Source organism: Myroides sp. LoEW2-1, from assembly GCF_009767705.1.
Lineage (GTDB): Bacteria > Bacteroidota > Bacteroidia > Flavobacteriales > Flavobacteriaceae > Flavobacterium > Flavobacterium album_A.
This window is the reverse complement of the sequence record NZ_WSPP01000002.1, coordinates 1-47,209: the sequence shown is the minus strand read 5'-3', so window position 1 is coordinate 47,209 and position 47,209 is coordinate 1. Positions and strand designations below refer to the sequence as shown.

Genomic DNA, 47,209 nt, shown 5'->3' with positions numbered 1-47,209 from the left:
ACAATTGTCAATCCCTTTTACTTTTTATAAACCTTATTTGTTTTCCTCTTTTAACTTATCTTCAATATAGTGACTTACTGTCTTTATCTCCTGTTCTTTCTTTTTAGGGTAAATAAGCAAAACTCCTTCTTTATCTACGATAATATAATCACTTAATCCGTCCACCACTACAAGCTTATCACTATCTGTTCGAACAATATTATTCGTAGCATTATTAAAAAATGCCTTAGCATTCACTACTGCATTCTCTGAGCAATCTTTCGGTAACTTATCGTATAAAGACCCCCAAGTACCTAAGTCATTCCAATCAAATGTTGCAGGTAAGACATAGACGTTATTTGCCTTTTCCATGATAGCATAATCAATAGAGATATTCTCTGCCAAAGGATAATGTTCGTTAATAAAGGACTTTTCACCATTTGTATTATACAAATCATTCCCCTTGTTAAATAACTCTATCATCTTGGGTTGAAACTCAGAAAAAGCCTCTATAATAGCTTGTACACTCCATACGAATATCCCTGCATTCCAAAGAAAATGACGACTTTGAATAAACTTTCGCGCAGTCACATAATCTGGCTTCTCTCTAAATTGTACAACTTTCTTAATCGGTCGTGAATCCAGCTTATTGAATTCGATATATCCATATCCAGTATTGGGAAACGTAGGTAATATACCCAAAGTCATCAATACCCTATCTCTCTCACAAACATCAAATGTACGCTGTAAATTACTGATAAACTGCACTTCATCTTCAATCCAGTGATCACTTGGCGCTACCACCATAACAGCATCAGGATTAATCTTCTTAATCTTCATTGCTGCATATAAAATACAAGGTGCCGTATTACGCATAGCGGGTTCAAGAATTATATTCTCTAACTCTACTGATGGCAATTGCTCTCGTACAATATCTCTATAGTTTTCGTGTGTTAGGATTAAGATGTTCTCTTTAGGGATCAAAAGAGAAAGCCTTTTAAAGGTCTTCTGGATCAATGTATCCCCCGTACCTAACATATCATGAAACTGTTTTGGAAAATCAGGAGTACTTACTGGCCAAAAGCGCGACCCAACTCCACCAGCCATTACAACAGCATAATAATTCGAACTCATATATTTACTTATCTTTTTACAACATAATGGGTCAACAATTCCACTTCTGCATTTGCTTTAAAAGTGTATAATAAACCCGTAGAAACTTCTTGACACTCAAATCTCTTTATTCGCAATGGTCCACGTTTAAATATCTTGCCATTTCTAATTCTAAAATGACTGCCCAAAGGTATCTCGTAAACGAAACACACATGATCTCCTTTCTCCTGTTTATCATACATACGCATAGCGATAGATAATCTATCATCTGTATCACTACTCGCTGTGGGATTTCTAAAGTGATTAGCCAATAAAGGCAATAACTTATTTGGAAAGACTTCAGGCCGTATAAAAGGTACCATTAACAATTGAAAAGTTGACTTCCATTCTACCCCATGTGGCTTAATACGCCCCCCATACTTTTGATAAGCTACCAAATGAGCTATCTCGTGTATTAGCGTCATCAAGAAACGATATGGATTAAGGTTTGCATTTACTGTTATCAAATGCTTGCCATCATACCTCCTTGTATAATCCCCATGTCTTGTAACGCGTTCATTCACGATTTTTAAGTGTATTTGATATGCTTTAATCAACTCAAAAACGGGCTCGACAGCGTGTTCAGGTAAATATGGTTTTAACTTCTCTATCAAATCAATCTAATTTATGGTGTTGTACTCGATGCTTGCAGTACTTTACCATTAAAATATTTATTTCCGTTCAAGGCGAAATCACAGATATACTCCGCCATTTCTTCAGGCATTAATGGTGCTTGATAGCCAGGGAAAGCTTCCTCTAACATCTCAGTCTGCACAGCTCCTAAAGCAATAACATTAAATGATATACCTCTATCTTTATATTCCTCTGCTAATAGCTCGCTCAATATACTCACAGCCCCTTTACTTGAACTATAAGCAGCAAGTCCACCAAACTTCATTGCTCCTTGCACACCTCCCATACTACTGATCGTTACCACATGACTATTTACAGACATAAACGGTATACAAACTTGTACAAGACCTACAACTCCAAATACATTGACATTATAAACTTCTAAGAAATCCTCTTTGGTCAATTCTTCAAATGGTTTATTGATAAGTTTACCTGCATTATTCACCAAGATATCGACTTTACCAGCCCATCTTTGTTCTATAAATTCACAAACTTGCTTTAGATCATCTTCTTTTGTAAGGTCAACTGAAAGACAATGTACATTCTCAAGGGTACTTAATTCAGTTGATATTTTTCTCGAAATCGCTAACACTTGGTAACCCATTGCAGCAAATATCTTCACAGATTCTAAACCGATACCTCTACTTGTACCAGTTACAATAATATTTTTCATTCTATACTATTTCATTCTTATTTCTCCCTGTGGAGCGTTAATCACTTTACTCACTACAGGAATTACTTTATTGGTAAACTCAGTCATAAACTCGTAGTTCATCAAATGAGCTTCGTCCTTTACATGGTGATAGTACTCATAGTTCTCAAAATCAAATGAACTGAAAGTTTGACTTGGTATCTTAAACGCTTCGTAGAAAGGATAATTGTCCGAACGTTTGAATAGTTGGTATTCCTCAGCTTTCTCTAATTTCCCTACCAAAGCTTCACCAGCATAGTGATTTAATCGCTCTGCTAAAGTAGATAAATCGTACCCAGTCAAATAAGCCATATAATCGCGATTCATAGATAAACCAAGCATTTCGAAATTCAACATCGAAACGACATTTACATTAGCCTCTTTCAATCGAGTAGCTAAGTGTTTTGAGCCCACTAATCCTATTTCTTCTGCTGTAAAAAAGGCAATGATCACACTTCTTTTACTTTCTTTAAGCTTAGCTAAGTTTCTCGATAACTCTAATAAAATTGCAGTCCCAGCGGCATTGTCATTTGCGCCATTGGCAATAGAATCACCTTCTACTAACTTAGATACAATTCCTATATGATCGTAATGCGCTCCCAAAACAACATATTCACTTGCCAGTTCTTTGTCAGTACCTTCGATTACACCAACAACATTCCAAGTATCTTTTATTGTAGATAAAGTATCGTTATAAGACGTAAAAAACGGTTTGATGTGATATTCATTCAATTTATCAGCTAAATACTTAGCAGCTACTTGATTCTCATACGTACTGGTATTTCTCCCTTTTATCTCATCACTTGCAAGGAAATATACTGTCTCCTCAATATTCTTCATGTTTGCACTAACATCCGCTTTAGCAGGTTGTTTTACTCCACCGCAGCTAAGCAATAACAAACACATAAATAATCCTAAAACTCTCATTTCTCAAAAATTTAATCAAAAATACAAAAATCCAACCTCATATAGCGTACATAAGCCATTATACTTATTAGTTTTTTTACAAATAAATAGAACATAAAAGTCCCGTCTTTACAAAAAAGACGGGACTTCAAATTATCTTAAAACAAACTGCTTATGCAAGCATAGTTACAGGATTCTCTATATAACTCTTAAGAGTTTGTAAGAATTGAGCTCCTGTAGCTCCATCAACAGTTCTGTGATCACAAGCTAATGTAACTGTCATCGTATTACCAACAACAATCTGTCCGTTTTTCACAACAGGTTTCTCAACAATAGCACCTACTGATAAAATTGCAGAGTTCGGTTGGTTAATGATTGAAGTGAAAGATTGAATACCAAACATACCTAAGTTAGATACAGTAAAAGTACTTCCTTCCATTTCAGCTGGTGTAAGTTTTTTAGATTTAGCTTTTCCAGCCAATTCTTTTACTTTACCACCAATATGAGTCAATGACATTTGATCAGTGAAAGGCAATACAGGTACTACCAATCCGTCTTCCACAGCTACAGCAACTCCCACAGCGATATGGTTGTTATATACTGTTACATCATCTCTCCATTGTGTATTTACTTGTGGGTGTTTGCGCAATGCCATTGCACAAGCTTTCACCACCATATCATTGAATGATACTTTAGTATCAGGTAGAGCATTGATTACTTTACGAGATTCTATTGCATTATCCATGTCGATTTCTATAGTTAAGTAGTAATGAGGAGCAGTAAACTTAGACTCTGCTAAACGACGCGCAATAGTCTTACGCATTTGAGAGTTTTTCACTTCCTCTACACTAACTTCTCCAGCAGGAACAAAAGGTTTTACTTCATTCACTGTAGCAGTAGCTGCAGCTGGTGCTGATGTAGAAACTGTTTTTGCAGCTGGTACGAAGTTTTCGATATCGCGTTTGATAATACGACCATTCTCTCCACTACCTTTTACATCTCCTAAGTTAATTCCCTTCTCTTCTGCGATCTTCTTCGCTAATGGAGAAACAAATATTCTACCACCTGTATTTGATGTTGTTGTTGCAGCTGCAGCAGCATTTGATGTTTGCTCTTGAGCTTTTGGAGCCTCAGCAGCTGTTTCTTTTACATCTCCTCCAATAGAACCACCATTTTTAACAGACTCTACAACAGCAGAAACATCAGTTCCCGCAGGTCCTAAAATAGCAAGTACACTATCTACTGGTGCTGATTGTCCTTCTTCAATACCTACATAAAGAAGTGTTCCAGATTCAAAAGCTTCAAATTCCATCGTTGCTTTATCTGTTTCAATCTCTGCTAAAATATCTCCTTCTTCTACTTTATCTCCTACTTTCTTAATCCAAGTTGCAACTGTACCATCTGTCATTGTATCACTTAGACGAGGCATAGTAACTATTTTCACCCCCGCAGGAAGTTCAGTAGTTTTTGAAACAGGTTTTGATGTTTCAGCACTGGGAGTAGCTTCTTCTTTCACTACAGCAGTTGTAGCTTTAGCACCTCCTCCATTGATTAAAGAAGATATATCTTCACCTTCATTTCCAATAATAGCCAATAAAGAGTCTACAGGTGCAGATTCTCCTTCTTGTAATCCAATATATAACAATGTACCTGAATGGAAAGATTCAAACTCCATTGTTGCTTTATCTGTTTCAATTTCAGCTAAGATATCTCCTTCTGAAATCTTGTCTCCAACTTTCTTTAACCATGCCGCAACAACACCTTCTGTCATCGTGTCGCTTAAGCGTGGCATTGTAATTACTTCTGCCATATTATTTTATTATAATCTATGAGGTAAAAAAGGATAATTTTCTTGTTCGTATACTACGTCATACATAACATTCTTATCTGGGAATGGAGACTCTTCTGCGAATTTCTCACACTCAGATACAAGATCTTTTACTCTTTGATCCATGATTTCTATTTCCTCTTGTGTAGCATAGTTATTTGCTTTGATAACATCTAACACTTGAGTAATAGGGTCGATTTTTTTGTACTCCTCAACTTCATCTTTCGTACGATAATGTTGAGCATCAGACATTGAGTGTCCTCTATAACGATACGTTTTTATTTCCAATAATGTAGGTCCATCTCCACGACGAGCTCTTTCAATAGCTTCGTACATCGCTTCTGCAACCTTCACAGGATTCATCCCATCAACAGGTCCACAAGGCATTTCATAACCTAAACCTAATTTCCATATATCTGTATGGTTTGCTGTACGCTCTACTGATGTACCCATAGCATATCCATTGTTCTCGATACAGAATACTACTGGCAATTTCCAGTTCATAGCCATATTGAATGTCTCATGTAATGAACCTTGGCGAGCAGCACCATCTCCAAAATAACACATAGTTACTGCGTTGCGGTCAAAATACTTATCTGCAAATGCTAACCCTGCTCCTAAAGGAATTTGTCCTCCTACGATTCCGTGTCCTCCATAAAAGCGGTGCTCTTTCGAAAAGATATGCATTGATCCTCCTAAACCTTGTGAAGTACCAGTTGCTTTTCCTAATAACTCAGCCATGATTCTTTTTGGGTCAACACCTAATCCTATAGGCTGAACGTGATTTCTGTATGCCGTAATCATTTTGTCTTTTGACAAATCCATTGCATGTAAAGCTCCAGCTAAAACAGCTTCTTGCCCATTATATAAATGTAAGAATCCTCTAACTTTTTGTTGAATATATAGTGCGGCAAGTTTGTCTTCAAACTTTCTCCAAAACAGCATGTCTTCATACCATTTTAGATAAACTTCTTTTGTAATTTCTTTCATATGACTTTACTTTTCATCTGCGGCGTGACCGCTTAAAATACAGACTGTTTCAATATCCCACAATAGTGTGGAGCAACAAAAGTAGCACATCTACTTTACATAGGAAAATTTATTTTCTCTATTTTAGAACTCAACAGATTATATATATAAATTTTATGATTTTGTTTAAACTTTTTTACTATTTTATACCTAATTATACTTTTATCGTAATTGCCTTTTCTCGTTTTAAGACCTTCTAAACATACATACCACTAAATACACAGCTAAGTTAGTCTTAGAGAACAAAATATAACTCCCTTCTTACTTTATCTGACTCGTTTTACACTACAAATAAGCGCTTCTATTAGTTCCTATTTTACGAATATATTGCTTATGATGCCACACCTCATACAAGTAAAGCTTCAAGTACTCCATAGTTTGACACCAATTCGCGTGGAGATTGCTTGCGTGTTGCACTCACTTTTCTTGCACCTTTCTTGCACCTTTCTTCGAGAAAACCTCTCTCTGGGCGAGGAAACCCCAAGAAAAGTGCCAGTAATCCCCAACAAAGTGCAAGCCACTCCTATACTAAAACATATAAATATGCCTTTGAAATCTCACCTGATTCTTCATTAATTTCCGGAATAATACCTAATAGACTACACAAATAAAAAGAAGCTATACTAACAGCTTTAAAACATTAGCCACTATTTCCTTTTGCCATTTTTCAGGGTGAACTCACCTTTAACATTGACTAAACAAAACAAGGCCCAGAAGAAAAAATCTCCTGGGCCAAAAAAACCACAACCAAACTTCATGTATTACTTGATTAGAATACATTTCACTATAAATATTACCAAACCTATCTATAATTTCTACAACAACTGACTTCGCTTGGGAAGCTGGAGATAATAAAAATAGGTGATTAATCAATTCAGGCTCTCCCTATTATTATTCTCTCCAATATTTTTACTCCTTTGTGTAATACTACACCTAAAGGATCATTACTTATAACCTATACTTTTCATTACTATAAGTGTATTTCACTGGTAAAAAAAGGCTTTATCCTTCTAAGATTTTAAATTAGTGCTTACTACAACTTCACTAAATCCAAGGAAAAGAAAATCTTTATAACGCTGTGTCTTAAACTCATATCGCGTTATCTAATTTTGCCACCACATTTTTACATTAATATCATCTCCACCCATCTCTGCTTTAACCTTCTCATATTCATCTTTATTCTGACTGCGAATAGACAAAGGATAAGGAAAGCGATTAGGCATATTACCGTCATTCAACATAGACTGCGTCTTAGGTAATTTTGGCAACCCTGTACGCTTATGCTCAAACCACTGTTGATAATCAACCATATACAATGCATAGTACTTTTGCAACATTACTCTCTCTAAAGTACCGTCAAAAGCTGCTTTTTCATTCTCAAAATAGTCTGCTGGCACTTCAATTCCATACTGAGTTATTGCTGACTTCACCCCTTCTTCATAATGCAGTTTAGCATCACTCAAATAACCTTTAACTCCCAATTCAGCCTTGATAAACATCAATTCCGCATATGTCAAAATTGGTGCTTTAGTAGGATTCTTTGCTATAATATTGTTCAACCCTGAAGCCTCATAATCAAATTGAGAGTCTGGTCCATCCCATGCACTTGGTATTCCCTTATATCCGATATAAACCTTTTTCTTATCTACAACTCTATAAGCCTCTGTAGCATACAAAGGCAAACGCGGATCTTTAAAGTCAACTAAATTGTCAAGGAAGAAAGATGCCATTTTTCTACTTAACGTAAAATCTTGAATACGACTCCAAGGCGATACATTAGGTGTAACTCCTGTTATATCCAAAATAACAGATTCTTGGTTATTCTCTATTACTGGATACTTTATAGGATCATTGATAATGTTTGCCATCTTTGTATAAGCATTCATCTCAGCTTTGTTCGATACTCTTAACAATAAACGCAAGTGTAAGCTATTCGTGAATTTTTGCCAACGCAACCAATAAGTACTCTGATCGACAAATAATATGTCAGGTCTAAAGTTCATAGGACGCTTTACATCGTACAATGAATTAGCATATTCTAACTCCTCAAGCAAACTTTTATACACTTCTTCTTGCTTGTCAAATTTTGGTTTCAATACTCCCTCATCTCCTTTAGAAGAATCAAAATAAGGAATAGGTCCAAAAAGATCTGTTAGGTTAGATGCCATCCATGCTCTCAGTGTAATGGCAATTGCTTGATAGTTTGGATCAGCAACCTTTACTGCTTCAGCCTCCATATCACGAGCATTCTTCATCCATCTGAAATAAGCATTCCAAGAAGAAGAACCTATGTCGTCAGAAAAATCATATCGTTGTATTCCATCTGTATTACTTGGAAAGGCAACAATATCTTGCATAAAGTGATTGTTGTGTGACCAACTTCTATACATCCCATGACTTGCCACTTCATATATAATAGGGCTTAATAAGGTAGAAGGGTAAATCGCTTGTAGACGATTGGGATCAGTATTTGTTTCTTCAAAATCAGAAGTACAACTTGCAATCGAACATACACCAACAATTGCTATAAATATCTTTTTAAAATTCATGTCTTTATATATTATATTTCAAGTTTCAAATTAAAACCATAGGTAGCAGGAGAAGGCATCTGTCCCATCTCTACTCCAGGCATCATCGACCCACCATTTAGAGCAGCCGTTTCTGGATCAAACAAAGGGAAATTTGACAACATAGCTAAGTTGCGTCCAAAGATTGATAAGCTTAACTTTTTTAATCTCAACTTATCTAAAACAGTTTTAGGAAAACTGTACTCTAAGCTTACCTCTCTTAACTTCACATAAGAGGCATCAAATGTATTAGACTCTAAATTAGCTCTACGGTAATACTCTTTATAATAATCAGCTGGTGCAACTTGAGTTGTATTGGGAGAAAATGAACCATCGCCATTTTGCACTACTCCATCTCCAACGATGTACCCTTGCTCACGACCGTATAAGGTATGTTTCAACTTACCTTGCTCACTCATCTTGTGATGCGATTGAGAATAAACTTTTCCACCATACTGTCCATCAATTGTAAAGCTAAAAGTTACATTCTTGTATTTTAATGTATTCGTCCATCCCATCGTCCAATCAGCATAAGCGCTACCGATATAGTGTAAATCATTCGATTGTTCTGGCAATCCCTTGTCATTGTAGATAATTTGACCTTGGTCATTTCGAACAAACTTAGCTCCATATAAGTCACCTGTACTTCCTCCAACCTTCGCAATGATTGAAGCTGTACCCGATTGAGCAATTACTTGTTCATCTCCTCCTTCAAACTCTTCTGCCAAACTCAATATCTTATTCTCATTCTTCGCCCAATTCAAAGAGGTTCTCCAAGAGAAATGTTTTGTTTTAACAGGAGTACCACTCACCATCAATTCGATACCTTTGTTCTGAATATCACCCATATTCAAAACTTTCTTACTATAACCTGTTGCGTAGTTTAAAGGCACCGTTAAAATCTGGTTCTCGGTATTAGTTTTATACAAGGTAACGTCAAAAGATAAGCGATTCTTGAACATCCTTTGCTCATAACCAATTTCATAACTTCTTGTGCGTTCTGGCTTTAAGTCATCATTGTGTAAGGTTGTAGGTGAAGTAGCAGAACTTGCAAATGCACTATTGCTATAATACAGCAACGTTTGATATGGCTTAGTACCATTACCTACTTCAGCAAAAGAAAATCGCAATTTAGAGTAATCTATCACAGAAGGTAGATTAAAAATATCACTTAAAATAAAGCTTGTATTAACAGAAGGATACATGAATGACCAATTTCCCTTTTGAAGTGTACTTGACCAATCATTTCTCAAAGTTGCATCTACAAAGACTTTATTCTTGTACCCAAATGAAGCTGTCCCATAAAGAGAGTTAACTTTATAATCCCTATCGCTAACATTCGTAGTTGGATTATTAATCCCATTTGCCAACATATATACTCCTGGGGTTACAAGCCCATCTACATAAGCTGACACACTGTGGTATTTAGAGTTCAACATATTCCCTCCAAAAGACGCACTATAACTGTATAAATCCGAATCATCATTGGTATATGACAATAAGAAATCTGTATTGATTTCTTGGAAATTAATTTGTTGTGTTTTATAGTATCCTTTACCAAACTTAGTAGTACTATACGGTCGCTTTTGTTCTCTATTATCATTTCGAGAATTAAGAGCCCCGCGAACCATTAACTTTAATTTAGGAGCAAGATCAATATCGGCAGATAAACTACCTGTTAAGGTATTCGTATTTAGAGGATTTGTAGTTTCATAGGCAATTAAATATGGGTTTTCTATATAAGAACTAAAAGGGTGTATCTGATCGATTTGTTCATATCCACTTTTCCAAATGGGACGATACCAATCTAAATCGACATTGGGATTTTGAAATATCATAAAGTACCCTATAGTATGGTTTCCATAACCTGTACCTGGTAAGTTATCACTCTTTCTATTTGTATAACTCATATTGGCATTAACCGTTACACCTTTAGATATATCGTATTTAGCCTTTGTAGACACAGTTGTACGATCAAAACCTGTATTTGGCATGATCCATTCATTTTTAGAATGCGTGATCGTTGAACGGATATCTCCTTTGTCGCTTCCCCCAGAAAGACTCAAAGAATTCGTCATAGTCATTCCCGTTCTCCAAAAATCTTTGATATTGTTCTTGTAAGGTCGCCACAATGTGCGTTCCTCTCCCTGCCCTTCTGTTAGAGGGTCATACTGGAAGAAATACTGTCCGTCGAACTTAGGTCCGAAAGCACTACTTGTACTTCCTGTGTTACCACCATCCTCAGACAAGCCATATGAGTAGTATGGATTACCATCCTTGTCGAAACTCTTCCCTGATCCTTGACCATACTTATACTGATAATCTGGCCAACGCTGAATTACGTCAAAACTAACATTAGAATTAAATGAAATTCCTACACCTTTCTGGTTTTTACCTGATTTTGTTGTTACCATCAATACACCATTAGAAGCACGTGAACCATACAAAGCTGCTGCACCTGGCCCTTTTAAAACAGTAATAGATTCTATGTCATCTGGATTTATATCAGCAATTCCATTTCCATAGTCAACTGGTGCATCATTACTAATATATGAGCTACTTGCTCCACTATCCCAAAGATCATTATTCATAACCACTCCGTCGATTACAACAAGAGCACCATTACTCGACATATCTAATGACCGATCACCACGAAGCTTAATCTGAGTAGAATTCATTGGTCCTGAACTGGAAGACAACATAGTCATTCCTGCTACTTTACCTTTTAATGCATCTGACCAACTATTAGATCGCGCTCTTTCAAGGTCCTCATTCTTCAAAGTTTGTTGAGAATAACCAAGTTTCTTTTCCTCTCGCTTAATTCCAAGTGCAGTAACAACCACCTCATTAAGCATATTACTCGATTCCTTTAAGTTTATTCTTAGAAACTTACCCTTTTGTAACGTAACACGTTGAGTTTCGAAACCAATAAAAGAAACTTCTACTTCAATACTTTCAGTATTCGATGAATTTTCAAATTTAAAACGTCCATCAAGTTCAGTACTGGTTGCACTACCTGACTTTAAATGTAAAACAGTAGCACCAGGTAAAGGGATACCAAAATTGTCAATAACTTGCCCAATAAAATTCTGTTGCTGAAGATCATCATTGATTACACTTTGATGTACGTGGTTGGAATGCTTATCATCATTGGCGTAACTTGATTGAATAGAACATAAACTCAAGGTACCTACAAGAAAATAAAAAACATGCCCACTTCTAATAACTTTTTTCATTTCTACTTATTTGTGTTGTTAATAATTCAAATAGTAACTATTCAAATGCATCACAAATAACATAATTTCTAAAATGAAAATTTAAAATTCCAGATTAAGTCTCTGTTAACCAATATGAAGAAATCATTAAGAGATTTTATCTTCAATTAATCCCTTAATTATTTTTTTAGTTGAGTCTAAATTTATATTTTTACACAACTAATTTAAAACTAACAACGATATGACATTCACATTACCACAGTTACCATATGAAACTACAGCTTTTGAGCCTATTATCTCAAAAGAAGGATTTGAATATCACTATGGAAAGCATCATCAAACTTATGTAAACAACCTTAATAATTTGATAACAAATACTCAATATGAGAATGAGAGTTTAGAGAACATTATCAAAGTCAGTTTTGACAAAGGCGAAACAGGTATTTACAACAATGCAGCACAACACTTTAATCACTCATTCTATTGGAAGTGTTTAACTCCCCAAAAGACAGAGCAACCACATGGAAAAATAAAAGAACTAATAGAAAGAGATTTTAATTCCATAGAAGAATTTAAAAAACAATTCACTGAAATAGCGACAAAACTTTTCGGAGCAGGTTGGGTATGGTTAGCATTAAATATGAATGGACAGCTTGAAATATTACCAATGAAAGACGCTGACACGCCATTAATAAAAAACATGAAACCAATACTAACTATAGATGTATGGGAGCATGCCTACTACATAGATCACAGAAACGCAAGACCAAAATTCATTGAAGGCTTTTGGGAAATAATCAATTGGGAATTTGCTAACCAAAATTTATTATAATGAGTATAAACTGTCTAAAATTTGTAGAAGAATCTTGGAAGCTTAAACAAGCTACAGCTGACAAACTGATAGAGACAGGCAAAAAAGAAGAAGCCCTGTATTCATACATTGAAGCCTTTACTAGAGCAGAACTGATGCAGACTAACTATTGGAAATGTTTATTGAGCAATATTCCTATCTATAGTTACTACATCGAATCATGCATCAGAATAAGTCAGCTCAGCTATGATCTTAAAGATTATAGTAACTCGAAAAAATACTATCGAAAAGCAATAGAGCTAATAGAATTCTACGAAAAAAACATAGACAGTATCTCAAAAGAGCCAACAAATTTTGGTAGGCTAAAAACTATACTTGCAACGATAAAACTGCAATGTAATTTCGAATAAATCTTCATTATATATAACTAATTGTAAGAAAATAAAGATTATAGTTTGTATGACATAATAGGTACAGAAAGTACAAAGAGAAAGCCATAAACCTCTATTTATGTAAGGCAAGCACAAGTATTATTTTATTTTTTTTGCTTTATTTTTTTACAATTTAAAAGGGCGCTATACCATAAGCGCCCTTTTTATTTTATAAAAAGAAAACCCCCTACTCAAATGAATAGGGGGTTTAGATATGATGATATAAAATTATGCTTTTCCTTTAGGTCCAAAGCTTACAGAGTTCGGATCAAAAACACTACCACTGTCATTAATCTCACCATTAGCTGCTTCAAATCTTTGTAGATTATCTAACAAGGCATTTGCTAATCGCTTAGCATGATGGGGAGTTAAAATAATACGAGATTTCACCTTAGCTTTAGGAACTCCAGGCATAACACTAGCAAAATCAACAACAAACTCAGTGTTTGAATGATTAATTATTGCAAGATTACTAAAAGTACCCTCGGCAGTTAGCTCATCAAGCTCAATGTCAAATTTATGATCTTCACTCATAATCTTATATTTATTTAATTATTAAAGGATACCATCCTCCTCTAAAGAACTTACAACAATATTGTCGTAATCTCTCATACCTGTACCAGCAGGGATTCTATGTCCAACAATAACATTCTCTTTCAATCCTGTTAATGTATCAACCTTACCAGCAACAGCAGCTTCGTTCAATACTTTTGTTGTTTCCTGGAAAGAAGCAGCAGAGATAAATGATTTTGTCTGTAATGAAGCTCTAGTAATACCTTGAAGAATTGGAGTACCTGTAGCTGGCATTACATCACGCGCAACAACTAAGTTCTTATCTTCACGTCTTAATAAAGAGTTTTCATCACGTAACTCTCTCATTGTAACAATTTGTCCTTCTTTTAGATTTTCAGATTCACCAGCATCTTCAACTACTTTCATTCCGAATAATCTATCGTTCTCTTCGATAAAATCACTTGCGTGTACTAATTGATCCTCTAAGAATAAAGTATCCCCTGGATCTTGAATCTGCACTTTACGCATCATTTGACGAATAACAACCTCGAAGTGTTTATCGCTAATTTTTACACCTTGCAAACGGTAAACCTCTTGAATTTCATTAACCAAGTACTGTTGAACAGCAGAAGGCCCTTGAATTCTTAAGATATCTTCCGGAGTAATAGCTCCATCAGATAATGGCATACCAGCTTTAACGAAGTCATTTTCTTGAACAAGAATTTGATTAGATAACTTAACTAAGTATTTTCTAACATCACCTGTTTTAGACTCAACGATGATTTCGCGGTTACCTCTCTTAATCTTACCAAAAGATACAACACCATCTATTTCAGAAACAACAGCAGGGTTTGAAGGATTACGAGCTTCTAATAACTCTGTAATTCTTGGAAGACCTCCTGTAATATCCCCAGCTTTAGATGTGTGACGAGGAATCTTAACTAAAACTTTACCAGCTTTAATTTTCTCACCATCATTTACCATTAAGTGTGACCCTACTGGTAAGTTGTAAGAACGTATTAACTCACCATCTTTACCATAAATTAATAAAGTAGGAATTAACTTTTTATTTCTTGACTCAGTAATAACTTTCTCTTGGAATCCAGTTTGCTCATCGATCTCAACCATGAACGTTTGTCCTTGCTCGATATCTTCGTAAGCAATCTTACCAGTAAACTCAGAAACAATTACACCATTATAAGGGTCCCATTTACAGATAGTAGTTCCCTCTTCAACAATAGCTCCATCCTCAACATAGATTGTAGAACCGTAAGGAATATTATTCGTAGTTAATAAAATACCTGTATTAACATCAAATAATTTAGCCTCAGTCGAACGAGAAATAACGATATCAATAACTTTCCCTTCATTATCCTCTCCTTTAACTGTTTTTAAGTCTTCCATTTCAAGACGACCTTTAAACTTAGAGTTGATACTTGAAGTTTCTGAAATATTACCTGCAGTACCCCCAACGTGGAACGTTCTTAATGTTAACTGTGTACCAGGCTCACCAATAGATTGAGCTGCAACAACTCCAACTGCCTCACCTTTTTGAACCATCTTAGCAGTAGCTAAGTTACGTCCATAACACTGAGAACAAATACCAGCTTTAGCCTCACAAGTTAATGGAGAGCGAACCTCGATTGACTCAATTGGTGCAGCATTAATAGCTTTAGCAATTGCTTCACTAACTTCTTGACCTGCGTGTACAATGATTTCAGAGTTTAATGGATTCACTACATCATTCAATGAAACACGACCTAATACTCTTTCTCCTAATGATTCAATAACTTCCTCATTCTTTTTAAGAGCTTTAACTTCGATTCCTCTTAAAGTACCACAATCTTCACTATTTACAATTACATCTTGTGCAACATCGTGTAAACGACGAGTTAAGTAACCAGCATCCGCAGTTTTTAATGCCGTATCGGCAAGACCTTTACGTGCACCGTGCGTAGAAATAAAGTACTCTAAAATCGAAAGTCCCTCTTTAAAGTTAGAAAGAATTGGGTTTTCAATAATCTCACCACCACCAGCAGTAGATTTTTTAGGCTTAGCCATCAAACCACGCATACCAGTTAACTGACGAATCTGCTCTTTAGAACCACGCGCTCCAGAATCAAGCATCATGTACACAGAGTTAAACCCTTGTTTATCCTCACGGATATTCTTCATCGCAAGCTCAGTTAACATTGCGTTTGTAGATGTCCAAACGTCAATTACCTGATTGTAACGCTCATTATTTGTGATAAGACCCATGTTATAGTTCATCGTAATATGATCTACTTGTTGGTTCGCATCATCAATTAATTCTTGTTTACGTCCAGGAATCATAATATCACCTAAACTGAATGATAAACCACCACGGAATGCGTAACCGTATCCCATGTTCTTAATATCATCAAGGAATGCTGCCGTAGTAGGCACATCAGTGATACTTAAAATACGACCAATAATATCTCTTAAAGATTTCTTAGTCAATACTTCATTAATATATCCTGCTACCTCAGGTACAACCTCGTTAAATAAGATTCTACCAGCTGTAGTTTCAATAATTTGATAAACTAACTCTCCTTCAGCGTTATAGTCTTTAGCTCTAACTTTAACACCTGCATTCAAATCTAATTTACCCTCATTAATAGCAATGTGTACTTCTTCTACAGAATAGAAAGTAAGACCTTCTCCTTTTACAATTTCCTCTGGTGTAGACTTACGTAACTTAGTCATATAGTATAGACCAAGTACCATGTCTTGAGAAGGTACAGTAATAGGAGCACCATTTGCAGGATTCAAGATATTGTGAGAAGCTAACATTAACAATTGAGACTCTAAAATAGCTTCAGGTCCTAATGGTAAATGCACAGCCATCTGGTCACCATCGAAATCGGCATTAAATGCAGTACACACTAATGGGTGTAACTGAATTGCTTTACCTTCAATCAACTTAGGTTGAAAAGCTTGAATACCCAATCTGTGTAACGTAGGAGCACGGTTCAAAAGAACTGGATGTCCTTTAATCACGTTCTCTAAGATATCCCAAACAACAGGCTCTTTCTTATCTATAATTTTCTTTGCAGATTTTACTGTTTTTACGATACCTCTTTCTATTAACTTACGAATAACAAAAGGTTTGTAAAGTTCAGCAGCCATATCTTTTGGCAATCCACACTCGTATAACTTTAACTCAGGTCCAACAACAATTACTGAACGAGCAGAATAGTCAACACGTTTACCTAATAAGTTCTGACGGAAACGACCTTGTTTACCTTTCAACGAATCAGATAAAGATTTTAATGGACGATTAGATTCAGTTTTAACAGCAGAAGATTTTCTTGTGTTGTCAAATAGAGAATCTACAGCTTCTTGAAGCATACGTTTTTCATTACGCAAAATAACTTCAGGAGCTTTAATCTCCATTAATCGTTTTAAACGGTTGTTTCTAATAATTACACGACGATATAAGTCATTCAAATCAGAAGTTGCAAAACGACCTCCATCTAATGGAACTAATGGACGTAATTCAGGTGGAATAACTGGAATAACTTTCAAGATCATCCACTCAGGTCTGTTCTCGCGATTCAAATTTGATTCACGGAAAGACTCTACAACTTGTAAACGTTTTAATGCCTCAGTTTTTCTTTGCTTAGATGTTTCATTATTAGCAGCATGACGCAGTGTATATGACAATTCATCTAAGTCAGTAGTTGCCAATAAATCCATAATACATTCAGCACCCATTTTAGCGATGAATTTATTAGGATCATTGTCATCTAAATATTGATTTTCCATCGGAAGAGTATCACAGATATTCAAATACTCTTCTTCAGTTAAGAAATCTAAACGTTTGATAGGTTCACCTTCAGCGTCTTTTGCAATACCCGCTTGGATAACAACATAACGCTCATAATAGATTATCATATCTAATTTCTTAGATGGTAATCCTAAGATATAACCAATCTTATTTGGAAGAGAACGGAAGTACCAGATATGAGCGATTGGAACAACCAAGTTAATGTGTCCTACGCGATCTCTACGTACTTTTTTCTCAGTAACTTCAACCCCACAACGGTCACATACGATCCCTTTGTAACGGATTCTTTTATACTTACCACAAGCACACTCATAATCTTTTACAGGTCCGAAAATACGTTCACAGAAAAGACCATCTCTCTCAGGTTTATGAGTACGATAGTTAATAGTTTCTGGTTTTAAAACTTCCCCTCTTGATTCAGCAAGAATCGATTCAGGTGAAGCTAAACCGATTGAGATTTTATTAAACCTTTTAACGGTATTTTTCTCTTTATTTTTATTCATGGTAAACTTACTTGTTAAAGTGTATGATATTAAGAGTAAGCAGTAAAGTACTGCTTACTCTATTATCTTAGTTTAATCTTCTAATCTGATGTCTAATCCAAGACCTTTTAATTCATGCATTAATACATTGAATGATTCAGGTAGTCCTGGTTCTGGCATAGTTTCCCCTTTAACGATAGCTTCGTAAGTTTTCGCTCTACCAATAACGTCATCTGATTTCACCGTCAAAATCTCACGTAATGTACTTGATGCACCATAAGCCTCTAAAGCCCATACCTCCATCTCTCCAAAACGTTGACCTCCAAATTGAGCCTTACCTCCTAATGGTTGTTGAGTAATCAACGAGTAAGGACCAATAGAACGTGCGTGCATTTTATCATCAACCATGTGACCTAATTTCAACATGTAGATAACACCCACTGTAGCTCTTTGGTGGAATCTCTCACCTGTACCTCCATCATAAAGGTAAGTGTGTCCGAATCTTGGAATACCAGCTTCATCAGTTAACTCATTAATCTGATCTAATTCTGCACCGTCAAAGATTGGTGTAGCATACTTCTTACCTAATTTAAGACCTGCCCAACCTAAAACTGTTTCATAAATCTGACCAATGTTCATACGCGAAGGTACCCCTAATGGGTTCAACACAATATCAACTGGTGTACCATCTTCTAAGAATGGCATATCCTCGTCTCTAACGATTCTCGCAACGATACCTTTGTTACCGTGACGTCCTGCCATTTTATCTCCCACACGTAGTTTTCTTTTCTTAGCAATGTAAACTTTTGCTAATTTAAGAATTCCTGATGGTAACTCATCTCCAACAGTAATCATGAATTTCTCTCTTCTAAGTACCCCTTGTAGATCATTCAATTTAATCTTGTAATTGTGGATTAAATCAGTAATCATATCATTAGCATCCTCATCAGTTGTCCATTGACCTTTTGTTAAATGAGCAAAGTCATCAACAGCATAAAGCATTTTTTGAGTAAACTTCTTACCTTTTGGTAAAATTTCTTCTCCTAAATCGTTTAACACCCCCTGAGATGTTTTTCCATTTACGATAAAGAATAATTTCTCAACTAAACGCTCTTTCAATTCGTTAAACTTAACTTCAAACTTAGTTTCAAGTAAAGCCAATTCATCTTTATCTTTAGAACGTTTACGTTTATCTTTTACTGCACGTGCAAATAACTTTTTATCTAATACAACTCCTCTTAATGAAGGAGAAGCTTTTAATGAAGCATCCTTAACATCCCCAGCTTTATCACCGAAAATAGCACGAAGTAATTTTTCTTCTGGTGTTGGATCTGACTCTCCTTTAGGAGTAATCTTACCAATTAAAATATCACCAGGTTTCACTTCAGCACCAATACGGATCATACCGTTTTCATCCAAATCTTTTGTTGCTTCTTCAGAAACGTTAGGAATATCATTAGTTAATTCTTCATTACCTAATTTAGTATCTCTAACTTCTAAAGTATAGTCATCGATATGAATAGATGTAAAGATATCCTCTCTCACTACTTTCTCAGAGATTACGATAGCATCCTCAAAGTTATAACCTTTCCATGGCATAAAAGCCACTTGTAGATTACGACCTAATGCTAACTCTCCAGCTTGGGTAGCGTATCCATCACAAAGCACTTGACCTTTAGTTACTCTATCACCTTTTCTAACGATTGGTTTTAGGTTAATACAAGTACTTTGATTCGTTTTTCTAAACTTAATTAAATTATAAGATTTCTCATCTGGATCAAAGCTAATCAATCGCTCATCATCCGTACGATCATACTTAATAATAATTTTCTGAGCATCTACATATTCAACAGTTCCATCTCCTTCAGCATTAATTAAAACACGTGAATCAGAAGCAACTTGTCTTTCTAAACCAGTACCTACAATTGGAGATTCTGGACGTAATAAAGGAACAGCTTGACGCATCATGTTAGATCCCATCAACGCACGGTTCGCATCATCATGCTCTAAGAAAGGAATCAATGAAGCAGAAATAGAAGCAATTTGGTTTGGTGCAACGTCGGTATAATGTATATCCTTAGGTTCAACCACAGGGAAATCCCCTTCCTCTTTAACAACTACTCTTTCTTCCGTCATTCTTCCTTCAGTATCAACAGGAACGTTTGCTTGTGCAATTAACATTCCTTCTTCCTCTTCTGCACTTAAGTAAACAGGCTCATTAACGATATCTACTTTACCATCAACTACAGGACGATAAGGAGTCTCGATGAATCCCATATTATTTACTTTAGCGTATACAGCTAAAGAAGAAATAAGACCAATGTTTGGTCCCTCAGGAGTCTCAATAGGACATAAACGTCCGTAGTGAGTATAGTGAACGTCACGAACCTCGAAACCAGCTCTCTCTCTAGATAAACCTCCAGGTCCTAAAGCAGATAAACGACGTTTGTGAGTGATCTCAGCCAATGGGTTCGTTTGATCCATAAACTGAGACAACTGATTTGTTCCAAAAAATGAATTAATAACTGACGATAAAGTCTTAGCGTTAATCAAATCGATAGGAGTAAACACTTCGTTGTCACGTACATTCATACGCTCGCGAATTGTTCTAGCCATACGAGCTAAACCAACACCAAACTGAGCAGATAATTGCTCACCTACAGTTCTAACACGACGGTTAGATAAGTGGTCAATATCATCAATCTCAGCTTTTGAGTTAATTAATTCAATCAAGTACTTAACAATAGTGATAATATCTTCTTTTGTTAAAACTTGTTTATCAATAGGGGTATCAAGATTAAGTTTTTTGTTCATTCTGTAACGACCAACTTCACCTAGATTGTAACGTTGATCAGAGAAGAACAATTTGTCAATAATACCACGTGCAGTCTCCTCATCAGGCGGTTCAGCATTACGCAACTGACGGTAGATATGCTCTACTGCCTCTTTTTCAGAGTTAGTAGGGTCCTTTTGTAAAGTATTATGTATGATGGCATAATCTGCCTGATTATTGTCCTCTTTATGTATAAGGATAGTCTTAACGTTAGCCTCAATGATTTCTTCGACATTATCTTTATCTAGGACTGTATCACGGTCTAAGATAATCTCATTTCTTTCAATTGAAACAACCTCTCCAGTATCCTCATCTACGAAGTCTTCATGCCAAGTGTTTAAAACACGAGCAGCAAGTCTTCGGCCGATGTATTTCTTTAAACCAGTTTTTGATACTTTAACCTCTTCCGCTAAATCGAAAATCTCAAGGATATCTTTATCTCTTTCAAATCCGATAGCACGGAATAAAGTTGTCACTGGTAACTTTTTCTTTCTATCGATATAAGCATACATCACGCTATTAATATCGGTAGCAAACTCAATCCATGATCCCTTAAAAGGAATAACTCTCGCTGAATACAATTTAGTACCATTAGCATGAAATGATTGTCCAAAGAAAACACCAGGTGAACGGTGTAACTGTGAAACAACGACTCTCTCAGCTCCATTGATTACAAAAGTACCACTTGGAGTCATATACGGTATTGTTCCTAAATAAACATCTTGAACGATAGTTTCAAAATCTTCGTGTTCAGGGTCAGTACAGTATAACTTCAAGCGCGCTTTTAGCGGAACGCTGTAAGTTAGTCCTCTGTCAATACATTCTTCAATAGAATAACGAGGAGGATCAACAAAATAATCAAGGAACTCCAACACGAACTGGTTTCTTGTATCAGTAATCGGGAAGTTCTCCATGAAGGTATTGTACAAACCTTCTTTGCCTCTCTCTTCGGACTTCGTTTCTAATTGAAAGAAATCTTTGAAGGATTTAACCTGAATATCCAAGAAATCTGGGTAAGCAGGAATATTCTTCGTAGAAGCAAAATTTAATCTTTCAGTCTGATTTGTGATCATCAATGGACAAAAAATTTTGATTAGAATTTGAATAATAGCGTACAAATCGCTTTATACGCAAAATGGTTTAGGCCATTGGGAATGCTCCCAAGGCCTAAACCTAGAATATTTTAGAAAGAAAGCTTATTTAAGCTCAACTACAGCTCCAGCTTCTTCTAATGATTTTTTAAGACCTTCAGCCTCATCTTTAGAAACTCCTTCTTTGATGTTAGCTGGTGTAGAATCTACGATATCTTTAGCTTCTTTTAATCCTAAACCTGTTAATTCTTTAACAGCTTTAACTACAGCTAATTTAGAAGCTCCTGCCTCTTTCAATACAACTGTAAATTCAGTTTGCTCTTCAGCAGCACCACCGTCAGCACCACCAGCAACAACTACTGCTGCAGCAGCTGGTTCGATTCCGTACTCGTCTTTTAATATAGTTGCTAATTCGTTAACTTCTTTAACTGTTAAGTTAACTAATTGTTCTGCGAATTGTTTCAAATCTGCCATTTTTCTATCTTTTAATGATTTGTAAAAATATAATTTATTAATGTGCGTTCGTTATGTGAACAATGAAAGACTTTCAATAGATATACTATTCTTCGTCTTTTGATTGATTTTGTAGAGCTGAAATAACTCTTTGAGCTGGAGATTGTAGTAATCCAATGATTTCTGCAATAACTTCTTCTTTAGATTTAATAGCTACTAATGTATCTAATAAGTTATCTCCAACATAAATTTCTTCGTTGATGTAAGCTCCTTTAAAAAGAGGTTTGTCACCTTTTTTACGGAAATCTTTAATAACTTTTGCTGGAGCATTAGCTACTTCAGCAAACATAATAGCGCTATTTCCTTTTAAAGTAGAAGGAAGCTCTTCATAGTTCTTATCAGAAGATTCCATAGCTTTTGCAAGCAATGTGTTTTTAACAACCTCTAACTTAATTCCAGCTTTGTTACAAGCTTTTCTTAATCCAGAAGTAACCTCTGCATTTAATCCCGAAATATCAGCGATGTAAATAATGTTATTATCAGCTAATTTAGCTTTTAAATCCTCTATCGCTACTGCTTTTTGTTCTCTAGTCATACGTGTAATTTTTATCTACCAATTATACTGCTTTAGGATCTAAAGCAATAGCAGGGCTCATAGTACTAGATATATGAATAGACTTGATATAAGTACCTTTAGCTGCAGTTGGTTTTAATTTGATTAATGTTTGAATTAATTCAGCTGCGTTGTCTGCGATTTTCTCAGCATCAAAAGATGCTTTTCCGATAGCCGCGTGAACAATTCCAGTTTTATCAACTTTAAAATCGATTTTACCAGCTTTCACTTCTTGAACTGCTTTCGCAACGTCCATAGTTACTGTACCAGTCTTAGGGTTAGGCATTAAACCTCTTGGACCTAAAACACGTCCTAAAGGACCTAATTTACCCATTACAGCAGGCATAGTGATGATAACATCAACATCTGTCCAACCATCTTTAATTTTTTGTAAATAATCGTCAAGTCCTACATAGTCAGCTCCAGCTGCAGTAGCTTCCGCTTCTTTATCAGGAGTTACTAATGCTAATACTCTAACGTCTTTACCTGTTCCGTGTGGTAAAGTTACAACTCCACGAACCATTTGGTTAGCTTTACGAGGATCTACACCTAAACGCACAGCGATATCTACAGATTCGTCAAATTTTGCAGATGCAACTTCTTTAATCAACGCAGATGCATCAGTTAAAGAATATAATCTGTTCTTCTCGATCTTAGCAGCTGCTTCTTTTTGCTTTTTCGTTAATTTTGCCATTTCTTCTTTCTTTTACAATTAAAAAGGAGCATTTCCTGTTACTGATATACCCATAGATCTTGCAGTACCAGCTATCATACTCATAGCTGCTTCAACTGTAAATGCATTTAAGTCAGGCATTTTATCTTCTGCAATAGCACGAACTTGATCCCAAGTTACGCTAGCTACTTTTTTTCTATTTGGCTCTCCAGATCCAGATTTCACTTTCGCAGCCTCTAATAATTGAACAGCAGCAGGTGGCGTTTTAACAACAAAATCAAAAGATTTGTCTTTGTACACAGTAATTTGTACTGGTAACACTTTGCCAGGTTTATCTTGTGTTCTAGCATTAAATTGCTTACAGAACTCCATGATATTAACTCCAGCAGCCCCCAAAGCAGGTCCAACCGGTGGCGATGGGTTCGCAGCACCTCCCTTAACTTGTAGTTTAACTACTTTACTAATTTCTTTTGCCATTTTTCAAAAATTTAGCACATCTCTTTTGGAAGCAAGATGCGTTTATATGTAACATTATAATTTTTCAACTTGCGTAAAAGTCAACTCTAATGGAGTCTTTCTTCCGAAAATCTTAACCATAACTTCCAACTTGCGTTTTTCTTCGTTAATCTTTTCAACAACTCCATCAAATCCATTAAATGGACCATCAATCACTTTTACATTCTCTCCTTCTTTGAATGGTATAACACCCATGTCAACTTTAACAGAAAGCTCGTCTACTCTTCCCAAGATACGATTAACTTCAGCCTCTCTAACTGGCAATGGCTCTCCTCCTTTTTTCTCGCTTAAAAAACCAATTACACTTGGTATTGATTTAATAACGTGAGGAACTTCACCTGTTAAATTAGCTTCGATATAAACATATCCTGCAAAATATACACGTTCTGTCGTTTTCTTTTTTCCATCTTTAGTAACACTAACAACCTTCTCGGTAGGCACTAAGACTTGAGATAGATAATCAGAAAGTCCTAAGCGAGCAATCTCAGTTTCGATATAATTCTTAACCTTCAATTCATGTCCGCTGACTGTACTGATTACATACCATTTTTTTACGCTTGTATCAGCCATAATATTTTTTCTTATGCTTTAGCCCATTTATAGAATATACCTAACAAATCTGCAAAAAGTGTATCCACACCCCAAGTTGCCAGCGAAAACAATACTGCAAAAATAGCTACAATAATTGTATAACGTTGTACATCCGACCATGGTGACCAAGTTACATTTGTTTTAAGTTCTGTAAAAGACTCTGATATGTAATTAAAAACTTTCATGATAAATCTTTTTTGCACGGGTGGAGGGATTCGAACCCCCATCAACGGTTTTGGAGACCGCTATTCTACCCTTGAACTACACCCGTTTGTTAATAAAAGTCAGCGGTAGTCCCGCTGACTTTAAAATTTATTTATACTAATAAATTAGTCTAAAATTTCAGTTACCTGACCAGCACCTACTGTTCTACCACCTTCACGGATAGCGAAACGTAAACCTACTGATAAAGCGATTGGGCTTAACAACTCAACAGTGATAGTTAAGTTATCCCCAGGCATAACCATCTCAGTTCCTTCTGGTAATTGGATTGTTCCAGTTACGTCAGTTGTACGAACGTAGAATTGAGGACGGTAGTTGTTATGGAATGGAGTGTGACGTCCACCTTCTTCTTTTTTCAAGATATAAACCTCAGCTTTGAATTTAGCGTGTGGTTTTACTGAACCTGGTTTACAAATAACCATACCACGACGGATATCAGTTTTGTCAATACCTCTCAATAATAAACCTACGTTATCTCCAGCTTCTCCACGGTCTAAGATTTTACGGAACATCTCAACTCCTGTAATTGTAGAAGTTAATTTGTCAGCTCCCATACCGATGATTTCAACAGCATCTCCTGTATTAGCAACTCCAGTTTCGATACGTCCTGTAGCAACAGTTCCACGTCCTGTAATTGTAAATACGTCTTCTACTGGCATTAAGAATGGTTTCTCGTTATCACGTACTGGCTCTTCGATCCAGTTGTCAACTTCTTCCATTAACTCTAATAATGCATCAACCCATTGTTTCTCTCCGTTTAAAGCTCCTAAAGCAGAACCTTTAACTACTGGTCCATTATCACCATCGTATTGGTAGAAAGATAATAAATCTCTTACTTCCATCTCAACAAGCTCTAATAACTCAGCATCATCAACTAAGTCAACTTTGTTTAAGAATACAACGATTCTTGGAATACCTACCTGACGTCCTAAAAGGATGTGCTCACGTGTTTGTGGCATTGGTCCATCAGTAGCAGCAACTACTAAGATAGCACCATCCATTTGAGCAGCACCAGTAACCATGTTTTTCACGTAATCCGCGTGACCTGGACAGTCAACGTGCGCATAGTGACGGTTTTTTGTTTGGTACTCTACGTGAGAAGTATTAATTGTAATACCACGCTCTTTTTCTTCTGGAGCGTTATCAATTGAATCAAATGAACGAGCCTCAGAGAATCCTGCATCAGCTAATACTTTAGTAATAGCAGCTGTAGTAGTAGTTTTACCGTGGTCAACGTGTCCGATAGTACCGATGTTTAAGTGCGGCTTCGAACGATCAAAAGTTTCCTTTGCCATGATTTAATAATTTAATCTTAGTTATATAATTAGTGTTCAAATATAATAAAAAAACCTGAGCCAATGACGGGATTTGAACCCGTGACCTCTTCCTTACCAAGGAAGCACTCTACCCCTGAGCTACACCGGCTTTTGTCTCTTATATTTAGTGGTGGGGAGAGCAGGATTCGAACCTGCGAAGGTTTCCCAACGGATTTACAGTCCGTCCTCGTTGGCCGCTTGAGTATCTCCCCTCAAACTGTGTTTGATATTGCTTTTCCTTGAGCCGATGGAGGGACTCGAACCCACGACCTGCTGATTACAAATCAGCTGCTCTAGCCAGCTGAGCTACACCGGCAATTGACTCAATAGAAAAAGTCCGCTATTTCTAACGGACTGCAAATGTATATATTTTATTGATTAAAAAAAACAATTTACTTATTTTTTTCAATTATTATAACTTCTGTTTTTCTTTGAATTTCACAACTAAACGCTCTAAAGCGTCGGCTCCTAAGTCCACACTCTCTTCAAAACTTTTACTTGTTTTTTTCACTATCATCTCATCACCTGGCACCAACAATTTCATCTCTGCCGTTTTGTTTTCCTTATCACTAGAGTTCTCTAATTTTAGAAAAACATCAACTGAAACTACTTTATCATAAAATTTTTCCACTTTAGCCAAACGCTCATTGACAAAATCTACCAACTTGCGATCTACATTGAAATTTACAGCCTGAATGTTTACTTTCATAACTAACGATTTTAAAGGTTAATCTTTATTCTTCTTCGTTCGGGGATGTGTCGCCTTATACACTTTCTTCAATTCAGATAAATTGACTTGCGCATACATTTGTGTAGTTGACAAACTTTCATGCCCCATTAATTCTTTAATTGAATTTATATCCGCTCCATTCTCCAATAAATGAGTTGCAAACGAATGTCTCAACACGTGAGGACTATTCTTTTCCTTACTTGTTGTATCACTAAAGTAGCGATTTATTACGCCATAAACAAACATTTCATCAATTTTATTCCGCCTTTTATTTAGTAATAACTCTCCTCCACAAGCTATCTCACTCACTTCCAAATCCCTAACTTTAATATACCTTTTCAACAATTCTTCTAACTCCATTATCATTGGTATATTTCTTCGCTTATTGCCTTTTCCCACAACTCTCACTTGATGCAAGTCGAAGTCAATATCATTCACTTTCAAGTTTACCAACTCTGCTCGGCGCAACCCCAACCCATATAACAACTCTACAATAACCAAATCCCTCAAACTATCAAATCCTTCTTCCGCAACTAATCTTTCCCTCACCAATTCAATCTCTTGTTTACTATAAGGCAACTGTAATCTCTTTTTCACTTTCAACGAGCGATGCAGTTGAAGAGGATTCAACTCAACTTCTTTTACCTGCATCAGGAATTTATAATAACTGCGCAATGCACTAACCTTTCGATTAATAGATCTATTTTGAATACCGGATTCTGCAAGCCCTACCAACCAGCCTCTAACCTGATCATAAGTTACCTCCTTATAACTCACACATTCGACTTCCAAAAAAGCCATAAAAGATTCGATATCTCGCTTATAAGCAATAATCGTCTTGTCTGAATAATTCTTTTCCTTGTCTAAATACGCTAAAAATCTCTGTAAACTTTCTTCCATAAAAAAACCGTTGCAACAAAGTTAATACTTTATTACAACGGTTAGCTTTTTATTCACAACCCTATCTTAGATTTCTACTGAATCTCTTAAGTGTTGGATATATGCAGCTTTTTGCATTTTGTCTCTTTTTTGTACAGACGGTTTCGTGAAATGCTGACGAGATCTTAACTGACGTAATGTCCCAGTTCTGTCAAATTTTCTTTTATAGCGCTTTAGTGCTCTATCGATATTTTCTCCGTCTTTAATTGGAATGATCAACATGTTTTCATACACCTCCTCTCATTTAGTGGTGCAAAAGTAAAGCTTTTTTTATCTAACACAATAAAAAAACAACTTTTTTTATTCAGCATCAGCATTTTTCGTTTTACTTCTAACTAATTCTCCGCTAACCAGCTCTTAAATTCACCCACTCTTTCTCTACTCACAATCACCTCAGCTGTATAATTCTTCATCGTTAGTTTTAACCGAGAAGTAGATAATTGTATAATCTGTTCTATATAATCGATGCTCACTACTTGAGATCTATTCACCCGAAAGAACTTCTTCGGACTAACCGTTTTAATAACAGCCTCTAGAGACTCCTCATCTAACAGATGAGTCTTACCTTCCACTGTCGAAATATATACTCCTCTATCCTCTCTATAAAAACATACTACCTCATCCACCAACACCATCTTTATCTGCATTCCCACTTTTATCATCAGCCGTTTTGCATAGTTACTCCCCCCTATACTGTGTCTGAGGCTCTCTACCGTCTGTGTTGTACTGCGTTGTTGTGCCTTGTATTTATTAATAGCACCCAACAACTCTATTGGCTCTATCGGTTTTAATAAATAATCAATGCTATTTAGCTTAAATGCCTTAATCGCATAATGATCAAAACTTGTGACAAAGATAATAGCGCTCTTAACCTCTACTTGCTCGAATATCTCTAAAGATAATCCATCTGCTAACTGTATATCAGCAAATATCAAATCTGGATGCTCATGTTGCATCAACCAAAGTATAGCCTCTCCTACAGAATACAATATCTGCTGTACCTCGAATCCTAACTTCTCCAGCTCTCTTGTCAGCAGTCTCGCTGCAGGTTTCTCATCTTCTATAATTACTATTTTCATCAACTCTCTATTCTAACTAAAGGAATTCTAACACTAAAACTATCTTCCAAATCACTTATCTCAATATCTTGCTTCACCATTAACTTATTGCGCTTAGACAAATTCTGTAATCCCAGTCCAGATGAATACACTTCTTTGGGCTTAGCATATTTTTCATTCCACAGTACTAACCCTCCTTCTTCTATACGCAATTCTACTCTAATACTTCCCTCCGAAGGAATTACATTGTGCTTTACTACATTTTCAATCAATAGTTGCAAACTCAAGGTAGGCACTTCTACATCATCATACTTCATCACCTCTTCACTAATGCTAAATGCTATTGCATTATCATATCTCACATTGAGTAGATAGACATAATCTCTTATAAAAGATACTTCGTCAGATAAGTTACACAAGGGATAATCTAACTTCTCTAATACATATCTATATATCTTAGAGAACGAACGGGCAAACTGTTCTGCCTTTACTGGATCTTCTTGGATTGTACTGATGAGTACATTCATATTGTTAAACAAGAAATGGGGAGACAGTTGTTCTTTCATCCCTTCTATTTGACTTTTTTGTAGCTCTATCTCCATCTCTCTATTCTTTAATTCTAACAACCTAAGTTCATCGTGATAGGCAAACGTAAACACAATAAGCAAAATAAAAGTACTTAATAACAATGCTCCTAAAAAATTGCCAAAACTTAAATGTTGCCCAAGAAAGAAAGCTTTAAAAGACAAGCTATAAAATAAATTCAAAATTAGCGCCAAGAATAAGTAATAAGAAACTATAGATGTCAAAATGCCATTGACAAAAAAAACAGCGTTACGAGTAATCTTACTCATAGCTATTTCATTTTTAGCATCTCGTTTATCCATTACCCTACACACCCATGCACTCGTTAATACATTAGCTGCGTAAATCAACATCGACAATACAAAAGACAAAAACGTATTTTTCAAAAAACGATAATTTATCAATAGCTCACCCAAGCTTAACTCGCTATTACGAAAAGTAAAATACGAAATAACCAAACTGATCAGTACCGATATACTACAGGCCAATACAATATGTCTACGCCAATTAACATTCATTTCTACTTTTTTCATATACTAATTTACTACAAACTCATCTAATTTACTTCACTTTACACATTTCTTGTGTTTTTAATGCCCAATCTTTTCCCCATGATGGATAGAATGGCACATCACTCTCCTGTTTATCGAATAGCTCTATCGACTTCTCTAGCATCTTACAGTAATAATCCATATCTACTTTCATAAACTTAGCACTATTAATCTGAAAACTTGCCACAGAATACACTGCTCTCGGATTAGTAGGGTCTAACTCTATCGCCTTATCATACGCTTTATTGATAATTGGAGTCTGCACCATCCCCTTATTCATCGGATCTGTAATCAACTCTAGTGTCTCATTCATTCCCTTCAGTACATACCACTCGCTTCCCCCTGTTTCTAACCATTGGTCTATTAGTACGCGATTAGCCATCACGATATCTTCTACGGCATCAGCCTGTGGATTACTAAACCCTCCTGTGATACTAATAAGCACCTTGTAGTACACCGGTATCCAGTTCTCTTTATCAGACATCGCTATACGGTCTAACATAGCCACTGCCTCTTTCGATTGCCCACTTTGCCATTGTTGCATCGCTTTTTGCATTCCTGCTTCGTATTTAGATTGTCCGAAACTCACTACACTAAATACACCGAATAATAAAATTAATAACTTTCTCATCTTTCTAATTATTTAATTACACAATAAATCTACACTGACGATTAAACCCTTAAAAAACGAACTGCGCGAACTGTTGTTTCCAATGTCTCTACTGTTTGTATTGTTGTTTTACAAATTCTCCAATTGGTTCTTCTTTTTATCTGCACTTATCGTCCACATAAATCCTACATATATAAATCGCTTCGCAGAGGCATTCGTTACATCTGGTTGTCCTCCACGTTGATTAAACTGATAAGCGTATACAGGATTTCTACCTAACAAATTATCTACTGATAAGTACACTATCTTTTGCCCACTGAATAGATAAGCCCAACTCATACTCACATTGTGTATCGGACTACTCTCATAAGTAGTTTTATTAGTAGTATTCATATCGTAGAAGTGACGTGGACTACTGTAGTTATACGTCATACTCACCTGAGATTTCCATTGATCTATCCAGTACTTCGTCACCACAGAGAAGTTGTGCTTTACTACATAAGACGGCTGTATCCATTCGTTCCAATACATCTCTTTGCGTTGAGAGTCTATATAAGTATAAGTTACCCAATAGCTAAAATTCTTAAACGTGATATTATCTTTCCAAAACAAGTCAAATCCCTTTGCATATCCCTCTCCTAACTGTGCATACTCACTTGGCTTACCTAATGGCGTTAAGAGCAACTTACTATAATCTTTATAGAACATCTCTGCTCTCAATAGACGCTTTCTAAACTCATAAGTATAGTTCAGTATATAATGGTTAGCCTGCATCCAGTCTTCTTGTTTCACTGCTAATGACTGCTCTAAGTTCACAGCCTGATTAAACACCCCATACGAAAAAGACATCTGATGCTTAGGTGTCACCTGATAAGTCAACATCGCACGTGGCTCTACTGTCCAATCTGATATTTCTGAATACTTACTCGTTCTCAAACCTGCCCTCAATGACAAGTCTGACGTTATCTTCCAATTGTTCTCAAAAAACAGTGCCCATCTATTAGTATCTGTACCAAAGGCTTCTGCTCTACTCCCTTCACTTCTCGTCAAATCTAATTTAGAAGCCTGTACATCTACCCCTACAAAAGACAGAAACTGCCCATTCCACTGATAAGAAAACTTCACCTTCTGATTCACATCCCAACTAATCTTCTTTAAGCTCAGATCATTGCTATCTCCTGTATAATCCATATACCCTAACCCTGTACCAATATCAAGTCGCATATAAGGAGTAAGCTTCTTAAAGAACACACTATTCATATACACATTACTCGACTTAAAGCCTAGTGTATCTACTCGATTACTTGGCTGTATCTCTTGCTCATACTTGATGGTAGAGAAGTCCACAGCAGTATATAGTTTATATCCACCATCCTTAATCTCGCGCTTATACATCATCTCCCCAGAAGCTGTAGAGAAAGGTTTTTTAGTATTATATCGCTGCTTTACCACTGCAGTATAGGCTCCTAAGTTTAGATAGTTTAGACTATACGACAGTGAGTTCTTGCCCCACTGATGTGTCTGTGCGAAGCTCCCTCCTACAGTAGAGATAGAGTAGTCTCTACGCGATGGATCTATCTCATCTGATGTATCTAACTGTAATACTCCCGATAACGCATCTCCAAACTCTGCACTATACCCCCCTGCTGAGAAAGATATTCCCTTAAACAGAAACGGATTAAACTTAGAGCGCACAGGTACATTACCTACAGAAGAAGTATAAGGCTGAAACACTCTTACACCATTGACGAATATACCACTCTCCTCTGCTCTACCTCCACGTATCAGTAGTCTCCCATCCTCTCCATTCGTCTGCGCCCCTGGCATGGTACTTAGTACTCCCATAATATTACCGGGACTCCCAGCAGTACTCACTACATCCATTGCATTTAACCCAATACTCTCTGCGCGTTCTCTTTTATTCTTGCTATTCGCGATAATAAGGATTTCTCCCATCACCTCATATTGACTACTTAACACAAAATGTTCATTATAATTCTCCTTTGTATTGATTTCTACATCGAGATTGCCATACTGTGCATGCATTAACTTCAGCACGCCCCTCACTACTGTATCTGTAACTATAAAACTGAAATACCCTTTCGCATCAGTCAATGCTCCCTCGAAGCTATCTTCAAGGTACACATTCACATTCTCGATTGGTTTATTCTTATCGTTTACCACTGTACCCGATAGCAGAATCTGTTGTGCCTGCACAGCACCTACACATAAGGTTAATAACAAACATAGTAGTGTTCTCATCTTTTTCTTGATTAATTCTATCACAAACGTAATCTGACAACACAACTTCTGAAAAAATGAGTGCGTGAATGGGAGTATTTACTGCGCGAACGGAGATTAGTTAACAGTTTTCGGTTAACGGTTCTCAGTTTTAGTGATGTGTATAAACTATAGCTAGGTATCTTGAGATGCTTATTTATTCTTGCTAACTTATAACCATAAAAAAAAACGATAATCCTTATCACCTCTTTATTGACAAGGCTTATAAGAAATCTGTTACGCCTTACTAAGCACTTTGTTCGGAAGCTGTTCGGAAAAACATCGGTATTTAGTAGGATAAAGACCCCTTTTGCGAACGATACTAAATCTGTCTCCGAACCAAACTATATCCAGAAAAACATATCATTACGAACATCCTATATTATACCGTGCCACCTCCACTACCATATATATGGTATATTCTGAAAATGACTAATAAAAAACAAGGTTTATAAATATCTTTGCTTTGAATAATTTAGTACTTTAATCAAAAATATAGGTGTCAGAACATGAAGAAATTCTTTAGTAATACAATAGTAAAACTTCTTTTAGGCGTAATAGCAGGGTTATTAATTGGTCCATACCTTACAGATAGTCTTTTACAGATAACACTATCTACAAGACATATCTTGGGGCAGATAATCTTATTCTTAGTTCCTCTTATCATCTTGGGATTTGTTGTATCCTCTATCGCTAAACTGGATAAGGGAAAGACTAGCATAATCGGTTTCTCTATTGTTATTGCTTACTTATCTAGTATCGGAGCAGGATTCTTTAGTAGTACATTAGGTTTTAATATTATCCCTCACTTACAGATAGAGAAAAATGTAGAGACACTGAAAGAATTACCTGAAATGCTCTTTAAGTTAGACATTCCACCTGTATTCGGAGTGATGACTTCTCTGACACTTGCCTTAATGATCGGTATCGGTATTCTATGGACAGAATCTAAACCATTAGAGCGTGCCTTCGATTCGTTTAAAGATATCGTATTGTTATTAGTGAATAGAGTATTAGTCCCACTATTGCCATTCTATATCATGGCGAACTTTGCATTACTTAGCTATGAAGGGTCTATACAGTCACAGCTACCTGTGTTCTTAACTGTGATACTTATCGTGATAGTAGCACACTTCATTTGGTTAGGTGTGTTGTATACGATAGCGGGAATATACTCTGGGAAGAATCCATGGGAAGTAATTAAACATTATCCTCCTGCTTATCTAACAGCAGTAGGTACGATGTCTTCAGCGGCTTCTCTTGGTGTAGCACTACAGTCTGCACACAAGAGTAAAGTACTGAAGCCTGAGATCACGAACTTCACTATACCGTTCTTCTCTAATATACACTTATGTGGATCAGTATTGACAGAAGTATTCTTTGTGATGACCGTATCTCAAGTATTATATGGCGGATTGCCAACTATGGGGACAATGATCTTATTCGTACTACTATTAGGTATCTTCGCTATCGGAGCACCTGGTGTACCAGGAGGTACTGTAATGGCCTCATTAGGTATCATTGCTTCAGTACTAGGTTTTGACGATGCTGGTATCGCACTGACCTTAACGATATTTGCATTACAAGATAGCTTCGGTACCGCGTGTAATATTACAGGAGATGGAGCACTTAGCCTTATGGTAACAAAATACAGTGATAAATAAAGATAATGAGGGAAGGCCTGTGCTTTCCCTTTTTTATACCTCTATATTATGCTAAAGAAATTAGTAAACAATACTATCGTTAGACTACTATCAGGAGTAATCATCGGTCTATTAGTAGGGCCTTATCTAAATGATATTCTACTTCAAGTCATCTTATCTACAAAACATATTTTAGGGCAACTCATCTTATTTTTAGTCCCCTTAATTATCTTAGGATTTATCGTATCGTCTATTGCTAAGCTAGATCAGAAGTCCTCTGTTATTATAGGGTTTTCCTTAGCTATAGCTTATATATCGAGTGTCGGAGCAGGGTTATTCAGTGGTTCATTAGGATACACTATATTACCTTGGCTAGACATACCCTCTACTGCTACTACGGGAAGAACATTACCAGAGATGCTCTTTAAACTAGACATTCCACCTATATTCGATGTGATGACTTCCTTAGTACTTGCACTCATGATAGGTTTAGGTATTCTATGGACACAGTCTAAACCATTAGAAGTAGCCTTCGATCACTTTAGAGAGATCGTGTTACTCTTAGTCAATAGAGTACTAGTTCCCCTATTACCCTTATACATTGCCTGTAATTTTGCTTTGCTTAGTTATGTAGGCAGCATACAGTCCCAATTACCTATCTTCTTAATCGTGATTATCATCGTGATTTTAGCTCATATCGTATGGATCACCATCTTATACACGATCGCAGGTCTGTACGCTAAAAAGAACCCATGGGAAGTACTCAGACATTATGGACCGACCTATCTAACAGCATTAGGGACGATGTCTTCAGCGGCTAGCTTAGGTGTAGCACTGCAATCAGCACATAAGAGCAAGGTATTAAAGCCAGAGATTACGAACTTCACTATTCCGTTCTTCTCGAATGTACATTTATGTGGTGCTATGGTTACAGAGACCTTCTTTGTGATGACCGTATCCTTAGTCCTTTATGGGCATTTACCTGATATTAGTACATTGATTCTCTTTGTGCTTTTACTAGGTATATTTGCCTTAGGAGCACCTGGTGTACCTGGCGGAGCGCTAATGGCATCTTTAGGATTAATAACCTCTATGCTAGGCTTCGATGATACTGGGATAGCATTAGTATTAACCATATTCGCACTACAAGACAGTTTTGGCACTGCGTGTAATATAGTGGGGGATGGCGCTTTAAGCCTTATGGCAACAGCCTTTCACGAACGACAACAAAAAAGGGAAGCTCAGTAGCTTCCCTTTCTTCTATATCATCTAATCTGATTAGTCTTTTAAAATATTACGAGAGATAACTAATTTTTGAATCTCTGTAGTTCCTTCTCCGATCGTACACAACTTCGAATCACGGAAGAACTTCTCTACTGGGAAGTCCTTAGTATATCCATATCCACCGTGGATCTGGATCGCTTCTGTAGATACTTTCACACATACTTCAGACGCATACATCTTCGCCATAGCTCCAATCTTAGTCATCGGTTTGTTGTTGTTCTTTAAAAAAGCTGCTTTGTGTAATAATAGCTCAGAACACTCAATCTCTGTAGCCATATCCGCTAATTTAAAACCGATAGCTTGGAATTGGCTAATTGGTTTTCCGAATTGAACTCTCTCTTTTGAGTATTTTAATGCTGCTTCATAAGCTCCTTTAGCAATACCTAATGATAATGCACCAATAGAGATACGCCCTCCATCTAATACTTTCATCGCTTGAATAAACCCTTCTCCTACTTCTCCTAAACGGTTAGCATCAGGTACGCGACAGTTATCAAAGATAAGTTCTGCAGTCTCAGATGCACGCATTCCTAATTTATTTTCTTTCTTACCACTAGAGAATCCTGGTGTACCTTTCTCTACTACGAAAGCTGTCATCCCGTGAGAATCACCTTTCTCTCCTGTACGAACGATAACTACTGCAACGTTACCAGAGATCGCGTGAGTGATAAAGTTCTTTGCTCCATTTAAAATCCAGTGATCACCATCTTTTACAGCTGTAGTACTCATCCCTCCTGCATCAGATCCAGTATTATGCTCTGTCAATCCCCATGCACCGATCCACTCCGCTGTCGCTAATTTAGGTAACCATCTTTTCTTTTGTTCTTCATTGGCAAAAGAAAGAATGTGATTTGTACACAGTGAATTATGTGCTGCTACTGATAAACCAATAGACGAGTCTACTTTAGAAATCTCCTCTACAATAGTGATATATTCATGATAATTTAACCCAGATCCACCGTACTCCTCTGGAACTAAAACACCCATATATCCCATTTCTCCTAACTTTTTAAATAAGTCGACAGGAAATATTTGCGCTTCATCCCACTCCATTATATATGGGCGAATATGTTGCTCAGCAAAGTCTCTTATTGATTGAGCAATCATCGCTTGCGTTTCATTGTATTCAAAATTCATGGTTGATAGTTTTAATTCGTGAATTTCAAATATAAACTAATTATGTCAATTTTGTCAAGGGGGAAGTTTTCGATTTGCCTTAATTGTTCCTTATTAACAAAATCCTCTTGCATACTTCTATATTTAACGATCTCTCTTGCGATATAATAATTTAAATAGGGTAATTTTTTCAATTCATTAATAGATGCTTCGTTTACATTAATCTTTTCGACATTTGGAGCAGTAAAAACCTTAAAATATTTAAATAATTCACTAATCGTTTCATCATTCAGACCATACACAAATCTCAACTGATCCATATGAACATATCCTCCGTACTTTTCCCTATCCTTTACAATTTTACTTGCATAATAGGGTCCTATTCCTCTTACTTTTTGCAGAAGTTCCTCTGTTGCTTCATTGATACAAGTAGGTGTGATTTCCTTCTCTTTTTCCTCCTTGTACTTTGCATAGTTCACTTTTGGCTTCGGATTAGACACCCAATCAGGGAACTTGAAATAAACACTATATTTTTTCAACCATTCGTCCAAAACTCTTGTAACCGATTGAAACTCTTGTGCGGAATTTACGTATTTGTTCTCTGCTCTAAATGACAATAAACGATCTATTTCCTCTATAGACATGCCAAGTGAATAGCCTTTAAAGTCAGAAATAAAATTGGGATTAAATGGATAAATAGTATCTCTTTTCTTAGTGTAGATTGTAGCAATATTATCTATTCGCTGATTTAGATGAGTAATTTTTTCCATGTCTACAACGCGATCATTTACGAAGACAGGGGAAGATGTTTTGAAAAGAACAATAAAACACAATTGAATTATAATAATAAGAATAACGAAGACGACTACTCCTCTACGTTGAGATTTAGTGTAATAATACCACTTGTTACGATGAGATTTAAACATATAAACTGAAACTATTTACCTCAACACAAGCTTTATTAACCTCTCTAATTATAAATCAAAGACAGAAGATCGCTTTGTATAAATCAAATCTTTAATTCTCGCAAAAAAAGCTATTGTCAAGTATAGAGGAAAGGCTAACCCCAATGTAAAAAAGGACAAATAGATAAAAAACAACCTAATACGCGTTGCTTTAATTCCCAATCTATCCCCAATACGAGAAGACACCTTAAACCCGTGTTTTTCAAAAAAATACCTAATATTATTTATCATACCTTTTTTGCACTTTAATAAGTACAAAAATACAAAATCATTTCATCATTCTCTTACCTATCGCACATTCTAAACACCTTTTTCGATCACAATATTGCTTTTTTAATTGCAACAGCGCTTGACTATCCATCGCATGATCTACTGGTATATTATAGCTTTCGAACATTTTGACAACACTATTTCTCTCTGGTTTAATCTGCGACAAGAGATCTAACAAGTATTCCGAGATGTCTCCCTGTACATTGTTCTCGAATTGATAAGCAAACTGAAAAGGGACTATTACATTTACAATCAGTAAATCAACAAATTCTTTACTTAGCTTCTTTGTACTGGATTTACTTTCTTTATTGACCACATAGTGAGTTTTCCAATAATCGCTAACCTTTACATCAAACATCAAATAAATCTCTTGCAAAGTCAGTTGTTCCTGAAAAAGGGAGTTAACAGAAACGCCATTGTGAAAGTAAAAAGCAGCTAATTGAACTAAACGAATACTTGGAAAGTTAGGAGGTCGAAGCTGAAAAAAACGCAAACTTGCAGCATTTAGCGATTGCAAAGTATACTTGTGTTTTAAAAAATCCCATTCTCTAACAAGCGATTTGCAATACTCATCTCTTAAGTCAAAATCAACATCTAATAAACCAACCACACCGAGGAACATGGATTCTAACTGAAGCAAAGAATATGCTTGCTTATGGACTATCGAAATAGGAAAGTAACGAAAAGCCGAGAAAAAAGCCTCTCCATTTGCATTCAATCCAAAACTCTTGGCGAGAAAACAAAAGAAAGCTTGTGACCAATGTCCCTGTTTGTCCTTAACAAACTCCTCTATAGGTTTAACTTTGGCACTTAGCCTCTCAAAGAAAAGTCTTTCTTTCCACTGAAGTAAAAATAGAGAATCAAGATTGGGTAACTTATCTTCACAATATAAATACTGTTTAGGCAACATGAGTTCTTCATATCTCAAGAGCAATTCACCCGAAACTTTGCCCTTTAACTCCAAAGTAGGTATTAGTGAACCATTTACTCTGTAAATAGGCATATCATTTTCCCACACTACATGGAGAATAATGCTGTCATACCGTACATCCTTTTCGTGATTATGGCAAAACCAATCCGACGCTTTTAGGTGTATTTCAACATTGCCTGCCCATTCTTGGTTACCAATACAAATCCTGGCATTAAAAAAATCAGGCCCATCAAGTCCCGTACAATCACCTGGACTAATTATACTCAATAATTCATTAGAATCGGTTAACAGTGTATCTTGATTAAATAATTGATTTGCCCATAAATAGTGTAAAAAGGACTCCTTCATACTGATTTCTATTACCTATTTCTTCACTTATGCTAATATTATCCCAAATACCTCCTACATTAAAACCAACTCTTAAAAAGCAAAAACCAAACCAATCACCTTATAAAATTCAAACACTATCAGTTAATTACCAACACATTATAAATAAAAAACAAACCAATACACTTTAATTAATTCATCTAATCTTTTAATAAATGTAAAACGCCCTTGCAATATTGCAAGGGCGTTAAATTATATATTGTATATGCTTTATTTAACTAAAGAAATTCCATACTACACCAAACCTAAAAGTCATATCTCTATAAGGATAATTTGGCGCTGTATAATACTTATATCCACTCATACTACTATTAAAGTGCTCTAAAATCAAATAGATACGTGCCGTTCTAACTTTCATATTAATAAAGAAATCAAAAACAGGATAATCGCCAATCTTTACTTTATCTTGAACAAAAAAATCTCCTAACAACGGATTGTAGTCATCTCCATAATATTTGCTAAAATACTTGAAAGTAATTCCCGTTTGAAACTTCAACGCCTTATCAAAAAATGCATCCGTATAATATAAGGTGTTCCTTGTAACAAATTTAGGCACATTTACGATATGATTACTTTGATCTACATTCTGATACAAAACAGTATTGTCTAAACCAAACCTACCTAATTTAAAATCCTTAGAAGCTTGTAATGACAAATAATTAATTGTTTTATCATATTGCTTTGGCGTTACTAATACTTGTTCTGGAAGACCAAATGCATTAAAGACTTCACTGTCATTCGAAAAATACAATTTATCATCTAAAACGGCATAACTTCCCGACAATGTAATCCACGGTGTGGTAATTGTAGCATCAAACTGATTAACTTTTTCATTCTTAAAATCATTACTCCAGTTGTAATGCACATAATCACTTTGAAATAAATAATAACTCAAATTCCCTAAACGACTAATCTTTTTATACGAAAAATCAACATTTAAGTCTTCTGTAAATTTATAGCGAACATTTGCCTCTATATTACTTGTATCATCATTCCCTAAAGAACGACTTAATAGCAAGGTACCTCTCCAGTTATTCTTTCGATAAGAGTATTTTCCTCCTATCATAGTAATATTCTTGCTAATCTCGTCTGGTACGACCTTGTCGTTAATGTGGGCTATACTGTTGTAATAATAATTGTAATTATTAAACTCTGTAAAAAACTCAAATCTACCAACTAAATCAGATTGATATGCCGCTCCTACCTTGTTGTAAATATTATCATATCTCGTTTTATTTCTCAAGACACTTTGAAATGAATTTCCAAAACGCGGAAAGTCATCATACTCCAAACTCATGATATTGTCTTGTTTAAACTCATAAAACTTATCTTCATACAAGAACTCATGAGTTAATAATAATCCATTCTTAAATGAGCTATTTAATTGATACTCGTGGTTTACATAGAGACGCTTTCCCTTTAACATAGTAGAAGCATCCCTGAAGTACACATTTAAACGCTCACGCTTATTATATGGTTTTTCACTTGACTCAAACAAATCCAAATCGCGAATCCCGCCATTTTCCTCATTCATTATATCTTGAAAAGTAAAGTGCGTACGGAGCAAGTATCTTTTATTAGGTGATTGATAGCTCACACCTAATCTAAAATTACCACTTGAAGTCAATTGATTAATATACTTACCAATAGAGCGCAATCCTTTGTATCCCAATGAAAAATTTAAATTCTCACTTGTATTCATAGTGATAAACGCATCTAAGTTCTGCCCTTGTTTCATGACAGACTTATAGTACAAATCTGTGTAAGGTGTAGGCGTGTGATAATAGTTAATATCATTTACTCCCATATAAGCAGTTTGCCTTGCTTGGAAACCAAAGTCAGGTAACAACGTATTAATTTTAGTATTAAACTTTAGGTTATTATACACTTGTCCTTCATTGTTAAATGCCAGTAATCCAAAGTCATCTTTACGCAAATAATTCAACGTATAATATTTTTTAACACTCAATGCCGTATCTACTGCAATGGTGTCTTTCATAATTGTAATGATTTTATAATCTATAATAGGTGCTAATGAGTCTTTTTTAACTCCCCCTCTTAAACTTTTTCTCTCTTTATTTTGCGATTGTTCTGCTGCTCCATTTGCCCCTTCTGCCGTTAAAAATTGAGCCTGAGCACTAAAGCAAAGAAAAAAAGTAATTATAGCAAGTATTCTGCGCATACTAAAGTAAATTTGAACAAAGGTAAATTTATTTTTCAATTAAATAAGTGTAAGAATACACTAAGCTACAAAGAATTAAAAAAGTTATTCCAAATAAATACGACATAGGGTGTATTCCTATAGTAATCTAAACTTTCTAAGACTAAATTACTTCCTTCCTTTCAATTCTAAAATTTAACACAAAAAAAGAGGGCATCTGTAAAAGACACCCTCTTTTGTTAAATATATAATTAAAACAGCTAATTTATTTTTTAGCCCAAATAAGCTTTGTATCCATGCGATCACCACCCATACGAGCAGCTGCTGCATCTTTATTCGCCTTATTAATTAACTCCATATCTCCTGGGTATGTAATGCGCTCAGGTACATCTGTCAAATAATCAACAGACTCCATTGGTTTAAAAACATACTCTTTCTCTCCATCTGGACCATCTGCAATCAACTTATGAGATTCTCCTGGCAATAATAGTGTACGTGGAAACTTCGTTCTTCTGTACTCCGCCCAAGCCTCGTAAGGTTGCATATATAAAGCAATATACTTTTGTGTAATTACAGACTCTTCAGTAGCTGCAGGTAACTTACTGATATATTCATCAGCTAAAGCTGGATCAACTTTCCATTTTTCCATAGAAGCTTTAACTCCATTCACGTAATGAGCTTGATCCCATCCTTTCACTTCTGATAATATAAACTCAACTTCAGAATACTCCATTAAAATTTCTATATAATCAGCTCTGTAAATTGTTCCACTAAAATGCGAAGAATGTTTTGCTTGTGAACCTGTAAATTTTCCAGGTATACCAATTGGCATCCCAATATAGAAAGAAGGATCTCTATCAACATAGTTGTTCATTTCAATACTTGGCACATGTGATTGCTCAGCCATGTATGAAAAACGCACTCCTACTTCTTTTTCTACTTCTTTACCATCTTCCATTACTGTTAGTAACTGTGTTTTAGGTGCTACCATTCTAAACAAACGAGGGTCAACAGTATTTGCAAAAGGATTATCAGCAGTCGCCTTAGTTTTTTCACCTTTCAACAATTCAACAAAAGTGATAGCAGGTTGGAAGTCATTTCTATTATCAACAAAAGCTGCAAAGTAGAAAGGAGCAGGATTCACCTTATCATTTTGGAATATTTGCCCTACAGTATCGTCGTTTGACTCCATTACACCATCAGCAATAGCAAAATCAATATATTCTTTCGCTTCTGGTATAACAGCCTTTACTCTATTTCCTATTTTCAACATAAGTGAATTAGCAAACTTTTTTAGCTTCAATCCTGACTTGAATAAATGATCTCCTGAATTAAATAAAATATTGCCAACCTCAATAGATTCAGAAGCTTCTTTCAACTCCTTTAGCATGTCTTTGTAAATTTTCTCTTGTGGAGCAAATTTTGGAGTCGAGATCTCTCCTTTTTCCCCTAAAGTCATTCCTTGAAAATCTGGATCATCACTTCCATAAGAGTAGTAAGGTACGTCTCCGTAGATTTCCAAAGCTTGTAATTGAGAGTAAACCAACATTACGCGAGCTGCTGCAAGCTGATTAGCAGGATTTCCATAATTCTTCACTTTCCCTGCATTCTCTGGATTACTTACAAAATCAGCAATATCTTTATATGCTTTAGCAGAAAAATAGATATCTGCATACAAGCTATTATTAACACCAGTTCTGAATTGGTATCTATCTTCTTCTGTATAGTTCCTCTGTGCAGAATACTGCACCCAAGGTAATGCCATACGTCCTGATGGGAATCCACCTCTTGTATTGGTCATTAACTCTTTATTCGCATTGTTAAAAATTCCACCTGTAATAACTTCCTTAGGCTTATTAGGATCTTCATTAATGCTCTCCAAGTCTTTATCACAACTTACAAATACAAGTAAACATGCAATAAATGACATTTTATAAATATACTTTTTCATAAGATGCTTTAAAATTTGAATTTAACATTCATACCATAAGTTCTCGTTGAAGGTAAAGAAGCACCTTCAATAGCTTGGATATTTCCACTACCATACGATGCCATTTCAGGATCCATTCCTTTCCAGTCTAATCCCCAAGTTAATAGGTTACGTCCGTAAACTGAAAGTGTAATTCCCTTAAATGGTCCAATCCATTTTTTAGGTAAATCATACCCTAAAGAAACCTCTCTAAGTTTGATATAATCAGCATCAAATAAGTTTTGTGCATCTACTCCACCGTAGTGAGATTGTGCCCATGTTTGACCATCAACAACAATATCATTTTTAGAGCCATCTTCTTTCACTCCATCTAACACTAAACCGTTTTCACGAATATCGTTCGCTGCAGATTTGTCTAACATACCTGAGTACATTCCAAACATATGCGATGTAGAGAAGTATTTACCACCTTTTTGCATATCAATCAAAACACCTAAACGGAAACTTTTGTACTGGAACGTATTGCGGATACCCATGTTGTAGTCAGGTAAATACGAACCTAATGCTTTAATTTCACTTGCTGCATACAATCCATTAGCATCTACAACCTTGTTGCCATTATTATCATATACATAGTCAGTTCCATAAATCTGTCCATAAGTTTCACCTATTTTCCCTTGTAATGATACTTGGAAAGGTGCTCTTGTAATTTCAACAGACTCTACCCCATCAGCTAATCTTGTCAACTCATTCTTATTCTTTGAAAAGTTCCAAGTAATATCCCATGAGAAATCCTCTGTGCGTACTGGCGCTAAATTTACAGTAGCTTCAATACCTCTATTCTTCATATCTCCAGCATTCATCCAACGGTATGAATAACCTGCTGCTGCATCATATTGTACTCTCGTAATTAAGTCTTTTGTTTTGATTTCATAGTATGATACCTCAAATCCGATTCTATTATTCAAGAAAGCAGCTTCTAAACCAATTTCTTTGGTTGTCATCATCTCAGGTTTTAAATCAGGATTGTTAGCTGTTCTACTCAATGAGTAAGCTGGATCTCCTAAGAAAGGACTCTCGATATTATAATAGTCTTCTGTTCTATAAGCATCAGTGTCGTTTCCAACTTGAGCCCATCCTAACCTTACCTTACCAAAAGTCAACCAATCTAATTCAGGAGTTAACTGAGAAAAAATAAACGATCCTGTTACAGACGGATAAGTAACTGATTTTCTAACTGTTGAAAACCAATCTGTACGAACAGTTCCTTCTAAGAATAAAAATTCACGGTAATTAACAGATGCCGATCCAAATACACTATTTGTTCTTGAATGTGTCTGAGAATTTGAAGCTTTTGCATCACTCACACTATTACTTAAGTTGTATAAGTTTGGCAATACTAATCCTCCTACAGATTCACCATATAAGTAGTCTCTGCGTTTTTCACTTCTATTTATTCCCACAAAAGCATTCACTCCAAAATCACCAAAGTGTTGATCATAGTGAATACGACCTTCATAGTTGTACTCTGAAACATTGCGTTTCATGATACTGTACTTAGAACTTTTTTGAGAACCTACAGCCACGCGCTCTTCAACGTTAAAGCTATAACGGTCACCATAAACTGTACCTACAGCATATAAGTTATCATTGATATTATAAGTCAACTTCACGTTACCAAACGTTCTATTTCTAACATCTGTAGAAGTATTCTCGTGAATTGTCCAATAAGTGTTATCAGAATAAGCTGGTGTTGGGTCATCCCATCCTTTTCTATTCCATGATCTTTGACTACCGTCAGCTCTCTTATAATCTTTTAATTTTTTATAATCTAACTGTCTTTGTCCCCATTGGAAGAACTTTTGAGAAATTGAATTATCACCATATCCTACTTCAGGACGGTTAAATCCTTTTGTATAAACGTAGTTAAAATTACTTTCAACTTTAACTTTGTCATTCAACTGTGTTGCAGCACTCACAGAGAAGTTATTGCGTTGCAATTTAGAGTTAGGAACAACTCCCTCAGTAACGTTGTTACTAAAAGACATTCTCACATTACTTTCTTTATAAGACTTAGCAACAGAAACAGATTGATTGTGAGTCACACCTGTATTAAAAAACGATTTTACGTCGTTCTTTGACTTTTGCCAAGGAACCTCTTTCATATAATCGTCAGCAAATTCAGGATCAAACGCATACCATGGTAAATATGGCGTACCATCAAACTTAGGTCCCCAGCTTTCATCTACATCATACTCAGCAATATTGTACTGTTTTCCACCAATCATAGCTGTTGGTAAAGAAGTAGAAGAACCACCTCCATAAAGTGTTTGCAACTTAGGCATTGTATTAATGCTCTCGAAAGTAACTCCAGTATTAACTTCAACATCAGTTCTACCATTCTTAGCAGATTTTGTTGTATAAAGAATAACTCCATTACCTCCTCTATTTCCATAAAGAGCAGAAGCAGGACCACCTTTTAGAACAGTTACAGATTCGATATCATCCGGATTAATATCCGCAGAAGTATCACCGTAATCACGTCCTCCAGCCCCTCTTTGCATATTAGTATCAGCAAAGTTACTGTTGTCCAAAGGAACTCCATCAATCACAATTAAAGGTTGATTATTACCAGTAACAGACTTAACACCACGCAAAACAATACGGTTTGACCCTCCCATTGAAGAAGGTGCTGTTACTTGTAATCCAGCAACGTTTCCAGACAAGGCATTTACAGCATTTGTCTGACCTGATCCAGATAGATTATCTCCTTTCACTTCTTGAGAAGAATAACCTAATTTCTTTTTGTCACGTTTAATACCTAAAGCAGTAACAACTACTTCTTCAAGCATTTCATCGTCACCACTCATCGACACATTGTGTATTGAGGCATTGCCTACTGTATACACAACATCTTTCATCCCGATAAAAGAGAAAACAACTTTATCTCCTGTTTTCACCTTAATCGAATAGTTCCCGTCAAGGTCAGTCTGAGTACCCTCAGTTGTACCTTGTAGAATAACAGAAACCCCAGGCAGTGGTAATCCAGACTCTGATACTACTCCACTCAATGTTTTGTTTTGGGCAAAACCAATTGAAGTACACAAAGCAAGGAAACACATAAAAATCCAATTTAACTTTGATTTCATTATATAATTATTGATTAGTTAGTCTAACAAACCTAATAAAAAAAAATCAAATATTTTAAGTTTTAATTAAGAATATAAATATTCTAAATATATATACTATATATAAAAACAAACCAAAAACTATATAAAATATAAATATATAGTACAAAATTTATACAAATGAAAAAAAGATAAAGTTAATAACACTATAATAAGACAGAGAAAGAGACCCGAAATATGTACTATTAATCAAAAAAAAAGCCATCCTAAGGATGGCTTTAATTG

General features: G+C 35.8%; 36 protein-coding genes and 4 tRNA genes. 4 read left to right on the top strand and 36 right to left on the bottom strand.

Annotated elements, in window-relative coordinates; translation table 11 throughout:
- Positions 1–33: 33 nt before the first annotated feature.
- The 8 genes from GOQ24_RS00275 to GOQ24_RS00240 form a co-directional block, all read right to left on the bottom strand.
- The gene (locus GOQ24_RS00275) at positions 34–1,113 is read right to left on the bottom strand and encodes a mannose-1-phosphate guanylyltransferase (protein ID WP_155091322.1); all 1,080 of its coding nucleotides are present in this window, start codon (positions 1,111–1,113) and stop codon (positions 34–36) included.
- A gap of 8 nt (positions 1,114–1,121) precedes the next feature.
- Positions 1,122–1,745 carry a SprT-like domain-containing protein gene (locus tag GOQ24_RS00270; protein WP_155091321.1) on the bottom strand — a complete coding sequence of 208 codons (624 nt, stop codon included), beginning with the start codon at positions 1,743–1,745 and terminating at the stop codon, positions 1,122–1,124.
- 11 nt (positions 1,746–1,756) lie between these two features.
- Positions 1,757–2,437, bottom strand: coding sequence for an SDR family NAD(P)-dependent oxidoreductase (locus tag GOQ24_RS00265; protein ID WP_155091320.1), 681 nt, complete (start codon positions 2,435–2,437; stop codon positions 1,757–1,759).
- Positions 2,438–2,443: 6 nt separating this feature from the next.
- Positions 2,444–3,382 carry a M20/M25/M40 family metallo-hydrolase gene (locus GOQ24_RS00260; RefSeq protein ID WP_155091319.1) on the bottom strand — a complete coding sequence of 313 codons (939 nt, stop codon included), beginning with the start codon at positions 3,380–3,382 and terminating at the stop codon, positions 2,444–2,446.
- A gap of 151 nt (positions 3,383–3,533) precedes the next feature.
- Positions 3,534–5,171, bottom strand: coding sequence for a pyruvate dehydrogenase complex dihydrolipoamide acetyltransferase (locus GOQ24_RS00255; protein WP_155091318.1), 1,638 nt, complete (start codon positions 5,169–5,171; stop codon positions 3,534–3,536).
- A 9-nt stretch (positions 5,172–5,180) separates the two neighbouring features.
- A complete protein-coding gene (pdhA, locus tag GOQ24_RS00250) occupies positions 5,181–6,179 on the bottom strand; it encodes a pyruvate dehydrogenase (acetyl-transferring) E1 component subunit alpha (RefSeq protein ID WP_155091317.1) in 999 nt (332 codons plus the stop codon).
- A gap of 1,142 nt (positions 6,180–7,321) precedes the next feature.
- On the bottom strand, positions 7,322–8,767 hold the full coding sequence (locus tag GOQ24_RS00245; protein ID WP_155091316.1) for a SusD/RagB family nutrient-binding outer membrane lipoprotein: 1,446 nt from the start codon (positions 8,765–8,767) through the stop codon (positions 7,322–7,324).
- 11 nt (positions 8,768–8,778) lie between these two features.
- The gene (locus GOQ24_RS00240) at positions 8,779–12,021 is read right to left on the bottom strand and encodes a SusC/RagA family TonB-linked outer membrane protein (RefSeq protein WP_155091315.1); all 3,243 of its coding nucleotides are present in this window, start codon (positions 12,019–12,021) and stop codon (positions 8,779–8,781) included.
- A gap of 220 nt (positions 12,022–12,241) precedes the next feature.
- Between GOQ24_RS00240 and GOQ24_RS00235 the strand changes: the two genes are divergently transcribed.
- Both GOQ24_RS00235 and GOQ24_RS00230 read left to right on the top strand, forming a co-directional pair.
- Entirely contained in the window at positions 12,242–12,832 is a 591-nt protein-coding gene (locus GOQ24_RS00235) for a superoxide dismutase (protein WP_160338870.1), read from the top strand.
- Positions 12,832–13,221, top strand: coding sequence for a hypothetical protein (locus GOQ24_RS00230; protein WP_155091313.1), 390 nt, complete (start codon positions 12,832–12,834; stop codon positions 13,219–13,221). The genes GOQ24_RS00235 and GOQ24_RS00230 overlap by 1 nt, the downstream gene beginning before the upstream one ends.
- A gap of 249 nt (positions 13,222–13,470) precedes the next feature.
- Here GOQ24_RS00230 and GOQ24_RS00225 read toward each other — a convergent pair whose 3' ends face one another.
- The 21 genes from GOQ24_RS00225 to GOQ24_RS00125 form a co-directional block, all read right to left on the bottom strand.
- Positions 13,471–13,776, bottom strand: coding sequence for a DUF3467 domain-containing protein (locus GOQ24_RS00225; RefSeq protein ID WP_155091312.1), 306 nt, complete (start codon positions 13,774–13,776; stop codon positions 13,471–13,473).
- Between the two features lie 21 nt (positions 13,777–13,797).
- Positions 13,798–18,069, bottom strand: a complete 4,272-nt coding sequence (rpoC, locus tag GOQ24_RS00220) for a DNA-directed RNA polymerase subunit beta' (protein ID WP_155091311.1) — start codon at positions 18,067–18,069, stop codon at positions 13,798–13,800.
- A 72-nt stretch (positions 18,070–18,141) separates the two neighbouring features.
- Positions 18,142–21,954, bottom strand: coding sequence for a DNA-directed RNA polymerase subunit beta (gene rpoB, locus GOQ24_RS00215; RefSeq protein ID WP_155091310.1), 3,813 nt, complete (start codon positions 21,952–21,954; stop codon positions 18,142–18,144).
- Between the two features lie 123 nt (positions 21,955–22,077).
- Positions 22,078–22,446: a 50S ribosomal protein L7/L12 gene (gene rplL, locus GOQ24_RS00210; RefSeq protein ID WP_155091309.1), complete on the bottom strand. Its 369-nt coding sequence runs from the start codon at positions 22,444–22,446 to the stop codon at positions 22,078–22,080.
- 85 nt (positions 22,447–22,531) lie between these two features.
- The gene (rplJ, locus tag GOQ24_RS00205; protein ID WP_155091308.1) at positions 22,532–23,020 is read right to left on the bottom strand and encodes a 50S ribosomal protein L10; all 489 of its coding nucleotides are present in this window, start codon (positions 23,018–23,020) and stop codon (positions 22,532–22,534) included.
- A gap of 22 nt (positions 23,021–23,042) precedes the next feature.
- Positions 23,043–23,732: a 50S ribosomal protein L1 gene (gene rplA, locus GOQ24_RS00200; protein WP_155091307.1), complete on the bottom strand. Its 690-nt coding sequence runs from the start codon at positions 23,730–23,732 to the stop codon at positions 23,043–23,045.
- An 18-nt stretch (positions 23,733–23,750) separates the two neighbouring features.
- A complete protein-coding gene (gene rplK / locus GOQ24_RS00195) occupies positions 23,751–24,188 on the bottom strand; it encodes a 50S ribosomal protein L11 (RefSeq protein ID WP_155091306.1) in 438 nt (145 codons plus the stop codon).
- Positions 24,189–24,242: 54 nt separating this feature from the next.
- Positions 24,243–24,797 (bottom strand): transcription termination/antitermination protein NusG, encoded by a 555-nt coding sequence (nusG, locus tag GOQ24_RS00190; protein WP_155091305.1) that lies wholly within the window; start codon positions 24,795–24,797, stop codon positions 24,243–24,245.
- Positions 24,798–24,808: 11 nt separating this feature from the next.
- Entirely contained in the window at positions 24,809–25,006 is a 198-nt protein-coding gene (secE, locus tag GOQ24_RS00185) for a preprotein translocase subunit SecE (protein WP_160338871.1), read from the bottom strand.
- Positions 25,007–25,018: 12 nt separating this feature from the next.
- Positions 25,019–25,089: transfer RNA gene (locus tag GOQ24_RS00180), tRNA-Trp, on the bottom strand.
- Positions 25,090–25,147: 58 nt separating this feature from the next.
- Positions 25,148–26,335 carry an elongation factor Tu gene (tuf, locus tag GOQ24_RS00175; protein WP_155091303.1) on the bottom strand — a complete coding sequence of 396 codons (1,188 nt, stop codon included), beginning with the start codon at positions 26,333–26,335 and terminating at the stop codon, positions 25,148–25,150.
- 58 nt (positions 26,336–26,393) lie between these two features.
- Positions 26,394–26,465 (bottom strand) — tRNA-Thr (locus GOQ24_RS00170).
- Positions 26,466–26,484: 19 nt separating this feature from the next.
- Positions 26,485–26,568: transfer RNA gene (locus tag GOQ24_RS00165), tRNA-Tyr, on the bottom strand.
- A 30-nt stretch (positions 26,569–26,598) separates the two neighbouring features.
- Positions 26,599–26,672 (bottom strand) — tRNA-Thr (locus tag GOQ24_RS00160).
- Between the two features lie 96 nt (positions 26,673–26,768).
- Complete coding sequence (gene hpf / locus GOQ24_RS00155) at positions 26,769–27,065, bottom strand: ribosome hibernation-promoting factor, HPF/YfiA family (RefSeq protein ID WP_155091302.1); 297 nt, start codon at positions 27,063–27,065, stop codon at positions 26,769–26,771.
- A gap of 18 nt (positions 27,066–27,083) precedes the next feature.
- Positions 27,084–27,986 carry a tyrosine-type recombinase/integrase gene (locus GOQ24_RS00150; RefSeq protein ID WP_155091301.1) on the bottom strand — a complete coding sequence of 301 codons (903 nt, stop codon included), beginning with the start codon at positions 27,984–27,986 and terminating at the stop codon, positions 27,084–27,086.
- Between the two features lie 66 nt (positions 27,987–28,052).
- Positions 28,053–28,247: a 30S ribosomal protein S21 gene (gene rpsU / locus GOQ24_RS00145; RefSeq protein ID WP_155091418.1), complete on the bottom strand. Its 195-nt coding sequence runs from the start codon at positions 28,245–28,247 to the stop codon at positions 28,053–28,055.
- Between the two features lie 113 nt (positions 28,248–28,360).
- A complete protein-coding gene (locus GOQ24_RS00140) occupies positions 28,361–29,104 on the bottom strand; it encodes a LytR/AlgR family response regulator transcription factor (protein WP_155091300.1) in 744 nt (247 codons plus the stop codon).
- Entirely contained in the window at positions 29,104–30,201 is a 1,098-nt protein-coding gene (locus GOQ24_RS00135; RefSeq protein WP_230381493.1) for a sensor histidine kinase, read from the bottom strand. The genes GOQ24_RS00140 and GOQ24_RS00135 overlap by 1 nt, the downstream gene beginning before the upstream one ends.
- Before the next feature lie 28 nt (positions 30,202–30,229).
- Complete coding sequence (locus tag GOQ24_RS00130) at positions 30,230–30,850, bottom strand: tetratricopeptide repeat protein (RefSeq protein WP_131540236.1); 621 nt, start codon at positions 30,848–30,850, stop codon at positions 30,230–30,232.
- A 108-nt stretch (positions 30,851–30,958) separates the two neighbouring features.
- Positions 30,959–33,091, bottom strand: a complete 2,133-nt coding sequence (locus GOQ24_RS00125; RefSeq protein ID WP_160338869.1) for a TonB-dependent receptor — start codon at positions 33,089–33,091, stop codon at positions 30,959–30,961.
- Between the two features lie 527 nt (positions 33,092–33,618).
- On the opposite strand from GOQ24_RS00125, the gene GOQ24_RS00120 reads away from it, so the two are divergent.
- A complete protein-coding gene (locus tag GOQ24_RS00120) occupies positions 33,619–34,773 on the top strand; it encodes a dicarboxylate/amino acid:cation symporter (RefSeq protein WP_155091298.1) in 1,155 nt (384 codons plus the stop codon).
- Positions 34,774–34,821: 48 nt separating this feature from the next.
- Positions 34,822–36,000: a cation:dicarboxylate symporter family transporter gene (locus tag GOQ24_RS00115; RefSeq protein WP_155091297.1), complete on the top strand. Its 1,179-nt coding sequence runs from the start codon at positions 34,822–34,824 to the stop codon at positions 35,998–36,000.
- Positions 36,001–36,030: 30 nt separating this feature from the next.
- On the opposite strand, the gene GOQ24_RS00110 is transcribed toward GOQ24_RS00115, so the two are convergent.
- The 7 genes from GOQ24_RS00110 to GOQ24_RS00080 all read right to left on the bottom strand — a co-directional run bounded on the left by GOQ24_RS00110 (position 36,031) and on the right by GOQ24_RS00080 (position 46,945).
- The gene (locus tag GOQ24_RS00110; protein WP_155091296.1) at positions 36,031–37,173 is read right to left on the bottom strand and encodes an acyl-CoA dehydrogenase family protein; all 1,143 of its coding nucleotides are present in this window, start codon (positions 37,171–37,173) and stop codon (positions 36,031–36,033) included.
- Positions 37,174–37,184: 11 nt separating this feature from the next.
- Positions 37,185–38,078 carry a ComEA family DNA-binding protein gene (locus tag GOQ24_RS00105; RefSeq protein WP_160338868.1) on the bottom strand — a complete coding sequence of 298 codons (894 nt, stop codon included), beginning with the start codon at positions 38,076–38,078 and terminating at the stop codon, positions 37,185–37,187.
- A 48-nt stretch (positions 38,079–38,126) separates the two neighbouring features.
- Positions 38,127–38,348, bottom strand: coding sequence for a PspC domain-containing protein (locus GOQ24_RS00100; protein WP_155092811.1), 222 nt, complete (start codon positions 38,346–38,348; stop codon positions 38,127–38,129).
- Between the two features lie 37 nt (positions 38,349–38,385).
- Positions 38,386–39,666, bottom strand: a complete 1,281-nt coding sequence (locus GOQ24_RS00095) for a DUF2851 family protein (protein WP_155092810.1) — start codon at positions 39,664–39,666, stop codon at positions 38,386–38,388.
- Positions 39,667–39,919: 253 nt separating this feature from the next.
- The gene (locus tag GOQ24_RS00090) at positions 39,920–41,887 is read right to left on the bottom strand and encodes a putative porin (protein WP_160338867.1); all 1,968 of its coding nucleotides are present in this window, start codon (positions 41,885–41,887) and stop codon (positions 39,920–39,922) included.
- Between the two features lie 244 nt (positions 41,888–42,131).
- The gene (locus GOQ24_RS00085) at positions 42,132–43,817 is read right to left on the bottom strand and encodes a SusD/RagB family nutrient-binding outer membrane lipoprotein (protein ID WP_160338866.1); all 1,686 of its coding nucleotides are present in this window, start codon (positions 43,815–43,817) and stop codon (positions 42,132–42,134) included.
- An 8-nt stretch (positions 43,818–43,825) separates the two neighbouring features.
- Entirely contained in the window at positions 43,826–46,945 is a 3,120-nt protein-coding gene (locus tag GOQ24_RS00080) for a SusC/RagA family TonB-linked outer membrane protein (RefSeq protein ID WP_160338865.1), read from the bottom strand.
- Positions 46,946–47,209 lie beyond the last annotated feature (264 nt).

Excerpts from the sequence above, each read along its gene's own strand:
- GOQ24_RS00275 (WP_155091322.1), bottom strand. The coding sequence starts at position 1,113 with ATGAGTTCGAATTATTATGCTGTTGTAATGGCTGGTGGAGTTGGGTCG.
- GOQ24_RS00265 (WP_155091320.1), bottom strand. The coding sequence starts at position 2,437 with ATGAAAAATATTATTGTAACTGGTACAAGTAGAGGTATCGGTTTAGAA.
- GOQ24_RS00260 (WP_155091319.1), bottom strand. The coding sequence starts at position 3,382 with ATGAGAGTTTTAGGATTATTTATGTGTTTGTTATTGCTTAGCTGCGGT.
- GOQ24_RS00255 (WP_155091318.1), bottom strand. The coding sequence starts at position 5,171 with ATGGCAGAAGTAATTACAATGCCACGCTTAAGCGACACGATGACAGAA.
- pdhA (WP_155091317.1), bottom strand. The coding sequence starts at position 6,179 with ATGAAAGAAATTACAAAAGAAGTTTATCTAAAATGGTATGAAGACATG.
- GOQ24_RS00245 (WP_155091316.1), bottom strand. The coding sequence starts at position 8,767 with ATGAATTTTAAAAAGATATTTATAGCAATTGTTGGTGTATGTTCGATT.
- GOQ24_RS00240 (WP_155091315.1), bottom strand. The coding sequence starts at position 12,021 with ATGAAAAAAGTTATTAGAAGTGGGCATGTTTTTTATTTTCTTGTAGGT.
- GOQ24_RS00235 (WP_160338870.1), top strand. The coding sequence starts at position 12,242 with ATGACATTCACATTACCACAGTTACCATATGAAACTACAGCTTTTGAG.
- GOQ24_RS00230 (WP_155091313.1), top strand. The coding sequence starts at position 12,832 with ATGAGTATAAACTGTCTAAAATTTGTAGAAGAATCTTGGAAGCTTAAA.
- GOQ24_RS00225 (WP_155091312.1), bottom strand. The coding sequence starts at position 13,776 with ATGAGTGAAGATCATAAATTTGACATTGAGCTTGATGAGCTAACTGCC.
- rpoC (WP_155091311.1), bottom strand. The coding sequence starts at position 18,069 with ATGAATAAAAATAAAGAGAAAAATACCGTTAAAAGGTTTAATAAAATC.
- rpoB (WP_155091310.1), bottom strand. The coding sequence starts at position 21,954 with ATGATCACAAATCAGACTGAAAGATTAAATTTTGCTTCTACGAAGAAT.
- rplL (WP_155091309.1), bottom strand. The coding sequence starts at position 22,446 with ATGGCAGATTTGAAACAATTCGCAGAACAATTAGTTAACTTAACAGTT.
- rplJ (WP_155091308.1), bottom strand. The coding sequence starts at position 23,020 with ATGACTAGAGAACAAAAAGCAGTAGCGATAGAGGATTTAAAAGCTAAA.
- rplA (WP_155091307.1), bottom strand. The coding sequence starts at position 23,732 with ATGGCAAAATTAACGAAAAAGCAAAAAGAAGCAGCTGCTAAGATCGAG.
- rplK (WP_155091306.1), bottom strand. The coding sequence starts at position 24,188 with ATGGCAAAAGAAATTAGTAAAGTAGTTAAACTACAAGTTAAGGGAGGT.
- nusG (WP_155091305.1), bottom strand. The coding sequence starts at position 24,797 with ATGGCTGATACAAGCGTAAAAAAATGGTATGTAATCAGTACAGTCAGC.
- tuf (WP_155091303.1), bottom strand. The coding sequence starts at position 26,335 with ATGGCAAAGGAAACTTTTGATCGTTCGAAGCCGCACTTAAACATCGGT.
- hpf (WP_155091302.1), bottom strand. The coding sequence starts at position 27,065 with ATGAAAGTAAACATTCAGGCTGTAAATTTCAATGTAGATCGCAAGTTG.
- GOQ24_RS00150 (WP_155091301.1), bottom strand. The coding sequence starts at position 27,986 with ATGGAAGAAAGTTTACAGAGATTTTTAGCGTATTTAGACAAGGAAAAG.
- rpsU (WP_155091418.1), bottom strand. The coding sequence starts at position 28,247 with ATGTTGATCATTCCAATTAAAGACGGAGAAAATATCGATAGAGCACTA.
- GOQ24_RS00140 (WP_155091300.1), bottom strand. The coding sequence starts at position 29,104 with ATGAAAATAGTAATTATAGAAGATGAGAAACCTGCAGCGAGACTGCTG.
- GOQ24_RS00135 (WP_230381493.1), bottom strand. The coding sequence starts at position 30,201 with ATGAAAAAAGTAGAAATGAATGTTAATTGGCGTAGACATATTGTATTG.
- GOQ24_RS00130 (WP_131540236.1), bottom strand. The coding sequence starts at position 30,850 with ATGAGAAAGTTATTAATTTTATTATTCGGTGTATTTAGTGTAGTGAGT.
- GOQ24_RS00125 (WP_160338869.1), bottom strand. The coding sequence starts at position 33,091 with ATGAGAACACTACTATGTTTGTTATTAACCTTATGTGTAGGTGCTGTG.
- GOQ24_RS00120 (WP_155091298.1), top strand. The coding sequence starts at position 33,619 with ATGAAGAAATTCTTTAGTAATACAATAGTAAAACTTCTTTTAGGCGTA.
- GOQ24_RS00115 (WP_155091297.1), top strand. The coding sequence starts at position 34,822 with ATGCTAAAGAAATTAGTAAACAATACTATCGTTAGACTACTATCAGGA.
- GOQ24_RS00110 (WP_155091296.1), bottom strand. The coding sequence starts at position 37,173 with ATGAATTTTGAATACAATGAAACGCAAGCGATGATTGCTCAATCAATA.
- GOQ24_RS00105 (WP_160338868.1), bottom strand. The coding sequence starts at position 38,078 with ATGTTTAAATCTCATCGTAACAAGTGGTATTATTACACTAAATCTCAA.
- GOQ24_RS00100 (WP_155092811.1), bottom strand. The coding sequence starts at position 38,348 with ATGATAAATAATATTAGGTATTTTTTTGAAAAACACGGGTTTAAGGTG.
- GOQ24_RS00095 (WP_155092810.1), bottom strand. The coding sequence starts at position 39,666 with ATGAAGGAGTCCTTTTTACACTATTTATGGGCAAATCAATTATTTAAT.
- GOQ24_RS00090 (WP_160338867.1), bottom strand. The coding sequence starts at position 41,887 with ATGCGCAGAATACTTGCTATAATTACTTTTTTTCTTTGCTTTAGTGCT.
- GOQ24_RS00085 (WP_160338866.1), bottom strand. The coding sequence starts at position 43,817 with ATGAAAAAGTATATTTATAAAATGTCATTTATTGCATGTTTACTTGTA.
- GOQ24_RS00080 (WP_160338865.1), bottom strand. The coding sequence starts at position 46,945 with ATGAAATCAAAGTTAAATTGGATTTTTATGTGTTTCCTTGCTTTGTGT.